Origin of the sequence: Dokdonia sp. Asnod3-C12 (assembly GCF_045063975.1) — a bacterium.
Taxonomy (GTDB): domain Bacteria; phylum Bacteroidota; class Bacteroidia; order Flavobacteriales; family Flavobacteriaceae; genus Dokdonia.
Genome location: NZ_JBEFNY010000003.1, coordinates 2611984 through 2669654 on the forward strand (window position 1 = coordinate 2611984; position 57671 = coordinate 2669654).

Sequence of the window (57671 nt, forward strand, 5' to 3'; positions counted from 1 at the left end):
AAGAGATTAATGTGAGAGACAGGCTGGTGGCGGTTTCGCTTTTTTATGGTGATTATGCACAAGCTTTAAATAATCAAATAATTAGAGATAGCCTGCAGCTAGATGTAAGTAGGTTAGAGCAGGACAATCTTTTAGAGTTTGCAAATGTCAATTATGAAGTAAAGAAAAAGGAAACAGAAATCGAGCATCAAAAGGAGATTAATGCTAGAAACAAATGGCTATTAATAAGTATCGTTTTGTTATTTCTTGCACTCTTAGTTGCTATAGGTTTTTATGTGTATAGTGCAAAATTGAGAGCAGCAAATAAAGCCACGACACTAGAGCAAAGCTTACTGCGTGCGCAAATGAATCCGCACTTTATTTTTAATACGCTGGCTGCTATTCAAAATATTACACTAGAGGGGAATGCTATAAAGTCATCTAATTATATTGCAAAATTCTCAAAGCTCATCAGGCAAAATTTTGATTACGTAAGGAAGGAGTCTATCACTTTAGATAAAGAGATAGCAATGATTTCTAATTATATAGAAACCCAGCAACTGCGTTTTAATAATGCATTTACCTATGTAATTCATCATGATCCAGACATCAATCCTAAAGAGGTTAAAGTGCCACCTATGATGTTGCAACCTTTTGTTGAAAATGCTATCGAATACGGCCTTAAAGAAAGAAAAGAAGGAGGAGCGCTAGAGATTAAAATAGAAAAAGAGGCAAAGCAGCTATTATTTGTTATTGTAGACGATGGAGTAGGAAGATCTGCAAAAGTAAAGCAAGAGAAAGTGACCGAAGAGTTACACGCAACCGCTATTTTTAAAGAACGTTTAAAAATGAGAAAAATGGGGGAGGAGAAATCATTTATAATTGAAGATCTCTTTGATGAACAGAAGAATCCCACAGGTACTAAGGTCTCATTTAAATTAAAGCAGTAATGATTAAAGCAGTTATTATAGAAGATGAGTTTAATGCCTTAAACACATTAGATAAACTCATACGGTACACGCAAAAGGACATTGATGTGATAGCCAAAATTGATAATGTCCCAGAAGCAATCTCATTTTTAAAAGCAGAAAGTCCTGATCTTGTTTTTCTAGATATAGAACTAATAGGAGGAAATGCTTTTCAAATACTAGAAGCACTTGATAGTATTGATTTTAAAATAATCTTTACAACGGCTTATGATGAATTTGCAATAAAAGCTATAAAATTTGACACCATAGATTATTTGTTGAAGCCTATTGATTCTGATGAGCTATCAGAATGTATAAATAGATTTAGAGTCGCTTATAAAAAAGAGCAAGTCTATAAAAATGCGGTAGATAAAGTCTCAGAGATCAATCAAAAAGAGATTGAGAAAACCCTATTAATTAAGACAGCAGAGGCACAATATTTTTTACAAACTAAAGATATCGTACGATGCCAGTCTGATGGAGCGTATACGGTCTTTCATACAGTAGATAGAACCATAATGAGCGCTCGTAATCTTAAGTACTATGAAAATATACTAAGCGAGCACACCTTTGTACGCGTGCATCAGTCACACTTAGTAAACATAAAGTACATTAAGACTATTAATGCTAATAATACAGTACATCTTACAAACGGTGAGGAAATACCAGTAGCTACACGCAAAAAGTCGTACTTAAAACAAGTGCTAGATACACTTTAAACGCACTTATAAAACCAAAAATAGCGAATGTAAAACGCTTGCTAGAATACCCTTATCCCTGTCTTAGTTTTGAAGTAGATAACAACTTTAAAAACAAAATATCATGGGATTAAAAGAAAAAAGATTTACTAAAACATTTCAAGAAGAGCAGTTTCCACAACTACAAAAAGCGATCATTGAAGCAGCAGGTTTTGATGTTACTTTTAACATAGCATGGGACACATTATTTGAAGATCGCTTCTTACATCTTTATAGCGATTCTTACCCAAAAATTTACTTCTTACCACTTATAGAAGCTTTTAAGGCAATCACCGCAGATGAGATGGGTAAGGAAGCCTTAGCCGAGAGCTTAAAAGAAATACATATTATTAATACTAAAGATCACCACAATCCTGCAAACGGATTTACATTTTCTAATGGTGTGTTAACCTTGGATCACAGTCCAATAATAAACGCAGATAATGTGGAGAGCAGAACAAAAGTGCTCACTACTATATTAGAAAACAACTTGTAGTTGAAGGTGTCATTTAAGTAGAACTAGTAAGAAGTATTGGTATGTATAGATTTATTGTTTCATTAATTTTTATAGCAGTATTACTGCTTTTAGGAAGTTGCGGAGTTTCTAATGCTAACGCAAAAAAAGGATTTGACACGTATTTAAACACGCATCATCATAACAAATATGATATCCTAACTTTTAAAAGGAATTTTAATACAGCAACAATGAATCCTAACCTCTACTGGGTAGAATTGAGCCTTAAAGAAAATCCAGAGATTGTGATCAATTTTAGATGGGATGCAAAAAATAATGATGTGTATGTTCCCGATTTTTATGAAGAAGACAGAAGTATTGAGGCGTTAACACAATATCAAAAAGAAGAAATTCTGTTAAGAGAAGAGATGTATCAAGTCTTAGATGATGATGTAGTAGCCATGGAGGTAAATGTCTTTAATCATGAAATCAACATCACACTAGATAAAGACCCCTCTTTTGATGATTTTCAATTCTTCTCAAATAAAATTTGCAGTGTATTAGATAAATATCCCAATACCTGGACGAGAGAGGCACGTGTTGATTTCAGGCTGAAAGCCGAGCGAAAAGGTTTTTATGAACTAATCGTAAAACCTAATAATTATGATGATAGTAGGGAGTCGTATAGATATCATCCTAACTCCATAATCATCAATAATTACGGATCAACAAAAGCAGATGCTATTGATCAAATGGTGCAACAAGAATTTTCAAAACCTAATGCGCCAGTTTTTTTAAACCGAATATGGGTACATCAATCAGATTTAAGTTCGATGTACTTGGCTATCGAGAAGCACAAGCCTCGTGAAGGAGTTCAAAATCCTAATAACTTAACAGAGGGTGCTGGTATGTTCTTAGTAAAAATGGATTATGATGATCTGGATTTAAAAATCATGTCATACTACGATTATAAAACGATTTCCCGTGATAACATATTCCTTGATCTCATGGAGCAATTGCCAGATGATTATAAATACCTCATAGAGGACTCATAAACCAGTTTACATCATGAATACATCACCATATTATAAAGCGTTTGTAGCCCAGACGTTAGAGGGAGTCCTACAGTCTATTTTCAAAAAAGAAGAAGACGTTTTAATAGCGATTTCACTGACTAACGGAGTCTACCTAGAGGGGTTACTCATTGATCTAAAAAAAGATGATAATCACACTACAGCTATCTGTTTACGCACTCAAAACGAAGAAATATCCTATGTACACATGCATAGCATTGCAATGGTTACAGTAAAACAACCTAAAAAAATGGTCGTGGAGCTGTCACAAGGAGCGATAAGTAGACCATTATCATCCACTTCAAATGAGTTGACAGTACTACAACTCAAAATCTGGTTAAAAAATGAAAAAGCACAGTTAGGAAGTCAGATTCAACATGTCAATGTAGAAGCATTAGATCTCAAAGAGGAGAATAATAGACTTAATGTTCAAGACCTATTTGTAGCATTTAAAAACTGTATAGAGTCAATTACAAAAGACAGCTTAGGAAAAGAAGCTTGGCTAGGTGTTGACAACATCGTCATACAACAAGCAGAAAAATTACAACTTACTATTGAGGCAAGCACACTAACTATATCAATTGCAATACACAAAGCCTTGCCTCAAAACCTTTCTTCATTATTAGAAGAAAAATTACTTCAATTATTATAAAAACAATTTTATCAATTATAAAAACACAACATTATGGGACTTAAAGAAAAAAGAATCATTCAAGCATTTCAAAAAGAAGTATTTCCACAATTAGAAACCGAAATCAACCGAGCAGCTGGTTATACAGTGCCTTTACAAATAGAGTGGAACACGTTAATGGAAGATCGTTTCTCTCACCTGTATAATGATACATTCCCTAAAATTTACTTTTTACCGTTAATAGAAGCCTTTAAGGTGATTTGCGAGGACGCTATGGGAGTAGAGCTTTTAAAGTCAGGTCTTAAGAGCGTAGTAATTGTCAATGAAAATGATGAGCATAATCTAGAACGCGCTATCACCTTTGAAGAAGGTGTTTTGAAAATTAATCACGGCCCAGTGGTAAACGCAGATAAAGTAGAAGAAAGAGCTGAACGCATTACGTCACTTCTAGAAGAAAAACTAGAAGAGTTTGCAGAGGGAACTACAGAAGCTGCCACAGCAAATACATCAGACACAGCTGCTACTGGTGGTCAGAAGGAGACTGGCGAGTCTACAGTGACTATTGAAGAATTGTATAACCAGTCTATTGCATTATCACTTGAAAAGCAAGAAATATTTGATGAGTTGGTAAAAGATTTAGGATGGAGTTGTGACATGCTTGAGGGTAAAGTAACCTTTGGTGATGATAAGGTCTTTGACATTCAAGTACTAGGAACCTATTCAGAAAATGAGAAAAGCTGGTTATGGGCATGGGCAAATAATCAAAGCGGTATCCCAGAAAAGTTTTTACAAACATCACAGGCAGTACAAGCATTAGGAAAGGCGTGTAATATTGAGGATTTTATAGCGCCAAAATTAGAGATCGATTCAGACCCAGGAATTTATTTTGCGACCATTGCCTCAGTAATGGCAAAGGAAAGCTGTTACCTCGCGCTACCTTTTAAAGGCATCACTGTGTATGTGACCATTACTTCAGAAGAAGTAGAGAGTAAGGTGAGAACTGCACCGGCTTTGTTATGCTCTCACTTCACATTTATTGCTGCAAACTATTCCTTCCCTCACAAATACAGTCTGTATTTCTACCTTAAAAAGAAAGGTTATGAGGTAGAGCTACCAGGCAATAACATTATCGCTCAAAAAGGCGAAGATCAAATTCTTGGAATCTTTGACCTCAAGGGAAGGCTCATGAAACTATCTAATTCAAAAATAACCGTTCAAGCTTAACAATATGTCATACACATCAGAAACACTCTCAGCACTAGAAAAAGAACATCAAACAGCGCTAGCTACTGCACAAGATAAAATGTTAAGCGAGCTAAGCGATGCACAAGCATCTGGAGATCATGCAAAACTACAAGAAGCAAGTGTAGATTTTCAAAATATAACATCAGAGCTAGCGACTGCATATGCAAAACGTATTGAAGAAATAAATGCACTCAATCACAAAGCCACTGTAGAGCAAGAACCAGAAATTTATACAAATAAAAGGGCAGATGTAGATTTAAATCTACTCGTATATGATGGAGATAGAGACTATGTAATCGCTTTTCAAAAAGACGAGTTGATTCAAAAGACGCTAGAAAAAGTAAATAAAGGTAATAGCAAGTTTAAGTCTAGAAAACACCTATTAAAATCTAGTTTAAGACTTACAAAGACACTTGCGCCCATGCTCCATGAGATAGGAGAACACTGCAAGCAAACCTTGAAGCTTAAGGCAGATATTGAGTTTTTTGTATATCAAAGTGATATGTTTAATGCCTCATGCTATCCACCAGATGATAATAAATTATACATCATTCTATCATCAGGAATACTGGAGCGATTCTCAAAAGATGAGCTCACCTTTGTAGTAGGGCATGAGATAGGGCATGTGCTATTTGAACACTTTGACTACCCAGTGAGACAGATACTTGATCACGGGGAGAATGATCTCGCACCTATACACGCGATGAAGTTATTTGCGTGGAACAGAAATGCAGAGATAAGCGCAGATAGAGCAGGACTGCTATGTTGTCAAGATTTTGAAGCCGTAGGACGCACTTTCTTTAAGCTTTCTTCTGGAGTAACTACAGATTCTCTAGACTTCCAGCTTAATGCATACATAGAGCAGTTTAGTGATCTTGAGGAAGTGTTAAACGATTCAAATCACGATCCTTCAGACTGGTATAGCACGCATCCTTTTAGTCCGCTTAGGATTAAGGCACTCGAGCTTTTTAATAAGAGTGAGACCTATGCAGCCTTTAACGATACCATCAAGGGTGAGATTACAGAAGAGGCGATGGAGCTAGAAATCAAGCGCATTATGTCATTAATGGAGCCAGAAAACCTAGAGGACGAAAGCGAGCATTCAGAAAAAATACAGCGTTTAATGTTCTTAGGAGGTTACCTCATTTCTAATGCAGATGGCGTGGTAGACGACTCAGAGATCCAAGCATTGAGCAGTATTGTAGCGCCTAAGGTTTTTGCAAATTGTATGATGACCATAAAAGGACTCACAGAAGATGAGATGATAAGCGAGGTACAAGAGCTCACACGTGATTTACACATAGTGCTCTCGGTCATGCAAAAACTCAATTTACTACGAGATCTATCTATCATTTCCTATGCAGATGGCGAGATAGATGACAGTGAGATTATCGTGCTATACAACCTAGCAAGATTACTGCATATCAATACAGACTTTATAGACCGTGTCATAAGCGATGCACAAGGAGTAGACTAACAACGGTTTAAAGATTTCTACGCTTTCGCGAAAGCAAAGCTAGAATGGGGTTTAGGGGGCTCCAAAGAAGGAAAGGCAGCAATACTATATTGCTGCCTTTTTATTGTTGTGAGATTTTTGTGCGCTATGATACGTGGTAAAAAAAATAAGTGCGCTTTCGCGAAAATGTGAAGTGATTTGAGACTTTAGTGAATCAAATTGAGGATTTAATTTGTGGAAATAAAGTAGAAGTAATCTTGATTTTTAACTCAAATTATATTTCAACTCTTTTAATTTTAAATTTGAAAGGAATCTTTTTTGCTTGATAAATTGTTATGTTTTTTCTTTTACCAATGTCAATTATTTCTTCTTTATCCTCTTGTGATATATTTATTCCTAAAGTTATTTCTGTATAACAATCATTTTCAAATCGCAACTTTCTATCCTCATCGGTTGGTGAGTCTGGATAGAACAATTTTGATATTCTATACTCCTTCTCGTATTTCCAGTTCCTTGCCTTATTTTGAATTCTATTCGCAGATTTTTGAGCTATATTTTGTTCAAGAGGATTAATAAAAGGGAGGTCATCATTATTATCATAATTCACAAGGCCAAACATTCCTACTTTAATATTATTTCTGATCTTTTTTCAATTAGACCAACGCAATAACCTCTATGATTATCTGCATAATGTGACCACATTAAAATATTATTCCATATTGCAGATAAAGATATTACTCCAGAATACTCGTTTTGTCTGTCAAATACGATTTTTTCAAGCTTATTGTGAAATTTATCAATATCACTTTTTATTTGGTCGTAATAATCGTTTTTCCTTTTTAAAGATTCTTCATCTGTTAATTCAATTAATTTATTAATACTTAATTCAGCATATTCCTTAATTTTTTCATCGGTATTTAATGAATAAATATTATCAGGAATTCGGCAATCAAAAGGATCATTGAAGTATTTCGGTGAAGTTAGAAATAAAACATTGTCCTTTATTAACTCTTTGTCAAAGTCAGATTTCCAACTTCTATATTTATAGATTATTTTAGGAAGTTCAGAGTACATTTATATATGATTAATAGGTGATTGCATAAAGTCATTATTACACTTTTTGCATCTTCCTGTCTGTTGTTATTTCTTAATAAATTTATCTAAATATACACCTATTTATAAATCTATATCCACACACAGCGCTACTAGAAATAGTTATTGTGAGCATATTTTAGCGAAAGCGAACTAAAAATATTGATCATTAAAAATACTTTTTACGAAAGTCTAAAGGCGTCATACCTGTTTTTAATTTAAAGAATTTTGAAAAATAGGCGTAGTCTGAGAATTCTAGTGTTTCGGCAATATTGGCTAAATTTTCGTGAGAATGTACAATCAATCTTTTTGCCTCTAGAATGATCCTTTCAGAAATTAATTGGCTTGTTGTTTTATTAATTGTTTGTTTTACTACTCTGTTCAAATGCTTGGTAGTAATACATAATTTATCAGCGTAAAATTTAGGGAGTTTTTCACTTTTAAATTGGTCATTTATTAAATGCTCCAAAGCTTCAAGTATATTAATATAGCCGGGCGAACTGAGTTTTTCTATATTGATATCAACGGTATATACTCTTGTTAATTCTATATAAATGTCGTTTAATGAGTTTACTATTTTTAACTCTCTTAAAAGATTGTTTTCTGAATATTCGGTATAAGCTTCTTTAAATTTGAGGTTTAATTTTTGAAGATTTTCTGGAGTGATATCTAAAAAAGGAGGGTTTTGATTCGAGTAAAAAAAAGGAAATGAATGTAGCTTGTGGTTTAAGAACTTAAAATCATAAAATTCTTGAGAATGGAAAAAGATGTATCCTTGTGGTGGTGTCTCAAATTTCCAAAAATGAGTTTGCCCTGGTTTTAAGAAAAATACCCTTCCTGGATTTATACTGTAAGAATTAAAGTCGATCTCGTGGGTACCTGTACCTTCCGTAAATAGTACACATAGATAGAAGTTGTGACTATGTGGTTTATTAATTAAATCCTTGTTGCGCTGTATGTGGTCTGAAAAAGAATTGATATACACATCATTGAGAGGTGCAGATTCTTTAAATTGACTAATATTAAGAACAGGTATTTTCATCTTAAATGTCCTAAAAGTACAAAAATGTGCGAACATTCTATAAGGTTCCTAATTAGTTTCACTCTTAATTTTGCATCATAAAACATATTGTGATGAGTAAAATAATAGAAGCATTAAATTGTAAGTGTCCGAATTGTAAAAATGGAAAGATTTTTAAGAATGGTGGTAACGTTTTATTGGTGAAAATCCCAACAATGAATGAAAGATGTCCAGAATGTAATTATAAGTTTGAAAGAGAAACTGGTTTCTTTTTTGGTGCTATGTTTGTAAGCTATGCGCTCGCTGCGGCTCAAATGATAGCAAGCCTTGTGGTATTTTGGTATTTTATTGATTTATCACCTTTACTAGTTTTTGCCATTATTGCGATAACAGCATTTCTGACTAGCACTACCAATTTTAAATTATCAAGGTCTATCTGGATATATTTATTCTACTAAGATGGTGTTTAAAGATTGTCGATAGTATTGTTCTTAAGAGGCTAGAGCATGAAGCATGTCTATCTATTGATAGTCATCGAGGTTGCCTAAGAGCCCGTAAGTGATAATAGTAGATAGATCATTTAACCAATCTATGATACTTTAAAATAATCTTGACGATAGAAGGTTAAGAATTAATTATTATAGAAGTCATTATGATGATAAAAGCTGCTACTTTTTGATAGTAATTGATTGATAATAAACCTGTAATTAAAAGTAAGTCGTTTGTAGTAGTTGCCTTTATATATCCATCGCTTAAGCCTGATTTTTTGAACTCCATCAATCTCTTATTGTCCTCTAGTATACTCCATTTGTTATTCCAAAAACTATCTGACTTCCATTCAAACTTTTCATTGTCCAACAATATTTGTGTCTTAGCATTCTAAGAATTAAATGTTATCCTACCGATTATATTTTTGGATTTTAAATCCATAATATCCATTCCAGAGTCAAACAGTCCCTTCTTCATGAATTTATAATGAGATTCGTTTATCATTCCATAGAAAGTGGTGCTAAATGCTTCTTTTTTGAGCTCTCCTATTTTTTTCTCACTCGAATATAATTCAGATGTTGATGAGAAAAATCCTTTAGTCCATTTGTAGTTTATCATATTTCTTATTGCTTCCCACAGGCGCAGCATAAAGAAAGCAACGCACCTTGATACGTATTGCGATTGCTAGACGGCCTGCAGTTGATTGTTTTTTGATTGATTGTCTAAATATACACTTATTTGTAAATCTAGCGCAGCGTGTAACGCTACTAGAAATAGTGATTGTAAGAACATTTTCGCGAAAGCGTAGTTCAACTCATTTTAATCAGAATATGCTGTAAGCTGCTAGTTTGATAAAGTTATTATGAACGCCATTTGTAATCATCAAGCATCGTAAAACTCGGCGGTTTTAATGGTAAATCCTAAAGCTTTGAGTTTGGTTTTGAGTTGAGATAACGGGACACTATTAGGACTGTCTCTATATGTTATGTTATTTACAGTGATCTCTGTAGCTCCGGCTCCTTTTGCTGGTAGTACATTAGTAAAGACGAGCTCGCTATCATAGTCAAATACCGTGAAGTCGTGCATAGTGGCTAGTGCGTATTGCTGGGTAGTGTCTAGAGATAAAAGCCGTAGCTGGTTGGGTTCCATTTGTTGTGCTAGCTCCTTTGGGGTTCTATAAACCTTAGCGTGATACAAAGCGAGTTGTGCTGCGTGAACTTCATCTTCCTTATCTGCCAGTAAATCACTAGGTAGCTCATAAGATCTACGGAGTGTTTTTAATTGGCCATAGCTGAGTGTAAAGGTTTCTACTAGAGTGAGCTGCTTGCTTATGCGAGCTTCTCTATCATAATACTCATTGATGTATGGCTTAGCCATTGCTATCTCATTATACCAACCTATATAGAGGAGTGCCGCTGTTTTTCCTAATGACTCATTTCTAATACCTCCATAGACAGAGAGGCCAATCCTAATATCGCCAAACCACCAGTGTGCAGCATAAATAACACTGCCGCTGCTATATACCTCGTTATACTTTTTACCATCCGGCAGCGGATTCTTATGAACGTTATGAGGTTCGCCTAGTATAGATGTGAGCTGCTTCATATAAGGCACTTGGTGCTGTTGAAACCATCCCTTTTTGATAGGTTTTAATCCAAATGAAATGGAGGAAATAGGTCTGTCATAAGAAGGCCCGTAGAATTCACATGAAACAGCTTCTAAGCCTAAAAACCCGTTTGAAGGTATTTTGTGAAGCTTCCAAGAACTTGTACTCTTGTTGAGGTTTTCACGCCCAAAGATTTTAAAGACATCATTAAATGTTTGTCCCCATTTAAATAGTTTATTGTCTATCTCAAAGGTGCTCCAATCCATACTCTTCTAATACTAATCATTGTTTGTGGCGGGCTATAAATATGTGCTCTTAGGATTGCTGGATTATTTATAATTAATTGTTGAGTTGATCAATTGCATTGTTGACTTGGTTTCTTCTGTAAAATCTCCGTCTTTTGTCATGAGTTTTTCAAAACTCACAAACAATGTTTTTTTGGCTGAGTTTTTCACCTCTAGGATTAGTACCTCTTTACTATTGTTTATGGTTGCTTTCTTTGCAGGCAGTGTGTCATTACCTAATTGAAAATCTAGACTATTTATCTCTTGAGTAGATGTATTCATGTTATTAATGAACGCTCTTGCAAAATCTTCAAGTTTTAATTCTTGATCCATTTCATAAATCACGATAGTCGTGCTATCACCCTTTAGCGTGTTTACTTTTAAAGTCTCGTGTGCTTGATAAGAGGTCTTGAATGATGCGGGATAAGAGAAAGAAAGAAAGTCATTTACAAAACTACTACGATTCAATTTTTCTATTGCTGTACTTGTGTTCTCACTACTCTTATGGTCTTGTATGTGTTTGCTAGAATCGCAGCTAGTAAAGGAAAGCATAATTGCGATTATATAGATTTTCCGTAACATTGATAAAAGAGTTCGAACAACGGTTTGCACTATCACTAGTTCTATTTTAAGAAATTGCTTTAAGAGCTTCAATGATGTCATTAGGCTCGGAGCGTGTTCTATAGTCAACATTTACATAACTCCATGTAACTATACCTTCTTTATTCAATACAAAAGTGGCAGGGATAGGTAATATGCTGCCTTTGCCATTGTTGATTTTATCCAGATCTAGTCCTCTATCTACCTTCATGTGGTCCATTAAAAATGCTGGCACCTCCCAGGATACGCCATATAGAGAAGCAACCTTTGCATCTTGATCAGATAGTACCGTAAATTCCATATTGCTAATCTCACTTTCTGTCATAGATCCATCTGACACCTGTGGACTTATGGCAACAAGTGTTGCGCCTAGCGTGCGAATTTCCTCTAGTTTTGACTGTAATGCTCGTAGTTGTAAGTTGCAATAAGGACACCAATCACCGCGATAAAATGTAACCACAACAGGACCTTGACTCAATAAAGTGGTGAGAGATATCTTCTGCTTTTTAGGATTAGGAAGTTCAAACTCTGGTGCTTTGTCACCTACTTGAAGCGCATCCTTTCCAGTAAGAAAAGCTTTAGCCTCCTCGATAACTTTATCTACGCCTTTCATAAAGTCAGGTTTTGCCTGTCTTCCAGCTTCAATTTTGGCGTCTGTTTGTTCTTTTAATGTTTTCATTATTGTTTGTCGGGGTTTTATGTCTAGTGGTAGCATTAGTTTTACTCAGGAATTTTAACTGTCAAATTTATATCCTCAATGGAATTAAGTTTGTATTTGGTTGAATTTCCTTTAGCTTCTAAAACGATAAAGTGTTTGGAAGGTTTGATTTTACTGAATAATTGATTCTCAAGAGCAGATAGCTTAAATATTGAGAAAAAATCTTCATCAGTTTCTTTAATCATAAACTTGTAATTAGCAATTTTTTTATCTCTGTCGTTGAGAATTTTAAAAGTGATTTCCTTATTTCCTTTACGCTCTTCTATTTTAGAGAATTCAAATTTATTTCCATTTACTTTTTTTGATAAGTTGTTTGTTTCAATAAAATTTAAAGAATTCGATTTATCAATGTGAAAGTAATGCTCCTCATTTTCTTTGGTATCAAAAATTCTAGAGACTAGAGAATCATTGCGTTTGTATATATGCATATGATATGAATCATCCTCAGAATTAAAAAAATGAGTCCATTCTTGATTGGGAAATGATTGTGTGGAAAAACTGCTCTTTACAATTTTATCAAAATTATAGTTTTGACCGTAGCTTGTACTCACTAATAATATAAAAATTATAGACAGTAGTATTTTTATTGTTTTCATAAGTTATTTATAACAGTCTACTTCGTAAAGCAAGAGTATAAAATAGATTTTTGATAGCCAATCTACAAATAGATACTCATGCTAATTTGTGGTTTTCCTTAATATATATATTATTTGTAAAATAAAATACATTATAGTATTAGCAGTTTTGGGGACTGTTGTTCTTCAATTACAGCTGCTGATGTATGAGTCACGCTAGGAAAAATATTTTTTGAAGTAGTCTACCTAATAGGTATATAATGTACTGTAAAGTATGACTAGTTAATCCAGTCAAATGCTTTTATAGAAACACCTGTAAAACAATCATCGGCACAATTATTAGGTGTAAAACCGCATAATGTAAGTAAGCCATTTACTTCAGTCTGTAAGTATATCGCATTGTTCTCTTGATCTACTACGAGGTATTCGCTTGCGCAAGAATTGTATAACTCGTCTATTGTAAGCGGTGCAGCTCCTTCTTGGTTAGTTCCTAAAGCAGCTTCGTTTTCAGAATAGGTGTCTGTAATTGTTCTTTCTCCAGTCTCACCATTTATAGTAAAGGATTGGTATACTCTAGAGACCACACTGTTATTTATCACTTTGATTTCTGTAGTGCTTCCATCACCTGTAAAGGAGATAATGTCTGTTTGATAGATGTATGATCTTCCATTGTCAGTTTTTAAACCTGTCCACTTGCTTAAACTTTCGTCATATGATAGACCAGTTTCACCATTCAAGTCTGTAAGTGTAGATAGGCTATCTGTATTTGTGGTATCGTCATCACTATCACAAGAGGTAAGTAAGAGTGTAGAAGCTAAAAGGAAGTTTAGAAAAAGTTTCATAGTTATGTTTTTATTTGATTTGTAATATCTTATCAAACGACCTACGCTTTCGCGAAAGCGAAAAAAGCTAGTTATAACCTCTCTGGTACGTAAATACAATTTGAAGGGTTAAATCTACGATTACAATTCTATAATATTTTACGGTTTTCCTTTAGGCTTGTTATTTTTATGTGAAATTTACGTTATAATGTTGTATGCAATAAGCTTAGGCACATGGCTTTAATTCTTGTAAGTAGAGGGCTTAATAGCCTTTGAACAGTAAGTTAGTTATTCTAGGAATGTAGGATAATTATGGAGACGCTTTTTTATCTCACAACCCCTTTGTAAATCAAGATAAAGGATGTATTTTTGCACTCCTTTTTGGCCACCTTTAGAAAGCTGCCAGAGAGGTATTTAAAAATCAAAACAAACCCTTTTACGGTTTCTAGGTTTATTAAGCTTTCGCAGAAACGTAAAATACAAAACCCATCTATCTATAAAACGCTTGTTTTTAGGTGGATGCAAATTTTAGCAAATGGCTGAAGAAACAAAAAATCCTGAAGTTCAGGAAGACGCTGCAGTAGTAGCACCAAAAGTTGAGCTATCTCCAGCTCAAGAGAACCCAAAGAAATTTCTTGAAGATTTTAACTGGGAAAAGTACGAAGAAGGAATCGACACTGTAGATGACAAGCAACTTGAAGAGTTTGAAGCGCTAGTAGCTCAAAACTTTGTAGATACACTTGATGACGATGTAGTAGAAGGAACAGTAATTACAATTACTGATCGTGATGCAATCATTGACATTAACGCTAAGTCAGAAGGAGTGATTTCTCTTAATGAGTTCCGTTACAATCCAGATCTTAAAGTAGGTGATAAAGTAGAAGTACTTATTGACGTACGTGAAGATGCAACTGGTCAATTGATATTATCACACCGTAAGGCACGTGTTATCAAGGCTTGGGATCGCGTTAACGCAGCACATGATGAGGGAACTATCGTAAACGGATTTGTAAAAGCTCGTACTAAAGGAGGTATGATCGTAGATGTATTCGGTATCGAAGCATTCTTACCAGGATCACAAATTGATGTGAAGCCTATCCGTGATTACGATCAGTATGTAAACAAAACAATGGAATTCAAGGTTGTAAAAATCAACCACGAGTTTAAAAACGTTGTAGTATCTCACAAAGCGCTTATCGAAGCAGATATCGAAGAGCAGAAGAAGGAGATCATCGGGCAGCTTGAAAAAGGACAAGTACTTGAAGGTGTTGTTAAAAACATTACTTCTTACGGTGTATTTGTTGATCTTGGAGGTGTTGATGGATTGGTACACATTACAGACCTTTCTTGGTCACGTATCAACCACCCGAATGAAATCGTTGAGCTTGATCAGAAACTGAATGTTGTAATCCTTGACTTTGATGAGGATAAAACACGTATCCAGTTAGGTCTTAAGCAACTTTCTAAGCATCCATGGGAGGCTTTAGGAGAAGAGCTTAAAGTAGGTGATAACGTAAAAGGTAAAGTAGTTGTAATCGCAGATTACGGTGCATTTATCGAAGTAGAAGAAGGAGTAGAAGGTCTTATCCACGTATCAGAAATGTCATGGTCTACGCACTTACGTAGCGCTCAAGACTTTGTAAAAGTAGGAGACGTAGTAGATGCTCAAATCCTTACTTTAGATCGTGAAGATCGCAAGATGAGCCTTGGTATCAAGCAATTAACGCAAGATCCATGGACAGATATTACTTCAAAATACCCTGTAGGTTCACGTCACGAAGGTATCGTACGTAACTTTACAAACTTCGGTGTGTTCTTAGAGCTAGAAGAAGGTATTGATGGATTAATTTACATCTCAGATCTTTCTTGGACTAAGAAAGTGAAGCATCCATCAGAATTCTGTGAGGTAGGAGATAAACTAGAAGTAGTGGTTCTTGAGCTTGACGTAGATGGACGTAAATTATCTTTAGGTCACAAACAAATCGAAGCAAATCCTTGGGATAAGTACGAGGATGAGTTCAAAATGGGTACTACTCACAAAGCTGCAATCACAGAGATTGTAGACAAAGGAGCTACTATCGATTTTAACGAGGATATTACTGCATTTGTTCCTACTCGTCACCTTGAAAAAGAAGACGGTACTAAATTAGGAAAAGGAGAAGAAGCAGAATTCCAAATTATTGAATTCAACAAAGACTTCAAGCGTGTAGTTGCTTCACATATGGTTATCCATAAAGAAGAAGAAGCTAAAATCGTTAAGCAACAAGCTAAGAAAGCTAAAACTCAATCTGATGAGTCTAAGCCTACTTTAGGTGATGCAAACGATGCTCTTGCAGCTCTTAAAAAGAAAATGGAAGGAGGAGAGTAATTCTCACCATCTAGTTTTTTATAATAAAAGCCTCTCAGGAAACTGAGAGGCTTTTTTTTTACTTTTTTATAAGGCTGTAGGCTTTTGTAGTCTTTTTTCTTACAAAATGATTGTATATATTCGCAATCCCATTTTTAAAAGTGTGGGTTTTTTATCAATCAAATAACAATCAATTTATTATGAAAAAAATTATTTTAACTGCAGTTATGGCTGTAGTATCAGTGACAGCTTTAGTAGCTCAAGAAAATGCAGTGAGTGCAAAAGCCGGTTACACATTAATAGGTGCGAAAATTTCTTCTGATGGTCAGGATTTCAAAAGTTCTGCTAGCGGTTTTCACGTAGGTGTGGAGGCAAACTTTGAGCTTTCAGATAAACTTTATGCTGCACCAGAACTTCTTTTTACGATGGTCTTTGAAGAAGATGCAGATGTAAAGTTTTTGCAAGTACCACTTTTTTTAAAGTATTATGCTTCAGATAAATTCTACGTGAGCGGTGGTCCTCAGGTTACTTATACACTCGAAGAAATTGGAGATGATTTTACTAAATTTAATATTGGATTTGGAGCAGGTCTAGGTTATGAATTCACAGAACGATTCTATGGAAATTTTAGAACTGTTTATCAGCTCAATAATTATTACACTGGAGATCTTGATATCAAAAGCAGAAATACAATTTTTAATTTAGGTTTTGGTTTTAAATTCTAAATTTAACGAAGCTTATTAATGATAAATAGAAAAGCACCCTTGAGGGTGCTTTTTTTATTAGATTACGCTTTCGCGAAAGCGTACATTAAAAATCTTTTAAGTAAACTTATGACTTTACTACTAACTGCTCATGACGCTATTGCGCACGAATTTACCTTACTCTTATTAACAGGCTTACTACTATTTAAATCTGCTTAAGTGTGTTGTTTAGATTTACTTTTGATCTAAAGAATCGATAATAGTATCGTGTTGAAATACTGGGCCGTGATATTGTAATCGCTTGCGCATCTTGTATTTCCTTATGAAGTTATAAGGCTTCTTTTTTAAGTGAGATTTATCACTGTGTAAAAATGCGATAGTGGCATCTATAACTCTGCGGCTAGATTGTCCATCATGATATGGGTGAGAAAATGCTGCAAACTCCTCTATGTGCTTGATTAACTCAGGAGGATATGTTAGTGCGCGAGTAATTTCTTTCTCAATGTCCCTTACTTCTGTTACATCTACAAGATATGGTCCAGGCATATTATTCCTAAAAGTAACGACCGGTTTGTGTTGTAATAAAAACTCTATAATCGCAGATGTAGTATCTGCAAAAAGTATGTTTGCCTTCTTAAATAGCGGTATTAAATCTGTGGTGTCATGATACACAAAATTCTCATTTTGTAATGCTTTGATTTTTGCGTGTACAGCCGCGTCCAACTTAGGGTGGAGTACAATATTAAACTTCCACTTATCTAGCTTAGATAGACGTACCAGTTCTTCTATTACCTCGTCTTTTAGAGCAATACTATAATCTTTTGTAAAGGTAGAGGCAATTAATATAGTAGGCTTTTCTGTCTCATTATTTTCAATAGGAAACAGTGGGTCAACCTTTGACCAGCCTGTTTCTACTACCTCAAAATGAGGATATTTTTTTTGCTGCTTTTTAAAAGGGACTGTGCTCGACGGTCCTTGCGTACAGTATAAATCAAAGAAACCTCGTATTCTAAACTGGTCTGTTCCTTTGCGTTTATTGGCAGGAAAACCATGAAAAATCTGCACTTTAATACCTGATAAAAAATGTGCGACACTGTCTGTGGCAGTGAGCACAATATGTGGTCTGTATGCAACCGCTTCATCTATAGTATGTAGTGCACCTTGCTCAACAAGCAGTTTTTCTTTTCCCTCATCTTGATCTGCAAACCAGCGCACGCTGTGACCTAATCTTAGTAGTTCCTGTTCTAATGGTTTACCTATAGGAATAGAGTAGCTGTATGAGATGTAAATGAGAAATTTGTAGTCCATGTTAAGATGTTAGTCTGGCAGATATCCAGTCTTTAATATATATAAGTAAAGCAGGATCTGCTTTTTCTAAACTCTGGAATGTGACAAATATCTTAGAAGGATCATCTATAAATTGAGCCAACTTCTTTTTTACACTCGAGGGTTTTTTGTAAGACCGAAAATAAGTTAATTGCGTGTCTTTTGTGTAGTGAAAGGTTCCTTTTTTAATTTCGAGATGCTCAGATAAGGAAGAAAGTAAAAACTGACTCTTATCCCGAAACCTAAATGATATATTTTTTTTGAGCAAGTCCTCATGCTCGTGAAAATAATCTACTAGCGTAGATTTTCTAACACTCATAGGAGTGTGATATCTTCTCACATATTTTTTAGTGCCAGCAAGCATAGCGCTTTGTTGCTGTAGCCTTTTGAAACTTGTTCTGTTAGGGTCTGGTTCCTTTCCTATAAGCTTGAGTAGCTTTTGATAGTATACTCTTAGTGTTCTATCTTCATTAAACTTCTCCCAAGAGCCGCGCAGTATGGGCATGCCATTGATAAAAAAATCTTCTGGAGAGGTAGCCCTCATTAAGAAGAAATCATCATTAAAAACCACAAAATGCTCAGATAAGTTTGGGATTCTGTAGAGCATTATTTCTATAGAAATAGAGTTGAAACTAGGTAAAGCCTCCTCATAATCTTTAAAAATCACTGTGTGATCTATAATTTCTAGGTTGACCCCTTGTTCTTGAGCCTTTGTAGATAAGGCAACAAAATCTTGTGGTACCTGGTTGTCAGTAACTAGGTATATGTTTTTAATAAACGGAGCAAACTTGATGATGGATGCTATTGCAATCTGCACTTCGCCTATAGCATTGTAGCGAGTACTTTCTGCTTTTTTAGAGAAATCAATTTTAGTATCTAGATACGTATTGATTTTATGTTGCCATGTTAAGTCATCACCATTTACCCATGTGATAACCGCATCTATATTAATGTCATTAGTTTGCTCCGTTGCCATATTATACTGCTACGTCGTACTCTCTTAAGGCATCATTAAGAGATGTCTTTTTGTTAGTGCTCTCTTTACGTTTACCTATAATTAGTGCACAAGGAACTTGGTACTCTCCTGCAGCAAATTTCTTAGTATAACTTCCAGGGATTACTACAGATCTTGCAGGTACGCGTCCTTTCATTTCTACAGGCTCATCACCAGTAACATCAATAATTTTTGTGCTCATTGTAAGTACTACGTTTGCGCCTAAAACAGCTTCTTTCTCAACGTGTACACCTTCTACAACGATACATCTAGATCCTATAAAAGCACCATCTTCTATAATCACTGGAGATGCTTGTAGTGGTTCTAGAACGCCACCTATACCTACACCACCACTTAGGTGTACGTTTTTACCTATTTGTGCACAGCTTCCTACGGTTGCCCATGTATCTACCATAGTTCCCTCATCTACATAAGCTCCTATGTTTACATAACTAGGCATTAAGATTACCCCCTTAGAGATATAAGCTCCGTGACGTGCAACGGCGTTAGGCACTACACGAATACCGCGATTTGCAAAGTCTCTCTTTAATGGAATTTTATCATGATATTCAAAGATTCCAGCTTCCAGAGTTTCCATCTTTTGGATAGGGAAATAAAGTACAACCGCTTTTTTTACCCACTCATTTACTTGCCATCCGTCTTCTGTAGGTTCTGCAACACGTAGCGTACCACGGTCTAGCATGTCTACTACCTCACGTATAGCATTTATTGTTACTGGATTAGTAAGGAGCGAGCGATCCTCCCAAGCCTCTTCGATGATGTTTCTAAGTTGTGTCATTTGATATTTTTAAGCGCTGAGTAAGGTATGTTAACTCTTCTCAGTAATCGTTAATGGATGTTCAAAGATAAAGTTTCAAATGCTTTTTGATGGTTTCTAGTGGGGCAAAACTCAAACAAGTTAAGGCTTTCTTGTTATATATAAAACAAGTGGTCCTTGGTTGTAATGTGCATTGTGAAGCTATGTCACCACTTAGCTGGTAAAAGATAGGCTACGCTATAAATAGCTGCTTTTTGTGATTACAAGACCTTACTATTATGAAAGCTATTGCGATGCACGACCTTATAGCTTGTTTTTCCTTATTTTTGCACAAATTTTACAGATGGCACGCATCATTGCAATAGATTACGGAACAAAGCGCACTGGTATCGCAGTGACAGACGAGTTGCAGATGATCGCTTCAGGTCTTACAACGGTTGAAACTAAAGATATTTTCACTTTTTTAAAGAAGTATCTTTCAGAAGAGAAGGTGGAGGCTATGGTGATAGGTGAGCCTAAGCGCATGAATAATGAGGCGAGTGATGTGGAGGTAGACATTGTACGCTTTCGCGAAAGCGTAGAAAAAAAACATCCAGAGTTAACCATCATTAGACAAGATGAAAGGTTTACTTCAAAGATGGCATTCCAGACCATGTTAGACAGTGGTATCGGTAAAAAGAAAAGACAAAATAAAGCACTTGTAGATCAAATAAGTGCAACGATTATCCTTCAGGATTACCTGTATAATAAGTAGATATGATTATACCAATTGTGGCGTACGGAGATCCCGTACTTAAGAAAAAAGCAAAAGATATTACTCCGGAGTATCCTAAATTTAGCGAGCTCATTGAGAATATGTATGATACGATGTATGAAGCTCACGGCGTAGGGCTTGCAGCACCTCAAATAGGTTTACCTATACGTGTGTTTCTAGTAGATACAACACCGTTTGCAGAAGATGAAAGCTATACTCCAGAAGAGCAAGAACAGCTTGCAAACTTCAAGAAAACCTTTGTAAATGCAGAGATTCTTGAAGAAGAAGGCGAGGAGTGGGCATTTTCTGAAGGTTGCTTGAGTATCCCAGGGATAAACGAAGACGTTTTTAGAAAACCTAAGGTAACTATCAGGTACCAAGATGAGAACTTTAAAGAGTACACAGAGACTTACGACGGACTTATTGCTAGAGTAATCCAGCATGAGTATGACCACATTGAAGGAGTGCTTTTTACAGATAAACTATCGAGCCTTAAAAAGCGTTTAATCAAAGGAAAGCTTGTAAATATTTCAAAAGGTAAGTGTAATGCAGAGTATCGCATGCGTTTTCCGGCGGCATCAAAAAAGCGCTAGTAGCGTTAAAGTGTTGTAAAGATTAACGAATCCTTGCAAACAAAATTTGTAAATATGTATGGCAAAGTGCATCTTTGCCACCCAATTTGAATAACATATGAGTTTAGATAAAGTAATTGCAATCGCTGGAAAGCCTGGAATATATGAGTTAAAGCAACAAACACGCAGTGGTTTTGTGGCAGAATCTCTAGTAGATGGTAAGAGAATTACCGTAGGTATCCGTCATAACGTAAGTGTACTTTCTGAAATTGCTATTTACACCTTAAGTGCGGAGAAGCCACTTAGAGAGGTGTTACAAGCCATAAAAGACAAGGAAAATGGAGCGCCTACTATTAATCATAAAGTCTCAAAAGATGAACTTGAAGAGTTTTTCTTTAACGTGGTTCCAGATTATGATGAGGATCGTGTATATGCTAGTGATATCAAAAAGGTAGTACAGTGGTACAACATTTTACAAGCAAAAGATATGCTCAACTTTGAAGCGCCAGCAGCTCCCGCAGCAGCAAGCGAAGAAGAGGAATAGTGCATAACTTTTTATAATATTAAAAAGCCTTTACAGTTTATTTGTAAAGGCTTTTTTAGTTTTAATGATAGATACGCTTTCGCGAAAATGTGATAAGCACCCACACCGTAAATAACATTAAATTAAGGTAATAGTAAATTATTGCTCTAATTACCACCACTGACTATGAATACAAGAGAGACGCAATTAAAAGCCTTTGATAGATTACTTACCATAATGGATGAGCTACGCGTGGGATGTCCTTGGGATAAAAAGCAAACCATGGAAAGCTTGCGTCACCTCACTATTGAGGAAACCTATGAGCTAGGTGATGCTATTCTTGATAATGATCTAGAAGAGGTTAAAAAGGAGCTTGGTGATCTCTTATTACATATTGTATTCTATGCCAAAATAGGAAGCGAGACCAAGGACTTTGATATCGCAGATGTTGCAAACAGTATTTCAGATAAACTTGTTTCTCGCCATCCTCACATTTATGGAGATATAGATGTTGCAGATGCAAAAGAGGTGGAGCGCAACTGGGAAAAACTTAAGCTCAAAGAAGGTAAGAAGTCTGTACTAGAAGGTGTGCCAAAAGGATTACCCGCACTAGTAAAAGCCAGCCGAATTCAAGATAAAGTAGCTGGCGTAGGATTTGACTGGGAAGAACCACAGCAAGTGTTTGAAAAGGTACAAGAAGAACTTGAGGAGCTACAGCACGAAGTAAATGAAAACAATCAAGAGAAGATTGAAGCTGAGTTTGGTGATGTGCTCTTCTCAATGATTAACTACGCACGCTTCTTGAAAGTAGATCCAGAAAGCGCACTAGAGCGCACCAATAAGAAATTTATAAAACGCTTTCAATACTTAGAAGGCAAAGCAAAGGAACTTGGAAAAGATCTTTCAGACATGACACTTGCCGAAATGGATGCTTTCTGGGAAGAGGCTAAGAAGTTGTAATCGGTTTCTAATGAAATATTTTGAGAAGTAATTAATATTCAACTTCAACTTCAACTTCAACTTCAACTTCAACTTCAACTTCAACTTCAACTTCAACTTCAACTTCAACTTCAACTTAAGGGTTACTTCCCTCACTCAAACATCCTGTTCCCTCAATCTAGGTTTTTAAAAGGTGGTGTCTACTCTAATTTCACCTCATAATTAAAAACCAAAGGATATGAAAACACTTAGCACATTCATAACGCTGCTCCTATTTATACTAGGAGTACAAGCGCAAGAAATAACAATTTCAGGAAACGTATCAGATGATGGCGGACCTCTTCCAGGAGCTAATGTTCTTATAAAAAACAGTGAGATAGGAGTTGTGTCCGACTTTAATGGGAACTACGAGATTAAAGCTGCTGCTACAGATACATTAGTTTTCACATACGTAGGTTTTAAATCAAAAGAGGTTTCTGTGAATTCTCAGACTACTATAAATGTCATTTTAGAATACAGTAGTGAGTTAGATGAAGTAGTGGTTACAGCCATGGGTGTAAGAAGAGAGAAGAAAGCATTAGGATATGCTGTTTCTACCGTTTCTTCAAAACTTGAAGGGAAAGTTACTGGAATACATATTACGGATGGAAAGCCTTCATCTGGAATTCTTGAGAATGATCCAGCTTATGGCCAACTAACAGCGGGTGAAATAAATGATGTAGAGAAATACGCTGAGTTTGTAAAAATCTACAACTCCGGAGAAGCAAAGGAAATTGCAAAGAAGTGGGGATTTAATCATGATGGTAGAACTGATATCCAAGTAACGGATAACAGCGGACTGCCAGTAGCAAATGTAGGTGTTGCTCTTTATAAAAATAATAACCTATTGATGAAAGGAATGACAGATGCTTCGGGAATGAGTATGCTATTTAAAGGGAAGAATAACCCAACAGATACTTATTTAGTACAACTGTATTATAGTGGAAATATAGAAGGAAAGAAAATCTATAGAAATCAGAAACAAGTCTCTTTTACAATTAATGAGAATCAAGCTAGTAATGCTATCGACATATTATTTGCAGTAGATGCTACAGGTTCCATGGGTGATGAGATTGCATATCTCAAGTCAGAGCTCAAGAATATAATGAGCAGGATAGATGCGAGTGTTGAGCAGAAAAGAGTGGCGCTTACGGTGTACAGAGACCATGGTGATGATTATGTAACTCGTGCAATAGATTTTAGTAGTGATGTAAATGAAGTAAAAGACTTCCTTTCGGTGCAGCACGCAGCAGGTGGTGGAGATTATGAAGAAGCAGTAGAGGAGGCACTTAGAGTGTCATTATCACAGTCATGGAACGAGAAAGCAAAAGCAAGAATACTCTTTTTAATGCTAGATGCTCCGCCTCATTTTAACCAAGAAAACGTTGCCATGATTAAAAGTCAAATTACAAAAGCAAGAGAGCAGGGTATAAAAATTATTCCAGTAGTTGCCAGTGGAGCAAATAAAGAAGTAGAGTTTTTAATGAGGTCTTTTAGTGTGTCAACTAATGGAACATATGTGTTCTTAACTGATGATAGTGGTATAGGAAATGATCATATAGAAGCCACTACAGAAAGTTTTAAAGTAGAAAAACTTAATGATTTAATGGTACGATTGATAGAGCAGTATGCAGGTGTGAAAACTGCTGTTTAAGAGTAGTGTTTTTTTTGTGGATGATTAATAGCGCACTGTGTGAAGCAGTGCGCTATTTCTTTATATAGATTGTAAGTATAAATACTCTACTTTCTCCCTTGCCCATGGAGTTCTTCTTAAAAACTTTAAGCTAGATTTTATGGAAGGATCTTTTTTAAAGCAATTAATATCTACCTGCAAACTCATCTCCTTCCAGCCATATTTTTCAACTAGAAATTCAAGTATATCTGCAAGCTTCATACCGTGCAGCGGATTGTTAGGTTGTGCTTTTTTCTCTTCCATAGGCTGCAAAGATAAAAGAAACTATTGTCTAAAAAGATTTACCGTTACCGTAGCTGCTTCTGTATTTGGGAATTTTGCACTTAGTGTTTCATCTCTCTTCATTCCAATAGCGGATAGCGTATCATGAAAGACTGGCACTTCTACAATATATTGATCAGAATATCCGTGTGTAGCATCATAAGCCGTAACCGCAGTACGCCCTATATTACGAGCAGCTACTGCTGGTGGGATACTGTGTAATTCTATAAGTAATAACCCATGCTTTCCTACGTAAGGTGACCACTTGCTAAAATGAGCTGCAAGAGATGCCTCTACGTCATTGTTAGATAGTCGTTTTCCTTCATATGAAAATGCTCCCGTTGAAGTGCTTGCATGTTCAAGCTTTTTCTCAGGGGCTTTCCACACACGATTGTGGTCTAAGAAGGAGCGTACATTTAATAAATCGCCCAGCGTGATATCATACTCTTCTTGTAAATCTGTCGCTAGTCTTTCTGGATCACCTATATCTCCCCACATTACTTTTGCCCAGATTTCAGACTGTATGACGTTTTGCTTAGTAATATCTATGGCAGCTTGGTTGTAATCTGCACCTACAAGGATGAGTGGGTATTCATCTAGATGTTTACCTCGTAGGGTATGACGCTCGATGAGGTTGTAAAGGTGAATTAAAAATGCACCATTACCACAACCCATGTCAAGAATACCTTTAGGTTGTTCATCTAGTGGTTTATTAAAAATATCTAAGATAATGGTATCTACCACTTTAAAATAGGTGGCATGTGCTCCACCACTTCCCCAGACGTTCATAGCTCTATCTACATGGCCTTCTTGTTCGCCATCGCCATGGTTTTTTGCACTAAGTGCATCGCCAAAAATAAGATTGTCAAGTTTGCGTAATGTTGGTATGTACGATACAGTCACTCCGTAAGAGCTTGCTCTTTTTGCAAAGAATAGTCCTTTGTCTGTAAATTGATACGTCTGTCCTTTTTTATTAAAAAGCTCAAAATACGAGAGTATGTCAAGAAGCTTTTTAAAGTTTTCTCCGTCTGCGTGAAACTCCTCAGGCTTAAAGCTGGCTTGCATAAAGTATTTATGAAAGGCACCATTCATTGATAAGTGCACAAGCGTAGGGCCTAGAATATTTCCTTCTATATGTGCAAGTATTTGCTCTTGCACTTCGCGCTCCTCCGTATTTGAAGACAAGGTGAGACCATAAGCGTCTTTGTATTTCTCAAAAATATCTTGGAGTTTCTTAAATGGAGCAGCCTCAAATTTTCTAAAATGATAATTCTCAGATAGCTGTTGCAGTGCAGTGACATCCTCATAAAGAGGAAATAGTGCAAATGCAATAGGCGATAATTCGTTTACCTTATAAACCACTTCATTTTGCTCATTATTTACAGTTTGCTCAATCCATCCCTGTGATGCAAGTACACGCAATGCCACATTTAAATAGCCTTCGTTTACGGTAAATGCGTTACTCAAAGCAGTTAGGCTCACTTCTTTTTCTTGCAAAATAAAGTCGGTTACTCCATTTTTATATAGTGAAAACGCAGATGGCGCTGTCACAATACCGTCTAGATGTCTAAAAAGGCGTTCTCTATAAATGGTCTGTAGTGTTTTTGACACCATAATATCAGTGTGTTAGTAGTTAGATTTGTTATAAGCCTAGTAGGTCGCTAGGATTATGCGCAAATTACTTAATAATTGTTTTTTAACATCAATTTAATAGCGGCAGATTCTTATGTATTTTTACAGTAATGAATCGGACTTCAAAAATTATTTCTATTAGTGATATAGCAACGCTTAAGGAGCAGTTGTTATCGTGGTCTCAACAATATGAAGAGGTTGTCTGGCTTGATAGTAATAGCTATGAACGTCAAAATTATCCTGAGTATGAAGCCATCTTAGCAGTAGATGCTTTTACGAGTTTAAAGACAGATTATCAAGGTGCTTTTGACCAGTTGGAGGAATATCAAAGTACAATTAAGGATTGGATTTTTGGTTATTTAAGCTATGATCTTAAGAATGATACGGAGCGCCTTACTTCAAAAAATAGCGACAAGCTAGACTTTGCAGATCTTCATTTTTTCCAACCTAAAAAATTGTTCTTACTCAAAGGAAACACACTTGAGATGTTATATCTCGGGATGGTAGATGATGAGATGGAGGAGGATTATGAGGAGATACTGGCAACTCAATCTGCAGAAATCGAATTTAAAGCGCAACCATTATCCATAAAACTTAAAATCCATAAAGATGCGTACAAGGAAAAAGTGCGCAGCATGTTGCAGCATATTTATCGCGGTGATATTTATGAGGCAAATCTGTGCCAAGAATTTTATGCGCTGGGAACTATAAACCCATTAGAAATATATAAACGCCTTAATGCTATTAGTTCGCCACCTTTTGGCACCTATCTCAAGCTTGAAGATCAGTTTTTACTTTCGGCTTCTCCGGAGCGATATATTAAGAAAATAGGGAGTAAGATTGTCACACAACCCATAAAAGGAACAGCAAAACGTGGGCTAGATGAAAAGGAGGATGCCGCTTTCGCGAAAGCGTTACAACAAAACTCAAAAGAGCGTTCTGAAAATATCATGATTGTAGATTTGGTAAGAAATGACCTATCAAAAACCGCCCAAAAAGGATCTGTAATTGTAGAAGAGCTATGCGAAGTTTACCCTTTCAAACAAGTGCACCAAATGATCTCTACGGTAACCTCGACGCTTAGTATTGGTATTTCTCCCGTAGATGCGATTAGAAGTACGTTCCCAATGGGAAGCATGACTGGCGCTCCAAAGTTGAGAGCAATGCAAATTATTGAGTCACTAGAGGAATCAAAACGTGGCTTGTATAGCGGCGCTGTAGGTTACTTTACGCCAGATGGAGATTTTGATTTTAATGTAGTCATACGTAGTATTCTATACAATGCAGAAAATGAATATATCTCATACTCCGTAGGTGGAGCAATCACCGCGGGATCAGACCCAGATAGTGAGTATGAGGAATGCTTGCTTAAAGCAAAAGCGATGCGTGCAGTTTTAGAAGGAGATTTGTAAATTAGTGCTTTAAACGACTTATGGCAAATACATTAGAAAATATAAAACTCAAAGAAGAAAGCATATCCATTAACGATAAGCACATGGATAAATTATTGCTCTTTAGTACTTTATCTACTTCGCTGTTTCTTTTATTATATGCTTACAAAAGCTTCAATATTACTGATGTTGATATTCTCACTATTATAACAGGATTGTTAGGTGGCCTACTTTTAGTGCTTAGTCTTTTAAGTATTTTTCGCAATTCATGGCAGAAAGAGATTGACCTTTCAGAGATTGCTTACGTTCAAGATAAAACAGCTTTTACGGGACATAGATCTCTGATTTTAAGATTGAAGAATAAGAAAATAAAGAACTTGTACTTAGAGCCTGCTGATATCCCAGAAATGCTCAGACAATTAACACAGCATAATATTCCAATTAATGCTAAGGGATAATTAAGTAACTAATTACCTTTGCATAATAGCGTGTTATTATAATAATGAAGAATATGATAAGCAATCCGTTTTCGCGAAAGCGTAATCATATTCAAAAACAACTAGCCTAAAGCCAAACTATGAGCGACGATAAAAAAATAATATTTACAATGTCTGGGGTTACAAAAACCTTTCCAGGCGCACAAACACCAGTACTTAAGAAGATATATTTAAGCTTTTTTTATGGAGCTAAAATTGGAATTTTAGGCCTTAACGGTTCGGGTAAATCTACCTTGATGAAAATCATCGCAGGATTAGATACCAACTTTCAAGGAGACGTAACTTCAGATAAAGAATTTTCTGTAGGATACCTTGAGCAAGAGCCTCAACTTGATCCAGAAAAAACAGTACTTGAAATTGTAAAAGAAGGAGCTGCCGAAACGGTTGCTATTCTTGATGAGTACAATAAGATTAACGACTCTTTTGGCCTAGAAGAAGTATATTCTGATGCCGATAAGATGGATAAGCTTATGGCACGCCAGGCTGTCTTACAAGATGAGATAGATGCACGTGGAGCATGGGAGCTAGACACTAAACTAGAGATCGCAATGGATGCACTACGTACGCCTCCAGCAGATCAAAAAGTGGGTGTACTTTCTGGTGGAGAGAAGCGTCGTGTTGCTTTATGTAGATTGTTATTACAAGAACCAGATGTATTGTTACTGGATGAGCCTACTAACCACCTTGATGCAGAGTCTGTGCACTGGTTAGAGCATCACTTAGCGCAATACAAAGGAACAGTAATTGCTGTAACGCACGACCGTTACTTCCTTGATAACGTAGCAGGATGGATTCTTGAGCTAGATAGAGGAGAAGGAATTCCTTGGAAAGGGAATTACTCTTCTTGGTTAGATCAGAAGTCTAAGCGTATGGCACAAGAAAGTAAAACAGCTTCAAAACGTCAAAAAACTTTAGAGCGTGAGCTTGACTGGGTACGTCAAGGAGCAAAAGGTCGCCAGACTAAACAAAAAGCGCGTCTACAGAACTATGACAAAATGATGAGTCAAGACCAGAAGCAAGTAGATGAAAAAGTAGAAATCTACATCCCTAACGGACCACGTCTTGGTACGAATGTAATTGAGGCATCGGGGGTGAGTAAAGCCTTTGGTGATAAATTACTGTATGAAGATTTAAACTTCAATTTACCACAAGCTGGTATCGTAGGGGTGATAGGACCTAACGGAGCTGGTAAGACTACTATCTTTAAAATGATCATGGGTGAGGAAGCTCCAGATAAAGGAAACTTTACGGTAGGAGAGACTGCTCAAATTGCATATGTAGATCAGAGTCACAGTAATATAGATCCAGATAAAACCATCTGGCAAAACTTCTCAGACGAGCAAGAGCTTGTCATGATGGGAGGGAAGGAAGTAAATTCTAGAGCGTATTTAAGTAGATTTAACTTCTCAGGAAGTGAGCAAAATAAGAAAGTAGCAACACTTTCTGGAGGTGAGCGTAACCGCTTACACCTTGCAATGACACTAAGAGAAGAAGGAAACGTACTGTTACTGGATGAGCCTACAAACGACCTTGATGTAAACACATTAAGAGCGCTTGAAGAAGGACTAGAAAACTTTGCAGGTTGTGCCGTAGTAATTAGTCACGACCGTTGGTTCTTAGATCGTATCTGTACACATATTCTTGCTTTTGAGGGAGATAGCCAAGTGTATTTCTTTGAAGGAGGATTCTCTGAGTATGAAGAGAATAAGAAGAAGAGATTAGGTGGAGATTTAATGCCTAAGCGTATCAAGTATAAAAAACTAGTGAGATCATAAGTACTCACAGTTAGCAACAAAAAAGCCCAATACTCGAATGAGTATTGGGCTTTTTTATTTTAATTAGGTGGTTACTTTAAGTTCTTATAGAAAGAAGAAAAATAACGCACATAATGAGAGAACGATTACTGAAACAATGAGAATAGGTTTGTTTTTTATTTCTACTTGCATCTTGGGATAATGTTAGTTATAAACTATAGATGCAAATCTATGTAAAAGGTTGCGTTTGAGAATATTAATTTTCTGTAAGAGTAATCTTAACTAAACGTTTCTTGTAGCAGCTTATTGTGATTTTTAACATCACGCTTTCGCGAAAGCACAAAAAACACATCTCATTTATAAACGTTGCGCTAGCAATTAATCAATGAGACTCCCAAAAAAGATTGCGTTTAAGAATAGCTTATTTGTTCCATACCAGCTTCCTCTAAAGTTAGGATTATCTGCAAACATCACTATGCGTCCTCGTCCTTTAGGAGAGACTACAATAGATGCGCTCTTTTTCATAAAGTCATTGAGATTCTTCTCAGAAATATAACCGTCTATATGTGGCGTTGCCGAATATTGAGCAACAGTGTTGTACTCGTTCTTGCTAGGTTGTAACCAGACATTGTTATTTTTATATACAGGTAGCTTGTCATATCTGTATCCAAACGCTAGTGGGTGGGTAAGGTCTAGGTCTACTTCAAAAATAGCTCCACCTAAGCGCTCTTTCCCGCGATTAGGTCTTTGGTTTACATAAGGCTTGCGCTCGATAGTTTTTGTAGAATCTTTTTTAGCTTCTTTAGTGAGTTTTCCTGTAGCTATTTTTGATTTGATAGCCCAGCTGCTAGCTGTTCCAGAAGTAATCAATGTGTTTCCTTGTGAAACCCATGAGGTTAGATTTTCTTGAAATCGCTTTGATAAATCCCCGTAGCTTCCAGAAACCATTACTACTGTGTTGTACTTACTTAAATCTACTCTGTTAAGGTTATTACTCATCACTTTTGTAATAGGCATGTGGACACGTGTATCAAGTAAGTGCCATATCTCACCAGCTTCGTACGAGCTTGTCCCATCTCCTATAATCATAAGCGCTTTTGGAGTATCCACTTTTTGAAAATTCTGACTACCTAAGTCAATTCCTTTGATGCTAAAGCCAGTATTTGCCGCATAGATAGGAACTTGGAATTGCTGTTGTCCAGATGTAATAATACGATACACTTCTTCTGTTGTTTTGTCTTGACGACTTACAGGCAGCATTAGTGTTCCGTAGTTGAAGTCATGATTACCACTTGTTGTTTTTGCAGTAAAAGGTTTGAACGCCGTCGCCACCGTTAGACCTTCGCGCTGTAAATAGGCAAGTAAAGCAGGCGCATTATAATCATCATAATCGATGAGGTATGCATATTCAGTTTTGTTTACCGCTTGAACTTGAGTGAGATTATCTGTAGACGTAACTTCACTGCCTAAGTTCGGTGTGCTAGACAATCCTTTGTAGCGCATATTATAGAAATTACCCACAGACCATGCGCTTGCATCATAATATACACTGTCTCTGTATGTTTTATAGGTTTCAAAGAAGGACTGCACCATTCTTTTTTGTGCTTGTTGTGTAGGCACTACATAACGGCCATCACCTTTATCATATAACTTAATGCGATGCTTGAGTAGCTTATCTATAAAAGCCTTGGTTCTATTTGCGTCATAAGGATCTCCAAATTCATAAGCGGCTGCTTGATCTGTTTTTGCTTTCGCGAAAGCGGACTTGAAAAAATCTTGCTGGTATTTGCGCAAGGTTCCTTTATTCTCTACTGCAGCCTTAACAGTTGCCATCCCAGAGGTGTACTGATTTCTAATTGTAAAAGGGAAACTTATAGTTCCAAAATCTGTGTCTTGAAGATGCCCGCGACTACTTGCTTGTTCAAAAAGAAGTGCCAGTGCTCCCTGAAGATCTGGATATGACGATCCATAACCAGGGTAGGTGCCGTCAAAAGATTCCTTTGTAAAATAAAAACTACCTATCTCATCAAGCGCACTTGAAAAGTAAGGAGCAAAAAGATTGTTGAGGTCTTCATAATTTTCTTTAGGCATTATTGGGTCTTTGCTGCCTATGGGTAACATAGGCTCAAAAAAGTGACTACTGTTTGTTCCCATCTCATGAAAATCTGTAACTACATTAGGGTACCACTCGTGATACCAATCTAGTTTACCACGGCTTTCTGGATTTATCGCAAGGAGCCAGTCACGGTTTAAGTCAAACCAGTAGTGGTTAGTACGTCCTCGGGGCCACATCTCGGTATGCTCTGCGTCTATATTATCAGAAACCAGCGGAGTACCTTTATAGCTATTTGCCCACTGTGTATGGCGATCACGACCATCTGGATTTATGGTAGGATCTATAAATATGATACTGTTATTTCTATATTTTTCGATTTCTGGATGCTGTGATGCAACGAGCGTGTATGCGGTAAGTAATGCCGCTTCAGAGCTGGATGGCTCATTACCATGCACATTATAACCTAGCTGTATAAAAACGGGAATATCATCATAATTAGTCGCACCTTGCTTGGTATCTACAAAGGCGAGGTGTTGTTTTTTTAGGGCAGGTAATTTTTCTTGATTATTTATGCTTGTTACGGTAAGCATCACAAGTTTGCGATTTTCATGGGTTCTTCCGTACTCGCTTATGGTTACTCTAGGCGATAATTCGGCTAGTTTTTCAAAATAGGAGACTATTTGATCGTGGCGCGTGTGTTGCTCACCTATTTCATAACCAAGATATTGTGCTGGAGACGGGATTGCAGCGTCAAAAGGTGCGTACTTTCCTGTAAAGTACTCTTGTGCGTGTAGTTGAGGTGATAACGCTTTCGCGAAAGCGAATACTAAAACACTTATAACTAGAATTTTGTATTTCATTTGGATTGGTTTAATTCCTTAAAAATACAGAAATAAATTTTGCACAATCGGTGCCTGAAAAATATTGTTTTTGTGCTACCTTTATTTGTGCACGGTTTTTGATACCTGCTAGACTCATCAAAAAAACGCTATGCGATACTTTTACATATTCTTGTTTATTTCATCACTTGCAGTTGCACAATCAACACCTATAAAAGGGGTAGTTATCCCACAGGTAACTTTTGATAATGCAACAAATGATTATTCTTTGTTTTTACCAGCAAATTATACGGAAACAGCTACGTATCCTGTAGTTGTGATTTATGATGAACTAGGGCGAGGAGCTAGTGCTGTACAGCAGTTTTCTATAGGTGCAGGCTTAACTGAGAGTATTGTGGCTAGTCCTAACTACAGGTTAAATGATACCCTTTCTGTAGCTATTGATCAAAGTAAAGAATTTATAGAAAAGCTATCTCAAACGTATGCTGTTAATGAGGATAAAATTATCTTATCTGGATACGGGAGGGATGGTCTTATTGTTACATCACAAGCACAAGCCGATACATCTATTTATGGAGTCATCGCAATGGGGAATGCATTTTTAGATAAAAAAAGTCTTCGTAGTAATGAGAATCTTAAAATAGCATTGCTATCTCCAGATGAAGGTAGTCAATATTACAAGTTGAGGTCTTATAGTCGTAATTATGGACTGAGAAAGAATCTCGTAAGTTATCACACTTATGATGGTGTAGTCTGGCCTAGTGCAGGCTACATCGCAGAAGCGCTGACTGCTATTTTGATAGATGAAACTACAAGTGATGAGAAACTTCAATCGTATTATAATAGTGATATTGCTTTCGGTAAAACAATGTACCGAAAGCAAGAAGGTCTAGATGCTTATGATTTTGTATCCACGCTTAAAGACAAATATAAAAAGCGCCTTGACATCGACGAGCAAAAAGAGCTTTTGGATAACATCAAGCGACTTAAGAATTATAGATCAGATCGCGATATATATGCTATGTTCAGCTACGGAGAAGATCTCATGGCAGAGGAGTTTCAATATAATATCCGAGAGGATATGAGTAATAGTTACTTTAATAACTTAGGGTGGTGGAGTTACCAGATGGATGAACTTGATATACAAATAGACAGTACAGATAATGCAATGATAAAACGCAAGTCGGCTATGCGTTTGAAGAGATTTGTACAATCTGAGGTTGAATTGCAGTATAAAATATTACAGCGTAAGGATACTAAGATTGAGCAATTGTTATTTGCAAACGTATTGAGATCACTTGTAAATCCGAATAATCAGGATGCATTTATTCAATCAATATCCTTAAGTGCAAGGGAAGGTGACGTGAATGCTACATGGTTTTATCTAGAAGAACTTCTCAAAACTGGATATACAGATTATGAGGCGTTGTATAAAATTCCATACACAACCGCAGCTCGCATAAGTAAAGAGTGGAACGAAATTATAAAAGCTTACTTAGGAAAGTCTAAGTATTACTAGCGTTTTGAGCTTCTCTTAGAGCGGTTATGATTGATGGAGCATTGCTAGTGCTTACAAAAAACTCATTCATTTTATTTTTGGTTTTAATATGGAGATTGCCTCCAGTATGAGTATTATATAAAGTTCCCTCAGGAGTAAACCTGATACCTATGCCCCAATACCAAGGTGTCTTTACACCTCTCGCTGTGGTGATATCTAGGTCATTAATAGCGATCTTTTTATAAAGCAGCCCTACCCCAAAACTAGCAATAGCATACTGATTTGTAATGCTAATCTCTAGCTTGTAAAATAATAAGAGGATGACAATAAAAAGAAAACAGCAAGCAATTAGCGTATAGGGAACGGTATCATTATCAATCCATTGCTCGATTATGAACAAGGCCATAAAAGCAATAGATATTGCGCATATAATCGCAATTAGATAAAATGGCTGCGTCTCTTTGTAACGTAATTTTCTCATGATTGATAATGCTCGTTATTTGTAATATTGAAAATTACTGATTTTAAAACATTAACCATAATATGGTTAGCTAGTAGTAGTATTCTATATTAATAATTGATTTTCAGCGTTGTGACATACATTTTGTCACTTATTGTATTTGGCTCGGTTATTGGCTGTTCATTACTATGTTGACAACTAAGTCTTAGTTTTTCAACAGTACTCATAAGTATTATTACATTTATATAAAGTGTAATTCAAAAATGTCGTTTATGGATTTTGGACAAGAAGGAAATAGTATATCGCTTACGCGCTTTGAGTCTATGTTAAAGACTAATGATGTGATATTCTTTGATGCTGAGGAGTTTGAGGATATTGCAAATCATTATATTGAAAGTGGTAAGATTGCGCTTGCGCGAAAAGCAGTTAAGCTAGGTCTAGACCAGCATCCTACGTCTTCAAATTTGAGACTCTTTAAAGCCGAACTGTTCATTTTTGAAAATAAATTTGATAAAGCAGATGCTATTCTTACAGAGCTGCACTTGCTAGACCCTCATAACGAGGAGGTTTATATTCAAAAAGCAAATATTTATAGTAAGCAGGATGACCATGAGAAGGCAATCCATCTGCTTGAACAAGCTATAGACCTTACTGACGACCCTGCAGATGTATACTCCCTGATAGGGATGGAATATTTATTTCTAGAAGACTTCCAGAATGCAAAGCTTAATTTCATGAAGTGCCTTGAAGTAGATGATCAAGATTACAGCGCATTATATAATGTGATTTATTGTTTTGATTTTCTAGAAGAGCACGAAGGAGCGATTGATTATCTAAATATATTTTTAGATAATAATCCGTATTGTGAAGTAGCGTGGCATCAAATAGGGAAGCAATACTTTGGACTTAAGAGCTATGAGAAGGCATTGTCGTCCTATGAGTTTGCAATCATCAGTGATGATCGTTTTGTAGGTGCTTATCTTGAAAAAGGAAAAGTATTAGAAAAGCTAGGGCGTTATAATGAAGCGCTCGAAAATTATCAAATTACACTAGAACTAGAAGATCCTACATCATTTGCATTACTACGTATGGGTAAATGTTATGATAAGCTAGGAAGCGATGAGCTTGCGATAAAGCACTTTGAACGTTGTGTACATGAAGATCCATTACTAGATAATGGGTGGATGGCAATTACAGACTTTTATCAAAAGAGATTAGATTATCAAAAGGCATTGTTTTTTATAAATAAGGCAATAAATATTGATAGCGATAATGTGTTGTACTGGAAACGCTATGCTACCATAAATCATAAACTTAAGTTTCTTGAAGCGGCAGAGGAAGGATATCGTCGTACCTTAGAACTTGGTAACTACGAGCTTGAGACATGGTTACAGAGAAGTGATATTCTTGTGCAATTAGGAGAGCCAGATGCCTCCATTACAAATCTCACCCAAGCAATGGAGTTTTATCCAGAAAGCGCAGAGATTGCTTTTAGACTTGCAGGTCTTAACTATAGTAATGGTAATGATATCCAAGGACGTTATTTTTTAATTAACGGTTTAAAGATAGAACCGGAATTCTCTATTATCTTAGGCGAACTATTCCCTTATGCTGCAAGTAAAAAAGAAGTGCTTGAGCTAGTACAGCAGTACTTAGGTTAATACTATTCTAAAATCTTGATTAAATGTAGGTGCTTATTGTGAAAGCTAGTATTTTAGCTTGACTCGAAAAACGAACCCTATGCCGAAACCATCAGCTTCCTATTTATTTGTAATACTAAAAGGTATGGCCATGGGAGCGGCAGATGTTGTTCCAGGAGTATCTGGAGGAACCATCGCATTTATATCTGGAATCTATCAAGAACTTATTGAAACGATTGATAAGTTGGATTTTGGTGTTCTTAAAGTGTGGAAGAAAGAAGGAATCAAAGCAGCTATCGAGCAGTATAATCTTAAATTCCTAGGAAGCCTTTTTCTTGGTGTTGCCATCAGTATCTTATCACTAGCACGCGTTTTTAAATATTTATTAGAAGTGTACCCTATAATGGTATGGTCATTCTTTTTTGGCTTAGTACTCGCTAGTATTTTATACATAGGTAAACAAATCACGAAGTGGAATCCCACAGTAATTGTAGCACTAATTCTAGGAGTAGCTGTAGCTTACTTCATAACCATTGCCGCACCATCTGAAGCGCCAAACGTATGGTGGTTTTATTTCCTTTCTGGCTGCATTGCTATTATAGCAATGATACTTCCTGGAGTTTCTGGTTCATTTATATTAGTGCTGTTAGGTTCGTATGGAATGGTGCTAGGAACCATTACAGATGCTCAAGATGCTTTGTTAGCAAAGGATTGGGCACTACTACGAACTGCAATATTTAAAATTTTTCTTTTTGGAATGGGCTGTATTGTTGGGCTCAAGTTATTTTCAAAAGTGCTCAAATGGATGTTTGAGCACAAAAAGCAAATCACGCTAGCTGTACTTACTGGCTTTATGATTGGTTCGCTCAATAAAATATGGCCTTGGAAGGAAGTGCTATCTACTCGAATAGATAGACACGGAGAAGAGGTTCCTGTAGAGGCTGTAAGTATTTTACCATCTTCTTTTGATGGTGATCCTCAGGTGCTGTATGCGGTTGTATTTGCCGTAATTGGTTTTGCACTAATCTTACTACTAGAAAGAGCTGCGGTTAAAAAAAACGTATATGCAGACTGAGACTAGATCACTTTCTGATAAAGTCTGGCTAGTCCTTAAAGGGCTGGCTATGGGTGCCGCAAATAAGGTGCCTGGAGTTTCTGGAGGTGTAGTCGCATATGTAGCAGGTTTTTATGAAGAGTTTATTTACTCACTTCAAAAAGTTAATGGTAAAGCATTAAAATTGCTTTTTAGTGGTAGGTTCAATAGTTTCTGGAGGTATATAAATGGGAAGTTCTTAGGACTGCTCATACTAGGTATGCTCATTAGCTATTTTAGCGTATCGCTATTATTAGATATCGCCATTCGCAACTATCCTTTACTCGTTTGGAGTGCTTTTTTTGGGATGATTATAGGTTCTATTTACTACATCGCAAAGGATTTTGAAGAGTGGACTAGGCGTAACATCATGATGCTTGTTGCGGGAATTATATTTGGAGTTGCTATAAGCCTTATGGAGCCAGCTCAAGAAAATGACAACCTGTTTTTTGTATTTATATGTGGGATTATTGGCGTTTCTGGTATGACATTGCCAGGACTCTCAGGCTCATTTATTCTTATACTTCTAGGTAATTATGTGCTACTTCTTGTAGATGCCGTAAATGCACTATTTGTGACGATGACTAGCGTTTTTGGAGGTGATTTTTCATTCATTGATGATCCAGAGCACATGCGCTTACTTACGGTACTTATCGTTTTTTCGCTAGGCTCACTTACAGGTCTAGTGACTTTATCTCACTTTTTAAGTTACTTGCTTAAGAAATTTAGATGGGCGACTAATGCTGCAATTCTAGGCTTTATTATAGGTTCTCTTGGCGTTGTTTGGCCCTGGAAACTAGAAGTTTTTAAAAGAAATGAAATAGGAGAGATAGCGATAGATAGAAACGGCAGCCCCATATTAGATAATTACGATCGCTACATGCCTACAGATATTAATATGGAAAATGTGCTCGCGGTATTTTTTATTCTCACCGGCATTTTTATGGTCGTGGCATTAGGTAAATATGGAACAAGAACAAGAGGTCGTGGATAAATACGGACTAATAGGAAAAGATATAGGGTACTCATTTTCTAGAGGGTATTTTAAAAATAAGTTTGATAAGCTTGAGATAGCGGCTACATATGTGAATTTTGATGTTCCCGAGAAAGAGGCTTTAAAAGATCTTTTTTCTCCCGCTTACGCGAAAGGATATAATGTAACCATCCCATACAAACAGGATGTAATACCACTGGTGGATAATCTTAATGTAGATGCCGAAGCTATTGGAGCTGTAAACACCATAAAAGTTGAAAGCGACGGAACGTTAACTGGCTACAATACTGACTTTATCGGTTTTAGAGATACGTTATTGGAGCATTTTGGAGACTCTCTTTTTGTAGATTTTGGCACGCCGAGCTTTAAAAGTAGAGATTTAAAATGCCTTATTTTAGGAACAGGAGGAGCATCAAAGGCGGTCCACTATGCAATGAAACAGCTAGGTGTTCAATGTGTTTTTGTTTCGCGAAAGCGTAAAGAATCAACAATAACCTACGAAGATTTAGATAGAGAACTCATCGAGAGCCAGACTTTTATAGTGAATACAACTCCGCTAGGCACCTATCCGGATGTAGAGGAATCTCCAGATATTCCATATTTATTTTTAAATGAAACACATGTTGCATTTGACTTGATTTATAATCCGGCAGAGTCTTCTTTTTTACGATATGCAGGCGAGCAAGGAGCGACCATAATTAATGGTTTACGCATGCTAGAATTGCAAGCAGAGGCCTCATGGTCAATATGGAACAGCTAGAAAGCTACATTATGCCCATATGTGCCAGCTAAATAGTATATTTACCTATATTCAAATAGAACCCTAACATTGAAAGAAATGTCTGAAGAGAAGAAACCCCAAGATCCAAGTATTGAAGAGCATCTAGAAGAAACGGCTCCTGCCGCAGATCGCACGATGAATGCAGAAATAGAAGCGCTCGCTGCCGAGGCTAACGATACTGAGCTATCTACAGAGAAAGTAAGTGAAAACGCTGCTGCCACAACAGAAGCTGCACCTGCAGAAACTACAGCAGTTACTGAGGAGGCGCCTGTAGAAAAAAAGGAAGTACCAAAAAAAGATTATACCGTTCTTTCAAAAGAGGAGTTAATTGCAGAGCTACAATTACTCATCAAAAATGAAAGAGTTACAGATATAAAAGATCAGGTAGAAGAAATTAATACCTTGATTAATGCTCAGTTTGACGCAGCGCAAGAGGAGGCTAAACAAGCATTTCTTGCCGAAGGTGGAAATATTATTGATTTTAGATTTTTCTCTCCGCTTAAAAAGGAATTTAATGAAGTGTATTACGAGTACCGTAATAAGCGTCAGGAGTTTTATGAGCGCAAACGTAAAGATCAAAATGCAAACCTTAGAGAACGTCAGGACTTAATAGAAGAGGTAAAGGCATTGCGCAATGAACTAGGAGGTGCAGAGAGTGTAAACACTACGTTCAATAAATTTAAGGATATCCAAGAACGCTGGAATAATGCAGGTAATATCCCAAGAGATCGTTACAATCTTGTGTGGAACGATTACTACTTCCATATTGATGCATTTTATGAGTTGTTGCACTTAAATCGTGATTTCCGCGATAAGCACTTTAAAGAAAATCTTGATAAGAAATTACTTCTTATAGAAAGAGCAGAAGAGCTAGGAGCAGAGCCTAATATTAATAAAGCCTTTAAAGAATTACAATTACTACACCGCATGTGGAAAGAGGAGATAGGTCCTGTTGCACGTGAGTATAGTGATGAGATCTGGGACAAATTTAGCGCGGCAACAAAGAAAATTCATGATGCACGTGATGAGAAACAGAAGGAAGTAGAGGCTGTATGGGTTCAAAATCTTGAACAGAAAAATGAAATCATTGCAAAAATAAAAGAGGTAGCTCAAGATGATATCAAGGCGCACAAAACGGTGCAAGATAAAATCAAAAAAGTAGAAGCCTTACGTGATGAATTCTTTAAGGCTGGTAAAGTCCCTAAAGAGAATAACGAGGAAACATGGGCTTCTTTTAAAGAAGCAACAAAATTATTCAACCACAAGAAGAATGATTTTTACAAATCTCAAAAGAAAGAGCAATACGATAACCTTGCAAAGAAACAAGCACTTGTAAAAATAGCACAAGAGCACAAGGATAGTGATGACATTCCTGGAACATTAGATGTGATGAAACGCATCCAAGCAGACTGGAAAAAAGTAGGTCACGTACCACGTAAGGATAGCGATAAGATCTGGAAAGAATTTAAAGAAGCGTGTAATCACTTCTTTGATCGCATGAAGGATTCTAAGAAGCAAGCAAATGCTGGTGAGCAAGAAAACCTGGAAAAGAAGCAAGCTTTAATGAAAACTATTAAGGATGCAAAGATGACAGGTGATCGCACCGCAGATCTTGCAGCTATAAAAGATTTTATAGAAGATTGGAAAGCTATAGGTCGCGTTCCTTATGCAAAGAAGAATATAGATCAAGACTTTAATAAGGTTCTTGATGGTCTTTTCAAGCAATTGGATATAGATAAGAAAGAAGCAGAGCTTATCAAGTATGAAAACCGTATGAGTATTATGGTTGACGATGAAGCAGCTATTGAGAGAGAGCGTTTCTTTATTCGTAAGAAGATAGATGAGGTAAAAGCAGAGATTAATCAGCTAGAGAATAACCTAGGCTTTTTCCAGCACGTGGCAGATGATAACCCTATGGTTGCAGAGGTTCATAAGAACATTGCACGTCATAAGGAAGATTTAAATATGTGGAAATCTAAGTTACGTAAACTCAGAATGGCGATCACAGAAAGTCAGAAAGTAGAGGAGGAAGAAACAACCGAAACTGAAGAAGCTGAAGATACATCAGATTCATAATTGTAACATTTTGTGTATAGTGTCGTCTTTATAGTATCAATCAATCATTAAAAATCGACATTATGAAAACTCAAGTACACACAACACAGTTACAAGATCCAAGGCAAGGAAGAAATTTAATTTTAGGAGTATATGTGATATTCTCTACATTCTTAATAGCTTCCTATACGCTAGTACAGTATTTCTCTATGTAGAGAAAATGAAAAAAGACACAACGCAAGCTGTGTCTTTTTTTTGCGCATAACTCAACGTCTTGCAATACCTATAAATCACAAAATCCGCTCCCAATTATGGAAGCGGATTTTGCTTTTTCATAGCAGATTTTATCTATGCTACTTAAACTAAGTATCAAGACACTATATATGTCGGTTGTTTATAAGAGACCTTACAAAAATGTATCTTTGAGTATAAAATAAATTATTATGATGCGCATTCTATTATTTCTCTTTGTTGTTACTGCAACAACCTTAAGCTGTGATGGTCAGAAAAAGAAGGAATCACCTTCTAACACGATTACAACAAACTATTACTTTATTCGTCACGCAGAAAAAGATTTGAGTGATTCTAGTAATCGTAATCCAGACCTGACAATAGAAGGAGAAGAAAGAGCAGAGCGATGGAAGGCTTATTTTTCAGATAAGGATATTGATGCTGTGTACTCAACAGACTATATACGTACAATGCGCACTGCAGAACCTACTGCTGTGGCAAATAATGTTGAGATACAATCTTATAACCCAGTAGATTTATATTCAGAAGATTTTAAAATGGATACTGCAGGTAAAAATATCGTAGTGGTAGGTCATAGCAATACCACTCCTAATTTTGCAAATGCTGCATTAGGTGAGAACTCTTTTAAAGATATTGATGAGTCTGAGTATTTCCATCTTTACCACGTACAACTTGTTGTAAATGATGAAACGGGAGAGATAATCGATAGAAAAAATTTTTCAACGGTAGTAGACTAGCAGTTATCAGGACAGATAGTTACAGTGATATTCTCAAGCTCAATCTTACTTAAAAGATTGAGTTTGTTGTTTTCAAAGAGATTATCAAGCGTGGTAAGCGCAGGAAATTGCTCTTCAGGTTTGTAATTGCGATAATCTACAAAGCGTATTCCTTCTATGATACGTTCATTGTAAGCTTCTCTAAAACGCGTGCCACCTTCAGAAGTTTGATAATTATAAGCAAGATAATTTACGTTGTAATTTTCTTTATGAATCCAGTACATGTACTCATCTTGAAAATCTTCACCACCACCTTCTTGTGCAAATGCTACTTTAATACGGTAATAAGACTCGCCTTTTACGGTAACTTCATCCACTAGATTTTTTCTTACTGCTGGATCATTTAACCCATATGGAAGTACAGAAAAGTAATGAACAGAGTTAACGCTATTTGCATAACGATTTTTCATGCTATCTGCTACTGGGATAGGTGCGCTTTCGCGAAAGCGTACAAATTCTCCATTATCTTTTATAACGTCTTGTTGTACTTGGCATTCAGCATCCGTACAACGTTCTAAGGTGCGTAAACCTTCATTGCGAGTGGCTCTATAGTAGAAATCTCTAAACTTGAAATGAATACTAGCATGTTCAATTTGAGCACCACCAGAAGCTGCTATGGCCTTATCTACAATCTCTTGTGCAGTAGGTGTTTTTTGAGAACAACTTGTGATAATGAATAATAAGATAATCGCCGAAAGAAATCGAAACATATAAAGGTTTTTTCTGAGTGGTGTGGTCGTTAGAAATAATTACTTCTTACAATGGCTTGTGTTAAGGCTACAAAAATACAATCTCTTTGTTGTTAAAAATAAGACTAGGAGTCAAGAGATGATTTTTTTGATTTCAAGATTAATTTCAGGTTAGATTTCTTTTCAACTTTGTACATTTGTTATAATGTCAAATACGGTTAACATAAAGAATAGAAGGGCGCGCTTTGAGTATGAATTACTCGATAAGCTCGTTGCTGGAATCGTACTTGCGGGTACAGAGATTAAAGCAATACGAGAAGGTAAAGCCTCCATCGCAGAGAGTTTTTGTGAGTTTAATGATCATGGAGAAATGTTTGTGATTAATATGACGGTGCAAGAATATTCTCATGCTACCTATTTTAATCATCAGCCTAAGAATCAACGTAAGTTATTACTTAATAAACGCGAACTCAAAAAATGGGAACGTGAGGTAAATAAATCAGGTCTTACTATTGTACCACTACGTTTATTTACAAACGAAAAAGGATTTGCAAAGCTTGAAATTGCACTTGCAAAAGGAAAGAAAACCTACGACAAACGAGAAACTATAAAAGATCGAGATAACAAGAAAAACTTAGATCGCATCAAGAAGTCTTTTAATAATTAAAACTCATTTTCTCAGTTTAACATTTTGTTAGGCAACTATTTATAATTTTATAACGTCTTTTATAGAGTACTTTACTCTATGCGTTTAAGATTACTTCTACTTTTATTATTTATCACCATCCAAGTTGTTGCACAGTTTCCTATGTCTATGCAAGGACAGGTTACTCTTGAAGATAAAGTTCTAGAGTCTGCTCACGTGACTAATCTCAACTCACAGGGGAGTACCACTACAGATAATAACGGAATATTCTGGCTACAAGTAGATGTGGGTGATGTATTACTTGTATCTCATGTTTCGGCCAAAGAGAAATTTGTTATAATACACAAGCAGCTTGCAAATGAACCTTTGCTGTCTATATCATTAGAAGAACAAAGAAATGAGCTAGATGAAGTGATTATAAAGGAACAGCCAGATATAACAGTACAGAGCGTAGGAATTGTACAGGGAGAACAAAAAATCCCAACTGCAAATGAGCGTAGGTTACATACAGCTGGAGATTTTAAGCCTATTCATTTGCTTAGTTTATTAGGAGGTAGTCTACAAGTAGACCCTATAATTAATGCTATTACTGGCCGTACTAAAAGGCTTAAACGTTACGTAGAAATAGATAAGCAAATCGCCGTCTATGAGAGTCTGTATGAATATCACGCCTATTTTATAAAAGATAGGTTTGAGATAGACGATACCGAGGTTAAGCGATTTTTTAACGAGCTAGTAGACCACCCAAACATCACAGCATTACTTAAGAAAGATAATGAAGACCAGATTCGTATATGGCTTTGTGCTCAGTATCTTATCTTTAGTAATTCATAATTTTTCATTTTCTAAGACAATTACATGCGCACATACTTTACGTTAGTTATTATACTACTCTTTTCCTTTGTTACAGCTGCACAGATTACAGGTACTGTAGTAAGTAAAGAAGGTGAGGCGCTTCCATTTGTAAATGTGTTTATAGAAAATACTAACCGAGGTACTACCACAAATGGTGATGGGCAATACGCTCTAGAATTACTGGTAATAGATCAAGGAGAAACATTAAATGTCACCTTTCAGTTTCTAGGCTATGCAACGGTTATAAAGGAAGTGGAGGTAAATTCTGAAGAAATGACAGTTTCTGTTGTAATGGAAGAATCTTCTACATCCCTAGATGAAGTAATCGTGCAAGCTGGTATAAATCCCGCAGATCGCATTATACAAAGAGCAATAGCCTCAAGAAAAAAGAATTTACGCAATATAGGAGAATATACTGCTGCCTTTTACTCTAGAGGTCTGTGGCAGGTAAAAGATGCTCCAGATAAAATTTTAGGTCAAGAAGTAGGTGATCTGGGAGGAGGCTTAGATTCTACACGCACAGGAATTTTTTATCTAAGTGAGACCATTTCAAATATTAAATACCAGCGCCCAGATAATTTTAGTGAGGTGATTGTAGCTAGCAAAGTGAGTGGTAATGATAATGGTTTTAGCTTTAATACTGCGAGCGAAGCAAATTTCTCTTTCTATGAAAATACCTTAAATCTCAATGCGCAGATTATTTCTCCTATCGCCAGCAATGCATTTTCTTATTATAAGTATACTCTTGAAGGAACATTCTTTGAAAATGACCAACTCATTAATAAAATAATAGTTGCACCACGCAGAGAAAATGATCGTGTTTTTTCGGGAGCTATCTATATTGTAGAAGACTCATGGCAACTTTATGGAGTCGATTTACAAACCGATGGAAATGCGATTCAATTTCCATTTATAGAAAATTTGAACTTTAAGCAGAATTTCAAATATGAGGAATCTCTTAGCCAGTGGGTGAAAATCTCACAAGTCATAGACTTTAGCTTTGGTTTTTTAGGACTTAAAGGTGATGGTAGATTTACAGCAGCTTATTCTGATTATGAGTTTGCTCCTCAGTTTACGAAAGACTCTTTTTCAGCAGAGATTTTGTCTTTTGCAGATGAGGCAAATAAAAAAGATAGTGTGTTCTGGGAGCGCAGTCGTCCCGTGCCTTTAACGTCACTTGAAATAAATGATTATGTAAGGAAAGATAGCATACAGGTTATAAGAAAATCAAAGAAGTATCTAGACTCTATAGATGATCGAGGCAATCGATTTAAGATTACTTCACCCATCTTTGGATATTCTTATACAGATACTTATAATAAATGGCGATTTGGAATCACGCCACCTATCCAGAATATTCAGTTTAATACCGTTCAAGGTTGGAACGAAACCATGCAGGCAACTTATTCTAGTTGGAGTGATGAAGATTATAGTAAATCTCTTTCCGCTTTCGCGAAAGCGAACTATGGATTCTCAGAAGATCGTTTGCGTTACACATTAGGATTTACTAGGCGTTTTAATCGTACAAATAGAGCCACTATAAGCGCTACAGGAGGAGTTGATATTTTACAAGTAAATAATGCAGACCCTATACGCCCTATTATAAATTCATACCTCACCTTAACTCAAGAAGAGAACTTTGCAAAATATTACGAAAAGGAATTTGCACAACTATACTATGGACAAGAAATAGTGAATGGCTTGCGGGCAAACGCCATTATTGCTTACGAGCAGCGTAATCCTGTTTTCAACACTACAGATCAAACATTCTTCCCGAAAGATGATCGTGAGTATACCAGTAATAATCCGCTCAATCCTTTTGATACTGAGAATGGAGCTTTTGAAGCGCACTCCATCGGGAAGTTGCTTCTAAGTGCTACGGCAAATTTTGGACAGAAATATTACAGCTATCCTAGTGGGAAATTCAATGTTACTTCAGAAAAATATCCATCACTTACCTTAGTGTATGAAAAAGGTTTTGGAGCTTCTATAGCAGATTATAACTTTGACCAACTACGTATTGTCGCTCAGCAGGAGTTTAATGTGAGTAATAAGGGTAGAATGTCTTATGATGTGCGTGCTGGGACCTTCCTAGGCACTGCAAAAGGTGTGAGCTTTATAGATAGACAGCATTTTAATGGTAATCGCTCGCTCTTTTTTGAGCCATCACGCCTCAATCGATTTAATGTCTTACCTTATTATGAACGTAGTACAAACCAAGGGTATGTAGAAGGACATGTTGAGCATAATTTTAGAGGTTGGGTACTAGGAAAGATACCGCTAGTAAATAAACTTAATTTTAATCTTATTGCAGGTGCACACGTGCTTAGCACAAATGAAAGCTCGTTTTATAGGGAGTTTACCGTAGGAATAGGAAATGTAGGTTGGGGTAAATTTAGGCTATTGCGTTTTGACTATGTGTATGGACAAGGAGCACTAGGAGGCAGTGATGGTGCATTTTTGATAGGGTTGAGTTTGTAAAATTCTTTTAGTAACCTTTTTTATAACTTTCTTTTTCTTTTAGAAATAGTACTGTGTCACCTGAATCAATTTTAAATTTAGTTTTGATGGTATGTCTATCTTGTATCTCTTGTCTATAAACTACAAAGTGTAGATGTGGCCCATCGCTATAGCCTACATTACCACTGTATCCTATTAGTTCTCCTTGCTTTACTACGGTGCCTTCCTGGAGAGTAGATCCTTTAAATTTTAGGTGTGCATAATCTGCAAATGTACCATCATCGTGATAGATGGTTATTTTATTATTGAACTGTTGGCATTCTGGCTTAAAACAAGTTTTATTGTTATTTACAATGACCGTAGTAACAATGCCTCCTCTCGCCGCAGTGATAGATGTCCCTATGGGCATGGTAAAGTCTAATGAATTCTCATTTTGATGCGTTTGCTTCCCATTGTAACCTTGAAATAAAAGATACTCCTCACCTTTTTTAAATGGTAGGTCATATATGTGATTTTCATCATATAACGTTTTATGGTGATTACCTTTATTAAAAAAGGTTTTGTAAGAGTATTTATAGGCTTTTACTTTATTTATTATGGCTAGTGAATTAGTGAGTTGTCTTTTTGAGTGAGCTGGAATAACATAAACAGTACCGTTTTTATCTTTACTTTTTAAATTAGTAAGGTCAAAATTTATTTTGATGCTTATCGGGTATGGTTCATTATTATCTACAAAAAAGTCATATCCATTTGCTATGGATTCTCCATAAGCTTTTATATCAAACTGTTCACTTTGAGCAGATGTAGACATGACTGCGCAAATTAGGGCAAGTAATAAAGTTGTTCTTTTCATTATTTGATCTTTTAAGATTACTCAGGAAACACAACACTTTCATACGCCCCAAAGTCTGAATTACTTGTGCGGCTCGTGCCTATAATATCTATCGGGAATTGGTTTGATGCACTTTGAAGTCCGAGACCATTGCTTGCAGTGTTTTCTCCTACTTGAAGCATGTTTTCTGTAGGCTCAAAGAAATCTGGATCTCCACCTCTTATAATGTCTTGATAGAAACTTACGTTTGTAAAATCAAATAACGGATTTTCATTAAAATCTCCAAAATCATCATCAAAACGAATCTGAGTATTTGTAAACTTGAAGTTAAACGGAGCGCTGTCATCTTTATTAAAACCTAGCTCCTCATCCTGATTACCGTATATAATACAGTTTGTAAAATTAGCTTGAGCAAGTTCGCCTACTAAAAGAGTGTCCCCACTTAGTAGGGTATTGTCTATAAATACTGCTGGCGTATTTCTGAAACTTTGCGTCCAGTAATTTGCAAAGGTGCTATGCGTGAAATTGTAGCTACCGCCTAGTTGTATAAGCATAGCAAACTGGCCACAGTTATTAATCACAGTATTAGAAGTCTCCACAGCCGAAAATCTATTGAGTAACCCCACAGCAGATGCATTGTAGATCTGAGTGTTACTAAGTGTTAAACCTGGAGTAGCTGAGTTGTTAGCACTAGATTCATTAAGAATTCCTACTGTGGCATTTTTAATAGTCGCATGATTGATGGTATTGTTTATACTACCATCTGTAAGTAAGATAGTTCCCCATTGTCCTGGAACATTAGAAAAAACGGGTTCTAGTCTATCGCTTTCAAAAATGACTTCATTTTCAAGAAGTACGCTATCTGTACTTAATAATCCGTTTACTTGTAGCGACGCGTTGTCTGCAATGAGTAAGCCGCTATCTGCGTGAAAGTGTATGCGTGCGCCAGCTTCTATATTGAGCGTTCTAGCGTCAATTCCATTAGGATCTCCTACAGCCATATATCCATAAATCACATAAGGCTTATCATTTGTAAAAGTAAGCTCATCATCCATGAGATAGCGTCCTTCTAGCGAAGTTTCTACATTATTTACGGTAAGTGTTTCTACTATTCCAGTAGCTCCATCACGTTCTGGAAAAAGAAATATAGCATCTTTAACCAAGGTTACAAGATCTACTTGCTGCGTTGTTCCTGTGCTATTAAACTCTATAATATCTGTATATAAAAACTCATTAGAACCATCGCCTACGCTATTTATATCAAGAGTAGTTTCTACAAAAACAAAGATGCTATCATTTGCAAGAATCTCTACATTTTCAAAAGTTCTACCAGGCACTCCATCTACGTTGAGTCTATAATTTGAAGATTCACCTAGTCCTAAACGCACACTAGGAATTGAAATATTCTCATCACTGCGGTTATATACTTTAAGATTATAGGTGCTCGAGCCTATGTTTGTAAAAACAGTATCTAGAAAAATAGTATCTCTAGAGAACTCAAGATTACCCGTGCTTGCTGTTGTTTCAAAATCATTACGACAAGAGCTAAAGGTTATAATTCCAGCAAGGACGATGAGTAGGTATATACTGCGCATGTAAATGTAGTTTGTAACAAATATAACGCATTAAGTGTAGTGTTTTTAGTGTCCTTTTTCTTTCTTGAGACGCCTTTTTTCTCTTCTCTCTTCTTTCTTAATTTGTTTGTAATCGAGTATGAGAACTTCTCCTAAAAGCATATTTTGATCCTCATCTTTAAAATTCACATTTATTTCAAGTTGTGAGCCTACGAGTATTGTACGTGGTTCGTAACCTAAGAAGCTATACTTAATCGTTTCTCCAGGATACACTTTGAGACTATAATTTCCTTCAAAATCTGTTTGATAAGCTCTTGAAGTTCCATGAACGGTTATGTTCACTCCAGGAAGCGGGTCAGTCATGTCGGTCACTTTACCTGTTATTGTTATTAGTTTTTTCGGAGTTTTATGCTTTCGCGAAAGCGAACCAATTCCTAAACTATCATACGCATTAATAGGTAATTCAACGGGTGCTATGTCTCCAGTAATAAAAATCTCTTCTGTGGTTTGAGATACTGCTTCTGCAGCCGAAAATGTCGCGATAGGAACTAACAAAGAAGCTGCATATTGAGCAAAACTGCGGCCTTTATGACGAGTTAATGATAGGGGAGTACCTAGCTGGTCTTTTCTAAAACGACCACAAATCGAATCTCCACTCACTATATGATCACGTAATTGTGTTGTAGTGTGTGCTGTAAAATCAATGACCTCTTTACTACATACAGCACAGTGTTTTCCTTGCTCTGTAGGAGTCATTGAAGTCCAGTCTTCATGACATGGCTTTGGGATTGTAATGGCGATAGGCTTTTTCATAATGTCTTGATTAACTGATGTAAATCTAGTTAATCAAGCATCTTGCCAATAGTGATAATGAGTGAACTGCCTTTGTGAATGAGGGAACGGACTATTTTTCTACAATCTCTATTTCAAATAAGGTGTTCCAGTGTTTTCCAGTAACAAAAAGACGACCTTCATTTGCTTTATAAGCAATACCATTAAGAACTTCGTTTGCTGGATCTAAGCCTGATTGTACTTCTTTATTAAGTCCCTTCAGATTTATCAGAGCTTCTAACGCACCAGTTTTTGGATCAATAATAGCTATTGATTCTCGCTGATAGGTGTTTGCATATATCTTACCATCAATAAATTCAAGCTCATTTAACTGAGACATAACTCCATTATTGTGCGTAGGCTCAATATATGATTGCTCAGAAAGGTTAGAAGGGTCTAGCGTCCAGATTTTACTAGTTCCGTCAGACTTGTAAATAACCGTACCATCATTTGTAAGTCCCCAGCCTTCTTTACTTTGATTGTAAGCAAATGTTCCAGTCTTTTCAAAGGTATCTTTGTTGTAAATAAAGCCTGTATTTTTCTGCCATGTGAGTTGGTAGATATTGTCTCCTATGATCGTCATGCCTTCTGCAAAATAAGAGTTGTCTAGCTTTACTTCTTTGAGAACTGCGCCAGTCTTGTAGTCAAGTTTTCGCAGTGTAGACTCGCCATAGCTTCCATTACTTTCATAAAGAGTATCCCCTACAAATTCTAATCCTTGTGTGTAAGCATCTGTTTGGTGTGGATATCTATTTATGATTTTATAACCATATACTTTAGGAGCTTTTGTGTGCAGTATATTTATTTTTTGAGTAGCAGTTGTAGTTCCATCTTGAGTAGAGATGGTTGCGGTTAAAGTTCTGCCGCCTAATTTTGGCGAAGTAAGCGTAGTGGTATATTTACCGCTGTCTTTATTACTACCTAAGCGCTGTCCATCTAGATCATAAACGACAGAGTCTATTGCGATATTTTTTTTCGCTTTAAGCGAAATAGCAATCTCTCCACCATTTTTTATAGAATTTTTGATGGCACTAGTCTCGATTGTGAAGTTTCCATCTAGTGATCCTTTATCACCACAGCCTATGATGAGAAGTGGTAAAAGTAATAGAATGAGGTGCTTAGCGTATGCTGTCATGTGATGTTTAATTTTAAGGCAATTTAAAACAAAAAATCGGGCAAAAAAACCTTGCGACTTCTCAAAGAAGCTATATCTTTGCACCGGCAAGTCCTACACAACCAGCTCCTGTCGAATCCCCCAGGGTGGGAACGCAGCAAGGGTAGATGGTCGTAGCGGTGTGATGTAGGTAGCTTGCCATTTTTTGTGCGCACAAGTCAAGCAATTTGACACTACATATAAAGAATCCCAAATTTCATAAGCTATTGAAATTTGGGATTTTGTTTTTTACGCTTTCGCGAAAGCGCAATTACATCTCAAAAAAAAGCCATCTCATTATGAGATGGCTTTTTGCTTTATAAAGTACGTGTACTTAATAGCCTACACGTTCTACAATCTCAAGACCGTAGCCTACGATACCTATACGTTTAAGACCTTCACTATTAGTCATTAGTTTTACTTTTGATATGCGCAGGTCATGTAAGATTTGTGCTCCTATGCCAAAATCTTTTGAGTCCATCACTACGTTAGGAGCTTTCATCTCTCCTTCTTTCTGTAAAGTTTTTAGTTCGCTTAATCTTCCTAAAAGATTTGCACTTGCATTTTCTTGATTTATAAAGACTATTGCTCCTTTTCCAGCTTCATTAACCGCACGAAACATGTCATCTAGTTTTGCATCTGGATTGTTTGTAAGTGTACCTAGTAGGTCATTATTAATTTGAGTTGAGTTTACGCGTACAAGTACGGGCTCATCATCTTCCCAGCCACCTTTAGTAAGTGCTATGTGAACCGTATCATTTGTAGTTTGCTCATACGCACGAAGTCTAAAATCTCCAAAACGCGTTTTAATCTCAAAGTCCTCTTTTTTATCAATAAGGCTATCGTGATTCATACGATAAGCCACGAGGTCTTCAATAGAAACTATCTTAAGGTCAAAAGTTTTGGCAACTTCTAGAAGCTGCGGCAATCGAGCCATTGTCCCGTCTGCATTCATGATCTCTACAATAACTCCTGCAGGTTTAAAACCTGCGAGTCTTGCAAAATCAATCGCAGCTTCTGTGTGTCCCGTACGACGCAGTACTCCTCCTTCTTTCGCTTTAAGCGGGAAGATATGTCCTGGTCTACTTAAATCGTAAGGTTTTGTATTTGGGTTTATTAGTGCTTGTACTGTCTTTGATCTATCTGAGGCAGATATTCCAGTTGTAACTCCATTGCCTTTAAGGTCTACAGAAACAGTAAAAGCGGTCTCCATAGGATCTGTATTACTCGTTACCATCATGTTGAGATGTAACTCTTCACAACGATCTTCTGTAATAGGCGTGCATATAAGACCGCGACCATGAGTAGCCATAAAATTGATCATTTCTGGTGTCACTGCTTCTGCAGCAGCTAGAAAATCTCCTTCATTCTCACGATCCTCATCATCTACTACAATGATTACTTTACCATTTTTAATGTCTTCAATTGCTTCTTCAATAGTATGTAGTTGGATGCTTGTAGATGCTGTCTTTTGCATAGGTAATATTTTGTACAAAGATACGGGAACACCTTTGTTTTGTGTGTAAGTTTTAAGCGCAAAAAGTTATTTGCTGTCTTGATAATATCCTTGAACTCTTAGGTGTTCTATAGTGATGCCTAATTGATCAAGTCTGTCTATGGCGGCTAAACGCATATCGTTAGAGTGCCCTAGATCTTTGTAATTTTTTACTACGTCCTTAAGTTGATTAGAAGAAAAGGAGTCTAATAATTGTATCTCATCTTCCGTGAGAACGTATGATTTATCTACTGTAGGAGTGATGATGGTCTCTTCCTTCTTTTTAGCAAATAATCTTTTAATAGGCTTAGGAATAATATCTACGTCAAAGATTCCTTGGTCTGTAGTTGCTCTATAAGTAAGGTAAACACCTAGTGGTAATAAAATAAATGTACTGAGCCAACTAGCAAAAAATGGGCTTATAGAGTTGTTTTCTGAACTGTTTTTTGCAAAGATTCCTATAAAGTGGAATGTGAGAAATAGAACGACGCCAATTACAATAGGAAGTCCTAATCCTCCTTTACGAATGATAGCGCCTAGAGGAGCTCCTACAAAGAAGAGTAGAATACAGCTAAACCCTAACACATACTTTTCGTGCAGAGAAATTTCAAATTTACTCAGGCGCTTTACATCTACTTTGAGTTTGTTCTTTCGATTCTCAAGATCTGCGACTGTGTTGTTTAAATTAGACTTTGCAATTTCTAATATACGCACGCGATCTTTTACTTCATAATTATCTAGCAGCGTGTCTTTGACCACTTTATCTTGAGCAGTTACCCCAGAATATAGAGAGTCTAGTGATGTTAAGTTTGCCTTGTGTATATACTTATCACTAAAGGTAGTTCTATCTTCCACATAACGCTTTGATAGCTCTATGATGCTAGAGTCTAGTAAGACGATATTCATCATCTGGTAGCTGTTATTGATATCCTTATCGTCTAGGTCAACAGCATCTAGCTCACTCAAGTCAATATTAAGCGTGTACGTCTCAAAATAACTCTTTGCAAAAGGTTCTTTCTTGCGCTCCTTATAATCTTTCTTTTGAACTTCGGTATAGTAATTACCGTCCGTAAGTTTTAAGGAAAGCGTAGGGGAGTCTATAGAACTTATGAGTTCGCCTTCAGAAGCGATAATAACGGTATAGTTGCCTAGTCTTCCTTTTTCGGCTTGATGGATTACAATGTCTCTCAGATATTGATCTCTATCGCCATATTTCTCAGCCACACGCATATTAAAATCTTCTGTAATCTCATTAAACTGTCCGCTACGTATGAGCATGGCAGGTTTGAGTTTACCTATGTTTCTACGTAAATTTCTGAACTCAATTTGAGAAGCAGGGATTACATGATTTGCAAATAGAAAGGAAGATATCGCAAGAAAAATTACAAAGTAAATCACACTTTTCATCGCGCGTTGTAGTGAGATACCCGTAGACTTCATTGCTGCAAACTCATAGTTTTCGGCAAAGTTACCGAAGGTCATGATACTTGTAAGAAGAACCGATAGTGGAAGTACTAGGGTTACAAGACTAGGCATCGCAAAAAGTAAGAACTTTATTATGACATCAAAGTCAAGGTCTCTACCTGCTAGTTCTTGTATATATAACCAGACACTTTGTAAAACAAAAATGAACATCAAAATAGTGAAGATGCTCAGGAATGTTCTTACGAACGTAAAAAGAATATATCGGTCTAGTATTTTCATGTAAAAAGCTGAGGGCGCAAACAAAAATAAGAAGTCTGCGCCCTTGCTACTAGTATTATACTATTATAATTTATTGATGTAATAATCTGCGTACTTCGTCTTATCAAAAACAAATACATTTTTTGCCAAAGGTTGATTAGGCTTAAATGAATTTACAGTAATAGTCACTTTAGTACCATTCTTTTGTGTGATAATAAGCTTGTGAATATGCTTAGTCTGTGCATCTACACCAAGTAACGTATATTTTACGTCACTATTAGAGTCCATAGGAGTAAGCTTTACAAACTGTATTTCTCTACCGTTTACTTTTTGTACAATGTCCATCTTCTGAGTGTAACCTTCATTAAAGAAGGATAGCATTTTTGAAGGTGTGATTGCATTTTCATCTTGATCACTCATTGCACTAATGGTGATTTCTTCATCTTCAGGAACAATAGTATAAACGTTCTTTCCATCAAATAATTGCGTAGTCCCCATAAGAGATAGCTTGTAGTTGTTACCAGCCATTACTACGTTTCCTTTAGTCTCTTGATTTACACCTTCGGCTTCATTGCTTAAGGCATATTTAAAATCAATAGCGATGTTGTCATAACTTTTTACCTTAGTGTCTACCTCTTTAAGTAGGGTTTGTGCGGTTTGCGCTTTCGCGAAAGCGGTTATAAATAACAACAATACCACAGGCATTGCACGTTTTGCAAATTTGCGGTAACCTTTTACTGCGACAGGAACTAATACTTTCTTAAAAAGTATAGGAGCCAGCCAAAAAATAAGTTTCTTTTTCATTTCTATTTAGTCATTATTTAGGAGTTGATCCAGTCCAGCCATATCTTGAACTAGTACTTGACGTGCTTTACTTCCTTCAAAAGGACCTACCACACCTGCAGCTTCTAGTTGATCTATGATTCTTCCAGCTCTATTGTATCCTAGTTTTAATTTACGTTGTAATAGAGAAGCACTTCCTTGCTGTGCAATGACCAATACTTCGGCGGCATCGCGAAAGAGAGCATCCCTATCTGAAGCATCTATATCAAGACTTGTGCCACTCTCTTCACCTACATATTCTGGCAATAAGTGAGCGTCCGGATATGCTTTTTGATTTCCTATATAATCTACAATACGTTCTACTTCTGGAGTATCCACAAAGGCACACTGTATACGCACCACGTCATTACCTTGTGTGTACAACATGTCACCACGACCTATAAGTTGGTCTGCACCAGAGGTGTCAAGAATCGTGCGGCTATCTATTTTTGAAGTTACTCTAAAAGCGATACGAGCTGGGAAGTTAGCTTTAATAATACCCGTAATCACGTTCACAGAAGGACGTTGTGTTGCAATGATTAAGTGAATACCAATGGCACGAGCAAGCTGTGCAAGCCTTGCTATTGGTGTTTCTACTTCCTTTCCAGAAGTCATAATAAGATCTGCAAACTCGTCTACTACTAGTATAATATAAGGTAAGAACTTATGTCCATTTTCTGGATTGAGCTTACGAGCCTTAAACTTGACGTTGTATTCCTTAATGTTACGACACATTGCATCCTTAAGCAGGTCATAACGGTTATCCATCTCTATACATAGAGAGTTAAGCGTGTTAATCACCTTAGAATTATCTGTGATAATGGCTTCGTCTGTATCTGGAAGTTTTGCGAGATAGTGACGTTCTATCTTGTTAAATAAAGTAAGCTCCACTTTTTTAGGATCTACCAGTACAAATTTAACTTCGGCAGGGTGTTTTTTGTAAAGTAGGGAGGTTAGAATTGCGTTAAGACCAACAGATTTACCTTGTCCAGTTGCACCTGCCATGAGTAGGTGAGGCATTTTGGCAAGGTCTACCACAAAAGTTTCGTTTGAAATGGTTTTACCTAGTGTAAGTGGTAATTCCATCTCTGCTTCTTGGAATTTCTTACTAGCCACTGCAGAGCGCATACTCACAATACGCGGATTCTTATTAGGTACCTCAATACCTATCGTACCACGTCCAGGGATAGGAGCAATAATACGAATGCCGAGTGCGCTGAGTGATAAAGCAATATCATCTTCAAGATTCTTGATTTTTGAAATACGAACCCCAGCCTCAGGAACAATCTCATATAATGTCACCGTAGGCCCTACGGTTGCTTTTATGTTTGAGATCCCTATTTTATAGTTGTTAAGCGTCTCAACAATTCGATTTTTATTTTCTTCAAGCTCTGCTTGGTTAATGGTGATACCTTGTCCGTTTGTATAATCTTTTAATAGATCAATAGGAGGGAACTTAAATTTTGCAAGTTCTAAGGTAGGGTCAAATTCGCCAAAATCTGCAACTAGTTTTGAGCTCAGGTTATCGGTGAGTTCTTCCTCTTCAATTGGTTTTTCTACCTCTACAGCAACTTCTTCCACAGGTACGACAACTTCTTCCTCTGGAGCTTTCGTTACTTGGAAGCTACTTGTAGGTTCCGCTTCTTTTTTGGTGAGTGTAGGTTGTAAATCTTGAACGTTTTGTTCAAATGTAGATGTCTTAGGAGGTGTTGTGGTTTCCGCTTTCGCGAAAGCGGTCTCATCCTCAACCTTAGTTCCTTTTAAAAACTCTTCGGCTTCGTAAGTAGAGGAGTTATCTACTATAATAGGTTCCTTTCCATCTTCTGAAAACTCACCAGCGAGATCACTACGTTGTTTGTTTATAAAAGTAGATATACGTTCTGGTGTAAGTTTTAAACGGACAACTAGATAGACAATAGCTAGAAAAGCCATCACGATGATTGCTCCCGCAAGACCTAAATAATCTTGCAAGAAGTCATTGATTTCATAACCAACGGTACCTCCAAGGATATCATTCTTTTTATGGAAAAATCCAAGAAATACAGCTAGCCAAAGCATGAGCAATATTCCCCAAAACCAAAATCTTTTTAATGACGTCTTTGCATAATCAAAAATGTAATGTACTCCAGTGAGCGAAGTAAGAATGCAAAGTGCGAGCGCAGGAACACCAAAACCTTTGTAAATAAAGAAATGGCTTATGCGTGCACCCACAAGAGAAAGCCAGTTTGAGGCTT

General features: G+C 36.5%; 55 protein-coding genes and 1 other RNA gene (2 of these 56 only partly in view). 31 read left to right on the plus strand and 25 right to left on the minus strand.

All coding sequences use genetic code 11. From position 1 onward, the window contains the following. The 7 genes from ACJJVW_RS11835 to ACJJVW_RS11865 form a co-directional block, all read left to right on the plus strand. Positions 1–929 carry the 3' portion of a histidine kinase gene (locus ACJJVW_RS11835; protein ID WP_405252072.1) on the plus strand. It extends 802 nt beyond the left edge of the window, so the window shows 929 of its 1731 coding nt (coding positions 803–1731); its start codon lies off the left edge, out of view; the stop codon is at positions 927–929. After that, positions 929–1666, plus strand: a complete 738-nt coding sequence (locus ACJJVW_RS11840) for a LytR/AlgR family response regulator transcription factor (protein WP_405252074.1) — start codon at positions 929–931, stop codon at positions 1664–1666. The genes ACJJVW_RS11835 and ACJJVW_RS11840 overlap by 1 nt, the downstream gene beginning before the upstream one ends. A gap of 103 nt (positions 1667–1769) precedes the next feature. Continuing rightward, on the plus strand, positions 1770–2180 hold the full coding sequence (locus tag ACJJVW_RS11845) for a hypothetical protein (RefSeq protein ID WP_405252076.1): 411 nt from the start codon (positions 1770–1772) through the stop codon (positions 2178–2180). A 41-nt stretch (positions 2181–2221) separates the two neighbouring features. Further along, positions 2222–3193, plus strand: coding sequence for a hypothetical protein (locus ACJJVW_RS11850; RefSeq protein WP_405252078.1), 972 nt, complete (start codon positions 2222–2224; stop codon positions 3191–3193). A 13-nt stretch (positions 3194–3206) separates the two neighbouring features. Next, positions 3207–3863 (plus strand): hypothetical protein, encoded by a 657-nt coding sequence (locus tag ACJJVW_RS11855; protein WP_405252080.1) that lies wholly within the window; start codon positions 3207–3209, stop codon positions 3861–3863. A 33-nt stretch (positions 3864–3896) separates the two neighbouring features. After that, positions 3897–5066 carry a DUF6882 domain-containing protein gene (locus tag ACJJVW_RS11860; protein WP_298325882.1) on the plus strand — a complete coding sequence of 390 codons (1170 nt, stop codon included), beginning with the start codon at positions 3897–3899 and terminating at the stop codon, positions 5064–5066. Positions 5067–5070: 4 nt separating this feature from the next. Then, positions 5071–6564: a M48 family metalloprotease gene (locus ACJJVW_RS11865; protein WP_405252082.1), complete on the plus strand. Its 1494-nt coding sequence runs from the start codon at positions 5071–5073 to the stop codon at positions 6562–6564. Positions 6565–6817: 253 nt separating this feature from the next. Here the strand turns inward: ACJJVW_RS11865 and ACJJVW_RS11870 are convergent, their stop codons facing one another. The 3 genes from ACJJVW_RS11870 to ACJJVW_RS11880 form a co-directional block, all read right to left on the minus strand. Further along, the gene (locus tag ACJJVW_RS11870; protein ID WP_405252084.1) at positions 6818–7162 is read right to left on the minus strand and encodes a hypothetical protein; all 345 of its coding nucleotides are present in this window, start codon (positions 7160–7162) and stop codon (positions 6818–6820) included. 2 nt (positions 7163–7164) lie between these two features. After that, the gene (locus ACJJVW_RS11875) at positions 7165–7617 is read right to left on the minus strand and encodes a hypothetical protein (protein WP_405252085.1); all 453 of its coding nucleotides are present in this window, start codon (positions 7615–7617) and stop codon (positions 7165–7167) included. 187 nt (positions 7618–7804) lie between these two features. Beyond that, positions 7805–8677 carry a helix-turn-helix domain-containing protein gene (locus ACJJVW_RS11880; RefSeq protein ID WP_405252087.1) on the minus strand — a complete coding sequence of 291 codons (873 nt, stop codon included), beginning with the start codon at positions 8675–8677 and terminating at the stop codon, positions 7805–7807. A 92-nt stretch (positions 8678–8769) separates the two neighbouring features. Between ACJJVW_RS11880 and ACJJVW_RS11885 the strand changes: the two genes are divergently transcribed. Continuing rightward, on the plus strand, positions 8770–9114 hold the full coding sequence (locus ACJJVW_RS11885; protein ID WP_405252089.1) for a DUF983 domain-containing protein: 345 nt from the start codon (positions 8770–8772) through the stop codon (positions 9112–9114). 421 nt (positions 9115–9535) lie between these two features. Here the strand turns inward: ACJJVW_RS11885 and ACJJVW_RS11890 are convergent, their stop codons facing one another. From ACJJVW_RS11890 to ACJJVW_RS11915, 6 genes are all read right to left on the minus strand, one after another. Next, positions 9536–9763: a hypothetical protein gene (locus ACJJVW_RS11890; RefSeq protein WP_405252090.1), complete on the minus strand. Its 228-nt coding sequence runs from the start codon at positions 9761–9763 to the stop codon at positions 9536–9538. Positions 9764–10027: 264 nt separating this feature from the next. After that, entirely contained in the window at positions 10028–11017 is a 990-nt protein-coding gene (locus tag ACJJVW_RS11895; RefSeq protein ID WP_405252092.1) for a hypothetical protein, read from the minus strand. A gap of 63 nt (positions 11018–11080) precedes the next feature. Further along, the gene (locus tag ACJJVW_RS11900; RefSeq protein WP_405252094.1) at positions 11081–11617 is read right to left on the minus strand and encodes a hypothetical protein; all 537 of its coding nucleotides are present in this window, start codon (positions 11615–11617) and stop codon (positions 11081–11083) included. A 46-nt stretch (positions 11618–11663) separates the two neighbouring features. Continuing rightward, entirely contained in the window at positions 11664–12314 is a 651-nt protein-coding gene (locus tag ACJJVW_RS11905) for a peroxiredoxin-like family protein (RefSeq protein WP_405252095.1), read from the minus strand. Positions 12315–12355: 41 nt separating this feature from the next. Further along, a complete protein-coding gene (locus ACJJVW_RS11910) occupies positions 12356–12949 on the minus strand; it encodes a hypothetical protein (RefSeq protein ID WP_298325855.1) in 594 nt (197 codons plus the stop codon). Between the two features lie 257 nt (positions 12950–13206). Next, on the minus strand, positions 13207–13770 hold the full coding sequence (locus ACJJVW_RS11915) for a hypothetical protein (RefSeq protein WP_405252097.1): 564 nt from the start codon (positions 13768–13770) through the stop codon (positions 13207–13209). Between the two features lie 514 nt (positions 13771–14284). Here ACJJVW_RS11915 and rpsA point away from each other — a divergent pair. The 3 genes from rpsA (at position 14285) to ACJJVW_RS11930 (ending at position 17019) form a co-directional block, all read left to right on the plus strand. After that, entirely contained in the window at positions 14285–16117 is a 1833-nt protein-coding gene (gene rpsA / locus ACJJVW_RS11920; protein WP_108878307.1) for a 30S ribosomal protein S1, read from the plus strand. Between the two features lie 179 nt (positions 16118–16296). Beyond that, positions 16297–16821: an outer membrane beta-barrel protein gene (locus ACJJVW_RS11925; protein ID WP_405252099.1), complete on the plus strand. Its 525-nt coding sequence runs from the start codon at positions 16297–16299 to the stop codon at positions 16819–16821. A gap of 45 nt (positions 16822–16866) precedes the next feature. Then, positions 16867–17019, plus strand: a complete 153-nt coding sequence (locus ACJJVW_RS11930; protein WP_405252101.1) for a hypothetical protein — start codon at positions 16867–16869, stop codon at positions 17017–17019. 15 nt (positions 17020–17034) lie between these two features. On the opposite strand, the gene ACJJVW_RS11935 is transcribed toward ACJJVW_RS11930, so the two are convergent. Genes ACJJVW_RS11935 through ACJJVW_RS11945 form a run of 3 tightly spaced genes read right to left on the minus strand, consistent with a single transcriptional unit; the run spans position 17035 to position 19919 of the window. Beyond that, complete coding sequence (locus ACJJVW_RS11935) at positions 17035–18108, minus strand: CDP-glycerol glycerophosphotransferase family protein (RefSeq protein ID WP_405252103.1); 1074 nt, start codon at positions 18106–18108, stop codon at positions 17035–17037. A 1-nt stretch (position 18109) separates the two neighbouring features. Continuing rightward, positions 18110–19102 (minus strand): Stealth CR1 domain-containing protein, encoded by a 993-nt coding sequence (locus ACJJVW_RS11940; protein ID WP_405252105.1) that lies wholly within the window; start codon positions 19100–19102, stop codon positions 18110–18112. Position 19103: 1 nt separating this feature from the next. After that, positions 19104–19919, minus strand: coding sequence for a 2,3,4,5-tetrahydropyridine-2,6-dicarboxylate N-succinyltransferase (locus ACJJVW_RS11945; protein ID WP_013749738.1), 816 nt, complete (start codon positions 19917–19919; stop codon positions 19104–19106). A 322-nt stretch (positions 19920–20241) separates the two neighbouring features. On the opposite strand from ACJJVW_RS11945, the gene ruvX reads away from it, so the two are divergent. From ruvX to ACJJVW_RS11970, 5 genes are all read left to right on the plus strand, one after another. Continuing rightward, a complete protein-coding gene (gene ruvX, locus ACJJVW_RS11950; protein WP_013749737.1) occupies positions 20242–20652 on the plus strand; it encodes a Holliday junction resolvase RuvX in 411 nt (136 codons plus the stop codon). A gap of 2 nt (positions 20653–20654) precedes the next feature. Then, positions 20655–21245: a peptide deformylase gene (gene def, locus ACJJVW_RS11955; RefSeq protein ID WP_108878311.1), complete on the plus strand. Its 591-nt coding sequence runs from the start codon at positions 20655–20657 to the stop codon at positions 21243–21245. Between the two features lie 97 nt (positions 21246–21342). Then, the gene (locus ACJJVW_RS11960) at positions 21343–21768 is read left to right on the plus strand and encodes a DUF5606 domain-containing protein (protein ID WP_405252107.1); all 426 of its coding nucleotides are present in this window, start codon (positions 21343–21345) and stop codon (positions 21766–21768) included. Positions 21769–21933: 165 nt separating this feature from the next. Continuing rightward, positions 21934–22707: a nucleoside triphosphate pyrophosphohydrolase gene (mazG, locus tag ACJJVW_RS11965; protein ID WP_298325829.1), complete on the plus strand. Its 774-nt coding sequence runs from the start codon at positions 21934–21936 to the stop codon at positions 22705–22707. 217 nt (positions 22708–22924) lie between these two features. Beyond that, complete coding sequence (locus tag ACJJVW_RS11970) at positions 22925–24379, plus strand: carboxypeptidase-like regulatory domain-containing protein (protein ID WP_405252110.1); 1455 nt, start codon at positions 22925–22927, stop codon at positions 24377–24379. Positions 24380–24439: 60 nt separating this feature from the next. On the opposite strand, the gene ACJJVW_RS11975 is transcribed toward ACJJVW_RS11970, so the two are convergent. Together ACJJVW_RS11975 and ACJJVW_RS11980 are read right to left on the minus strand one after the other, a co-directional pair. Next, complete coding sequence (locus ACJJVW_RS11975; protein ID WP_405252112.1) at positions 24440–24661, minus strand: VF530 family DNA-binding protein; 222 nt, start codon at positions 24659–24661, stop codon at positions 24440–24442. A gap of 21 nt (positions 24662–24682) precedes the next feature. Further along, the gene (locus tag ACJJVW_RS11980) at positions 24683–26293 is read right to left on the minus strand and encodes a class I SAM-dependent methyltransferase (protein WP_405252114.1); all 1611 of its coding nucleotides are present in this window, start codon (positions 26291–26293) and stop codon (positions 24683–24685) included. 128 nt (positions 26294–26421) lie between these two features. Between ACJJVW_RS11980 and pabB the strand changes: the two genes are divergently transcribed. The 3 genes from pabB to ettA all read left to right on the plus strand — a co-directional run bounded on the left by pabB (position 26422) and on the right by ettA (position 29974). Then, positions 26422–27723, plus strand: coding sequence for an aminodeoxychorismate synthase component I (gene pabB, locus ACJJVW_RS11985; protein WP_405252116.1), 1302 nt, complete (start codon positions 26422–26424; stop codon positions 27721–27723). Between the two features lie 20 nt (positions 27724–27743). Beyond that, a complete protein-coding gene (locus ACJJVW_RS11990) occupies positions 27744–28160 on the plus strand; it encodes a hypothetical protein (RefSeq protein WP_405252118.1) in 417 nt (138 codons plus the stop codon). Positions 28161–28279: 119 nt separating this feature from the next. Next, positions 28280–29974, plus strand: coding sequence for an energy-dependent translational throttle protein EttA (gene ettA / locus ACJJVW_RS11995; RefSeq protein WP_108878318.1), 1695 nt, complete (start codon positions 28280–28282; stop codon positions 29972–29974). 357 nt (positions 29975–30331) lie between these two features. Here the strand turns inward: ettA and ACJJVW_RS12000 are convergent, their stop codons facing one another. Then, the gene (locus ACJJVW_RS12000) at positions 30332–32869 is read right to left on the minus strand and encodes a M14 family zinc carboxypeptidase (protein WP_405252120.1); all 2538 of its coding nucleotides are present in this window, start codon (positions 32867–32869) and stop codon (positions 30332–30334) included. Positions 32870–32999: 130 nt separating this feature from the next. Here ACJJVW_RS12000 and ACJJVW_RS12005 point away from each other — a divergent pair, with 130 nt between their 5' ends. Then, a complete protein-coding gene (locus ACJJVW_RS12005; RefSeq protein WP_298325809.1) occupies positions 33000–34367 on the plus strand; it encodes a hypothetical protein in 1368 nt (455 codons plus the stop codon). On the opposite strand, the gene ACJJVW_RS12010 is transcribed toward ACJJVW_RS12005, so the two are convergent. Then, positions 34354–34827 (minus strand): hypothetical protein, encoded by a 474-nt coding sequence (locus ACJJVW_RS12010; RefSeq protein WP_298325807.1) that lies wholly within the window; start codon positions 34825–34827, stop codon positions 34354–34356. The genes ACJJVW_RS12005 and ACJJVW_RS12010 overlap by 14 nt on opposite strands. A 251-nt stretch (positions 34828–35078) precedes the next feature. Here ACJJVW_RS12010 and ACJJVW_RS12015 point away from each other — a divergent pair, with 251 nt between their 5' ends. From ACJJVW_RS12015 to ACJJVW_RS12045, 7 genes are all read left to right on the plus strand, one after another. Then, positions 35079–36467 (plus strand): tetratricopeptide repeat protein, encoded by a 1389-nt coding sequence (locus ACJJVW_RS12015; RefSeq protein WP_405252122.1) that lies wholly within the window; start codon positions 35079–35081, stop codon positions 36465–36467. 79 nt (positions 36468–36546) lie between these two features. Further along, complete coding sequence (locus tag ACJJVW_RS12020) at positions 36547–37521, plus strand: DUF368 domain-containing protein (protein WP_298325800.1); 975 nt, start codon at positions 36547–36549, stop codon at positions 37519–37521. Further along, positions 37511–38533 (plus strand): DUF368 domain-containing protein, encoded by a 1023-nt coding sequence (locus ACJJVW_RS12025; protein ID WP_405252124.1) that lies wholly within the window; start codon positions 37511–37513, stop codon positions 38531–38533. Before ACJJVW_RS12020 ends, ACJJVW_RS12025 begins: the two co-directional genes overlap by 11 nt. Continuing rightward, positions 38505–39293 carry a shikimate dehydrogenase family protein gene (locus ACJJVW_RS12030; protein WP_405252126.1) on the plus strand — a complete coding sequence of 263 codons (789 nt, stop codon included), beginning with the start codon at positions 38505–38507 and terminating at the stop codon, positions 39291–39293. Before ACJJVW_RS12025 ends, ACJJVW_RS12030 begins: the two co-directional genes overlap by 29 nt. 78 nt (positions 39294–39371) lie before the next feature. Continuing rightward, positions 39372–41390: a DUF349 domain-containing protein gene (locus tag ACJJVW_RS12035; protein ID WP_405253100.1), complete on the plus strand. Its 2019-nt coding sequence runs from the start codon at positions 39372–39374 to the stop codon at positions 41388–41390. Between the two features lie 62 nt (positions 41391–41452). After that, a complete protein-coding gene (locus ACJJVW_RS12040; RefSeq protein ID WP_405225940.1) occupies positions 41453–41584 on the plus strand; it encodes a hypothetical protein in 132 nt (43 codons plus the stop codon). Between the two features lie 228 nt (positions 41585–41812). Continuing rightward, positions 41813–42358, plus strand: coding sequence for a SixA phosphatase family protein (locus tag ACJJVW_RS12045; protein ID WP_405252128.1), 546 nt, complete (start codon positions 41813–41815; stop codon positions 42356–42358). On the opposite strand, the gene ACJJVW_RS12050 is transcribed toward ACJJVW_RS12045, so the two are convergent. After that, complete coding sequence (locus tag ACJJVW_RS12050) at positions 42355–43107, minus strand: DUF6503 family protein (protein ID WP_405252130.1); 753 nt, start codon at positions 43105–43107, stop codon at positions 42355–42357. The genes ACJJVW_RS12045 and ACJJVW_RS12050 overlap by 4 nt on opposite strands. Positions 43108–43291: 184 nt before the next feature. Here ACJJVW_RS12050 and smpB point away from each other — a divergent pair, with 184 nt between their 5' ends. The 3 genes from smpB to ACJJVW_RS12065 all read left to right on the plus strand — a co-directional run bounded on the left by smpB (position 43292) and on the right by ACJJVW_RS12065 (position 47068). Next, positions 43292–43753 (plus strand): SsrA-binding protein SmpB, encoded by a 462-nt coding sequence (gene smpB, locus ACJJVW_RS12055; protein WP_013749716.1) that lies wholly within the window; start codon positions 43292–43294, stop codon positions 43751–43753. A 78-nt stretch (positions 43754–43831) separates the two neighbouring features. Next, positions 43832–44566, plus strand: a complete 735-nt coding sequence (locus tag ACJJVW_RS12060; protein WP_405252132.1) for a hypothetical protein — start codon at positions 43832–43834, stop codon at positions 44564–44566. 24 nt (positions 44567–44590) lie between these two features. Further along, on the plus strand, positions 44591–47068 hold the full coding sequence (locus ACJJVW_RS12065) for a DUF5686 and carboxypeptidase regulatory-like domain-containing protein (protein ID WP_405252134.1): 2478 nt from the start codon (positions 44591–44593) through the stop codon (positions 47066–47068). A 7-nt stretch (positions 47069–47075) separates the two neighbouring features. Here the strand turns inward: ACJJVW_RS12065 and ACJJVW_RS12070 are convergent, their stop codons facing one another. From ACJJVW_RS12070 to ACJJVW_RS12085, 4 genes are all read right to left on the minus strand, one after another. Next, positions 47076–47900 carry a M23 family metallopeptidase gene (locus tag ACJJVW_RS12070; protein ID WP_405252136.1) on the minus strand — a complete coding sequence of 275 codons (825 nt, stop codon included), beginning with the start codon at positions 47898–47900 and terminating at the stop codon, positions 47076–47078. Positions 47901–47917: 17 nt separating this feature from the next. Beyond that, on the minus strand, positions 47918–49474 hold the full coding sequence (locus ACJJVW_RS12075; protein ID WP_405252138.1) for a hypothetical protein: 1557 nt from the start codon (positions 49472–49474) through the stop codon (positions 47918–47920). Between the two features lie 45 nt (positions 49475–49519). Beyond that, positions 49520–50266 carry a carboxypeptidase-like regulatory domain-containing protein gene (locus ACJJVW_RS12080; RefSeq protein WP_405252140.1) on the minus strand — a complete coding sequence of 249 codons (747 nt, stop codon included), beginning with the start codon at positions 50264–50266 and terminating at the stop codon, positions 49520–49522. Between the two features lie 91 nt (positions 50267–50357). Further along, complete coding sequence (locus tag ACJJVW_RS12085; RefSeq protein ID WP_405252142.1) at positions 50358–51419, minus strand: glutaminyl-peptide cyclotransferase; 1062 nt, start codon at positions 51417–51419, stop codon at positions 50358–50360. An 84-nt stretch (positions 51420–51503) separates the two neighbouring features. Here ACJJVW_RS12085 and ffs point away from each other — a divergent pair. After that, an RNA gene (gene ffs / locus ACJJVW_RS12090) (signal recognition particle sRNA small type) lies at positions 51504–51602 on the plus strand. Positions 51603–51771: 169 nt separating this feature from the next. Here ffs and ribB read toward each other — a convergent pair. The 4 genes from ribB to ACJJVW_RS12110 all read right to left on the minus strand — a co-directional run. Next, complete coding sequence (ribB, locus tag ACJJVW_RS12095) at positions 51772–52914, minus strand: 3,4-dihydroxy-2-butanone-4-phosphate synthase (RefSeq protein WP_013749709.1); 1143 nt, start codon at positions 52912–52914, stop codon at positions 51772–51774. 66 nt (positions 52915–52980) lie between these two features. Next, complete coding sequence (locus ACJJVW_RS12100; protein ID WP_405252145.1) at positions 52981–54636, minus strand: LptF/LptG family permease; 1656 nt, start codon at positions 54634–54636, stop codon at positions 52981–52983. 63 nt (positions 54637–54699) lie between these two features. Beyond that, the gene (locus tag ACJJVW_RS12105; protein ID WP_405252147.1) at positions 54700–55419 is read right to left on the minus strand and encodes a LolA family protein; all 720 of its coding nucleotides are present in this window, start codon (positions 55417–55419) and stop codon (positions 54700–54702) included. Positions 55420–55425: 6 nt separating this feature from the next. After that, positions 55426–57671, minus strand: the 3' portion of a protein-coding gene (locus ACJJVW_RS12110; protein ID WP_405252149.1) for a DNA translocase FtsK 4TM domain-containing protein. 205 nt of this gene lie beyond the right edge of the window; 2246 of the gene's 2451 nt are visible here — the last part of the coding sequence; its start codon lies beyond the right edge, outside the window — the gene reads right to left on this strand; it ends in the stop codon at positions 55426–55428.

What these genes read in the sequence shown, in the direction of transcription:
- ACJJVW_RS11840 (WP_405252074.1), top strand. Translation starts at nt 929, where the DNA reads ATGATTAAAGCAGTTATTATAGAAGATGAGTTTAATGCCTTAAACACA.
- ACJJVW_RS11845 (WP_405252076.1), top strand. Translation starts at nt 1,770, where the DNA reads ATGGGATTAAAAGAAAAAAGATTTACTAAAACATTTCAAGAAGAGCAG.
- ACJJVW_RS11850 (WP_405252078.1), top strand. Translation starts at nt 2,222, where the DNA reads ATGTATAGATTTATTGTTTCATTAATTTTTATAGCAGTATTACTGCTT.
- ACJJVW_RS11855 (WP_405252080.1), top strand. Translation starts at nt 3,207, where the DNA reads ATGAATACATCACCATATTATAAAGCGTTTGTAGCCCAGACGTTAGAG.
- ACJJVW_RS11860 (WP_298325882.1), top strand. Translation starts at nt 3,897, where the DNA reads ATGGGACTTAAAGAAAAAAGAATCATTCAAGCATTTCAAAAAGAAGTA.
- ACJJVW_RS11865 (WP_405252082.1), top strand. Translation starts at nt 5,071, where the DNA reads ATGTCATACACATCAGAAACACTCTCAGCACTAGAAAAAGAACATCAA.
- ACJJVW_RS11870 (WP_405252084.1), bottom strand. Translation starts at nt 7,162, where the DNA reads ATGTTTGGCCTTGTGAATTATGATAATAATGATGACCTCCCTTTTATT.
- ACJJVW_RS11875 (WP_405252085.1), bottom strand. Translation starts at nt 7,617, where the DNA reads ATGTACTCTGAACTTCCTAAAATAATCTATAAATATAGAAGTTGGAAA.
- ACJJVW_RS11880 (WP_405252087.1), bottom strand. Translation starts at nt 8,677, where the DNA reads ATGAAAATACCTGTTCTTAATATTAGTCAATTTAAAGAATCTGCACCT.
- ACJJVW_RS11885 (WP_405252089.1), top strand. Translation starts at nt 8,770, where the DNA reads ATGAGTAAAATAATAGAAGCATTAAATTGTAAGTGTCCGAATTGTAAA.
- ACJJVW_RS11890 (WP_405252090.1), bottom strand. Translation starts at nt 9,763, where the DNA reads ATGATAAACTACAAATGGACTAAAGGATTTTTCTCATCAACATCTGAA.
- ACJJVW_RS11895 (WP_405252092.1), bottom strand. Translation starts at nt 11,017, where the DNA reads ATGGATTGGAGCACCTTTGAGATAGACAATAAACTATTTAAATGGGGA.
- ACJJVW_RS11900 (WP_405252094.1), bottom strand. Translation starts at nt 11,617, where the DNA reads ATGTTACGGAAAATCTATATAATCGCAATTATGCTTTCCTTTACTAGC.
- ACJJVW_RS11905 (WP_405252095.1), bottom strand. Translation starts at nt 12,314, where the DNA reads ATGAAAACATTAAAAGAACAAACAGACGCCAAAATTGAAGCTGGAAGA.
- ACJJVW_RS11910 (WP_298325855.1), bottom strand. Translation starts at nt 12,949, where the DNA reads ATGAAAACAATAAAAATACTACTGTCTATAATTTTTATATTATTAGTG.
- ACJJVW_RS11915 (WP_405252097.1), bottom strand. Translation starts at nt 13,770, where the DNA reads ATGAAACTTTTTCTAAACTTCCTTTTAGCTTCTACACTCTTACTTACC.
- rpsA (WP_108878307.1), top strand. Translation starts at nt 14,285, where the DNA reads ATGGCTGAAGAAACAAAAAATCCTGAAGTTCAGGAAGACGCTGCAGTA.
- ACJJVW_RS11925 (WP_405252099.1), top strand. Translation starts at nt 16,297, where the DNA reads ATGAAAAAAATTATTTTAACTGCAGTTATGGCTGTAGTATCAGTGACA.
- ACJJVW_RS11935 (WP_405252103.1), bottom strand. Translation starts at nt 18,108, where the DNA reads ATGGACTACAAATTTCTCATTTACATCTCATACAGCTACTCTATTCCT.
- ACJJVW_RS11940 (WP_405252105.1), bottom strand. Translation starts at nt 19,102, where the DNA reads ATGGCAACGGAGCAAACTAATGACATTAATATAGATGCGGTTATCACA.
- ACJJVW_RS11945 (WP_013749738.1), bottom strand. Translation starts at nt 19,919, where the DNA reads ATGACACAACTTAGAAACATCATCGAAGAGGCTTGGGAGGATCGCTCG.
- ruvX (WP_013749737.1), top strand. Translation starts at nt 20,242, where the DNA reads ATGGCACGCATCATTGCAATAGATTACGGAACAAAGCGCACTGGTATC.
- def (WP_108878311.1), top strand. Translation starts at nt 20,655, where the DNA reads ATGATTATACCAATTGTGGCGTACGGAGATCCCGTACTTAAGAAAAAA.
- ACJJVW_RS11960 (WP_405252107.1), top strand. Translation starts at nt 21,343, where the DNA reads ATGAGTTTAGATAAAGTAATTGCAATCGCTGGAAAGCCTGGAATATAT.
- mazG (WP_298325829.1), top strand. Translation starts at nt 21,934, where the DNA reads ATGAATACAAGAGAGACGCAATTAAAAGCCTTTGATAGATTACTTACC.
- ACJJVW_RS11970 (WP_405252110.1), top strand. Translation starts at nt 22,925, where the DNA reads ATGAAAACACTTAGCACATTCATAACGCTGCTCCTATTTATACTAGGA.
- ACJJVW_RS11975 (WP_405252112.1), bottom strand. Translation starts at nt 24,661, where the DNA reads ATGGAAGAGAAAAAAGCACAACCTAACAATCCGCTGCACGGTATGAAG.
- ACJJVW_RS11980 (WP_405252114.1), bottom strand. Translation starts at nt 26,293, where the DNA reads ATGGTGTCAAAAACACTACAGACCATTTATAGAGAACGCCTTTTTAGA.
- pabB (WP_405252116.1), top strand. Translation starts at nt 26,422, where the DNA reads ATGAATCGGACTTCAAAAATTATTTCTATTAGTGATATAGCAACGCTT.
- ACJJVW_RS11990 (WP_405252118.1), top strand. Translation starts at nt 27,744, where the DNA reads ATGGCAAATACATTAGAAAATATAAAACTCAAAGAAGAAAGCATATCC.
- ettA (WP_108878318.1), top strand. Translation starts at nt 28,280, where the DNA reads ATGAGCGACGATAAAAAAATAATATTTACAATGTCTGGGGTTACAAAA.
- ACJJVW_RS12000 (WP_405252120.1), bottom strand. Translation starts at nt 32,869, where the DNA reads ATGAAATACAAAATTCTAGTTATAAGTGTTTTAGTATTCGCTTTCGCG.
- ACJJVW_RS12005 (WP_298325809.1), top strand. Translation starts at nt 33,000, where the DNA reads ATGCGATACTTTTACATATTCTTGTTTATTTCATCACTTGCAGTTGCA.
- ACJJVW_RS12010 (WP_298325807.1), bottom strand. Translation starts at nt 34,827, where the DNA reads ATGAGAAAATTACGTTACAAAGAGACGCAGCCATTTTATCTAATTGCG.
- ACJJVW_RS12015 (WP_405252122.1), top strand. Translation starts at nt 35,079, where the DNA reads ATGGATTTTGGACAAGAAGGAAATAGTATATCGCTTACGCGCTTTGAG.
- ACJJVW_RS12020 (WP_298325800.1), top strand. Translation starts at nt 36,547, where the DNA reads ATGCCGAAACCATCAGCTTCCTATTTATTTGTAATACTAAAAGGTATG.
- ACJJVW_RS12025 (WP_405252124.1), top strand. Translation starts at nt 37,511, where the DNA reads ATGCAGACTGAGACTAGATCACTTTCTGATAAAGTCTGGCTAGTCCTT.
- ACJJVW_RS12030 (WP_405252126.1), top strand. Translation starts at nt 38,505, where the DNA reads ATGGAACAAGAACAAGAGGTCGTGGATAAATACGGACTAATAGGAAAA.
- ACJJVW_RS12035 (WP_405253100.1), top strand. Translation starts at nt 39,372, where the DNA reads ATGTCTGAAGAGAAGAAACCCCAAGATCCAAGTATTGAAGAGCATCTA.
- ACJJVW_RS12040 (WP_405225940.1), top strand. Translation starts at nt 41,453, where the DNA reads ATGAAAACTCAAGTACACACAACACAGTTACAAGATCCAAGGCAAGGA.
- ACJJVW_RS12045 (WP_405252128.1), top strand. Translation starts at nt 41,813, where the DNA reads ATGATGCGCATTCTATTATTTCTCTTTGTTGTTACTGCAACAACCTTA.
- ACJJVW_RS12050 (WP_405252130.1), bottom strand. Translation starts at nt 43,107, where the DNA reads ATGTTTCGATTTCTTTCGGCGATTATCTTATTATTCATTATCACAAGT.
- smpB (WP_013749716.1), top strand. Translation starts at nt 43,292, where the DNA reads ATGTCAAATACGGTTAACATAAAGAATAGAAGGGCGCGCTTTGAGTAT.
- ACJJVW_RS12060 (WP_405252132.1), top strand. Translation starts at nt 43,832, where the DNA reads ATGCGTTTAAGATTACTTCTACTTTTATTATTTATCACCATCCAAGTT.
- ACJJVW_RS12065 (WP_405252134.1), top strand. Translation starts at nt 44,591, where the DNA reads ATGCGCACATACTTTACGTTAGTTATTATACTACTCTTTTCCTTTGTT.
- ACJJVW_RS12070 (WP_405252136.1), bottom strand. Translation starts at nt 47,900, where the DNA reads ATGAAAAGAACAACTTTATTACTTGCCCTAATTTGCGCAGTCATGTCT.
- ACJJVW_RS12075 (WP_405252138.1), bottom strand. Translation starts at nt 49,474, where the DNA reads ATGCGCAGTATATACCTACTCATCGTCCTTGCTGGAATTATAACCTTT.
- ACJJVW_RS12080 (WP_405252140.1), bottom strand. Translation starts at nt 50,266, where the DNA reads ATGAAAAAGCCTATCGCCATTACAATCCCAAAGCCATGTCATGAAGAC.
- ACJJVW_RS12085 (WP_405252142.1), bottom strand. Translation starts at nt 51,419, where the DNA reads ATGACAGCATACGCTAAGCACCTCATTCTATTACTTTTACCACTTCTC.
- ribB (WP_013749709.1), bottom strand. Translation starts at nt 52,914, where the DNA reads ATGCAAAAGACAGCATCTACAAGCATCCAACTACATACTATTGAAGAA.
- ACJJVW_RS12100 (WP_405252145.1), bottom strand. Translation starts at nt 54,636, where the DNA reads ATGAAAATACTAGACCGATATATTCTTTTTACGTTCGTAAGAACATTC.
- ACJJVW_RS12105 (WP_405252147.1), bottom strand. Translation starts at nt 55,419, where the DNA reads ATGAAAAAGAAACTTATTTTTTGGCTGGCTCCTATACTTTTTAAGAAA.